This window comes from Vibrio sp. 10N.286.49.C3, from assembly GCF_041469545.1.
Lineage (GTDB): Bacteria > Pseudomonadota > Gammaproteobacteria > Enterobacterales > Vibrionaceae > Vibrio > Vibrio tasmaniensis_A.
In genome coordinates this window covers 116,750-174,420 of record NZ_JBFRKT010000022.1, presented here as the reverse complement: position 1 = coordinate 174,420, position 57,671 = coordinate 116,750, and the positions used below count along the sequence as shown (strand labels likewise).

34 protein-coding genes and 1 pseudogene are annotated in these 57,671 nt (G+C 44.6%); 20 read left to right on the top strand and 15 right to left on the bottom strand.

Annotation, left to right across the window (positions count from 1 at the left end; genetic code table 11):
• Positions 1-146 precede the first annotated feature (146 nt).
• Positions 147-1,514 (top strand): MATE family efflux transporter, encoded by a 1,368-nt coding sequence (locus AB4180_RS10715; RefSeq protein ID WP_017099070.1) that lies wholly within the window; start codon positions 147-149, stop codon positions 1,512-1,514.
• A 250-nt stretch (positions 1,515-1,764) separates the two neighbouring features.
• Here the strand turns inward: AB4180_RS10715 and AB4180_RS10710 are convergent, their stop codons facing one another.
• The 3 genes from AB4180_RS10710 to AB4180_RS10700 all read right to left on the bottom strand — a co-directional run bounded on the left by AB4180_RS10710 (position 1,765) and on the right by AB4180_RS10700 (position 8,166).
• Complete coding sequence (locus AB4180_RS10710) at positions 1,765-2,646, bottom strand: NAD(P)-dependent oxidoreductase (RefSeq protein WP_012603741.1); 882 nt, start codon at positions 2,644-2,646, stop codon at positions 1,765-1,767.
• Between the two features lie 1,165 nt (positions 2,647-3,811).
• Positions 3,812-5,965, bottom strand: coding sequence for a heparinase II/III family protein (locus AB4180_RS10705; RefSeq protein WP_009846520.1), 2,154 nt, complete (start codon positions 5,963-5,965; stop codon positions 3,812-3,814).
• A gap of 2 nt (positions 5,966-5,967) precedes the next feature.
• Positions 5,968-8,166, bottom strand: coding sequence for a heparinase II/III family protein (locus AB4180_RS10700; RefSeq protein WP_102250343.1), 2,199 nt, complete (start codon positions 8,164-8,166; stop codon positions 5,968-5,970).
• A gap of 332 nt (positions 8,167-8,498) precedes the next feature.
• Between AB4180_RS10700 and AB4180_RS10695 the strand changes: the two genes are divergently transcribed.
• From AB4180_RS10695 to AB4180_RS10680, 4 genes are all read left to right on the top strand, one after another.
• On the top strand, positions 8,499-8,834 hold the full coding sequence (locus AB4180_RS10695; protein WP_009846518.1) for a cupin domain-containing protein: 336 nt from the start codon (positions 8,499-8,501) through the stop codon (positions 8,832-8,834).
• Positions 8,835-8,868: 34 nt separating this feature from the next.
• On the top strand, positions 8,869-9,801 hold the full coding sequence (locus AB4180_RS10690; protein ID WP_102250344.1) for a sugar kinase: 933 nt from the start codon (positions 8,869-8,871) through the stop codon (positions 9,799-9,801).
• A 73-nt stretch (positions 9,802-9,874) separates the two neighbouring features.
• Positions 9,875-10,501 (top strand): bifunctional 4-hydroxy-2-oxoglutarate aldolase/2-dehydro-3-deoxy-phosphogluconate aldolase, encoded by a 627-nt coding sequence (locus tag AB4180_RS10685; RefSeq protein WP_009846516.1) that lies wholly within the window; start codon positions 9,875-9,877, stop codon positions 10,499-10,501.
• A gap of 397 nt (positions 10,502-10,898) precedes the next feature.
• On the top strand, positions 10,899-12,668 hold the full coding sequence (locus tag AB4180_RS10680; protein WP_009846515.1) for a sodium:solute symporter family protein: 1,770 nt from the start codon (positions 10,899-10,901) through the stop codon (positions 12,666-12,668).
• A gap of 232 nt (positions 12,669-12,900) precedes the next feature.
• Here AB4180_RS10680 and AB4180_RS10675 read toward each other — a convergent pair whose 3' ends face one another.
• The 3 genes from AB4180_RS10675 to speA all read right to left on the bottom strand — a co-directional run bounded on the left by AB4180_RS10675 (position 12,901) and on the right by speA (position 30,757).
• Positions 12,901-27,198, bottom strand: a complete 14,298-nt coding sequence (locus AB4180_RS10675) for a retention module-containing protein (RefSeq protein ID WP_372081856.1) — start codon at positions 27,196-27,198, stop codon at positions 12,901-12,903.
• Between the two features lie 725 nt (positions 27,199-27,923).
• Positions 27,924-28,850 carry an agmatinase gene (gene speB, locus AB4180_RS10670; protein WP_009846513.1) on the bottom strand — a complete coding sequence of 309 codons (927 nt, stop codon included), beginning with the start codon at positions 28,848-28,850 and terminating at the stop codon, positions 27,924-27,926.
• Positions 28,850-30,757, bottom strand: a complete 1,908-nt coding sequence (gene speA, locus AB4180_RS10665; RefSeq protein WP_061021896.1) for an arginine decarboxylase — start codon at positions 30,755-30,757, stop codon at positions 28,850-28,852. Before speA ends, speB begins: the two co-directional genes overlap by 1 nt.
• 557 nt (positions 30,758-31,314) lie before the next feature.
• On the opposite strand from speA, the gene AB4180_RS10660 reads away from it, so the two are divergent.
• The 4 genes and pseudogenes from AB4180_RS10660 to AB4180_RS10645 all read left to right on the top strand — a co-directional run bounded on the left by AB4180_RS10660 (position 31,315) and on the right by AB4180_RS10645 (position 36,744).
• The gene (locus AB4180_RS10660) at positions 31,315-32,751 is read left to right on the top strand and encodes a coniferyl aldehyde dehydrogenase (protein ID WP_102249880.1); all 1,437 of its coding nucleotides are present in this window, start codon (positions 31,315-31,317) and stop codon (positions 32,749-32,751) included.
• Positions 32,748-33,326: a TetR/AcrR family transcriptional regulator gene (locus AB4180_RS10655; protein ID WP_012603732.1), complete on the top strand. Its 579-nt coding sequence runs from the start codon at positions 32,748-32,750 to the stop codon at positions 33,324-33,326. The genes AB4180_RS10660 and AB4180_RS10655 overlap by 4 nt, the downstream gene beginning before the upstream one ends.
• Positions 33,327-33,817: 491 nt before the next feature.
• A pseudogene (locus tag AB4180_RS10650) lies at positions 33,818-35,391 on the top strand (ABC-F family ATP-binding cassette domain-containing protein).
• 114 nt (positions 35,392-35,505) lie between these two features.
• Positions 35,506-36,744, top strand: a complete 1,239-nt coding sequence (locus AB4180_RS10645) for a leucine-rich repeat-containing protein kinase family protein (RefSeq protein WP_102249881.1) — start codon at positions 35,506-35,508, stop codon at positions 36,742-36,744.
• Between the two features lie 105 nt (positions 36,745-36,849).
• Here AB4180_RS10645 and AB4180_RS10640 read toward each other — a convergent pair whose 3' ends face one another.
• The 7 genes from AB4180_RS10640 to AB4180_RS10610 form a co-directional block, all read right to left on the bottom strand.
• The gene (locus tag AB4180_RS10640; RefSeq protein WP_017100130.1) at positions 36,850-37,284 is read right to left on the bottom strand and encodes a hypothetical protein; all 435 of its coding nucleotides are present in this window, start codon (positions 37,282-37,284) and stop codon (positions 36,850-36,852) included.
• A 40-nt stretch (positions 37,285-37,324) separates the two neighbouring features.
• The gene (yqfB, locus tag AB4180_RS10635) at positions 37,325-37,642 is read right to left on the bottom strand and encodes a N(4)-acetylcytidine aminohydrolase (protein WP_102249882.1); all 318 of its coding nucleotides are present in this window, start codon (positions 37,640-37,642) and stop codon (positions 37,325-37,327) included.
• A 168-nt stretch (positions 37,643-37,810) separates the two neighbouring features.
• Positions 37,811-38,164, bottom strand: a complete 354-nt coding sequence (gene rplT / locus AB4180_RS10630) for a 50S ribosomal protein L20 (protein ID WP_004733517.1) — start codon at positions 38,162-38,164, stop codon at positions 37,811-37,813.
• A gap of 42 nt (positions 38,165-38,206) precedes the next feature.
• A complete protein-coding gene (gene rpmI / locus AB4180_RS10625) occupies positions 38,207-38,401 on the bottom strand; it encodes a 50S ribosomal protein L35 (RefSeq protein WP_004738430.1) in 195 nt (64 codons plus the stop codon).
• Positions 38,402-38,505: 104 nt separating this feature from the next.
• A complete protein-coding gene (gene infC / locus AB4180_RS10620) occupies positions 38,506-39,057 on the bottom strand; it encodes a translation initiation factor IF-3 (RefSeq protein WP_077680304.1) in 552 nt (183 codons plus the stop codon).
• Between the two features lie 2 nt (positions 39,058-39,059).
• Positions 39,060-40,988, bottom strand: coding sequence for a threonine--tRNA ligase (gene thrS, locus AB4180_RS10615; RefSeq protein ID WP_102249883.1), 1,929 nt, complete (start codon positions 40,986-40,988; stop codon positions 39,060-39,062).
• 384 nt (positions 40,989-41,372) lie between these two features.
• A complete protein-coding gene (locus AB4180_RS10610) occupies positions 41,373-42,116 on the bottom strand; it encodes a sporulation protein (protein WP_017063601.1) in 744 nt (247 codons plus the stop codon).
• A gap of 181 nt (positions 42,117-42,297) precedes the next feature.
• On the opposite strand from AB4180_RS10610, the gene hutC reads away from it, so the two are divergent.
• The 6 genes from hutC to AB4180_RS10580 all read left to right on the top strand — a co-directional run bounded on the left by hutC (position 42,298) and on the right by AB4180_RS10580 (position 49,722).
• Complete coding sequence (gene hutC, locus AB4180_RS10605) at positions 42,298-43,011, top strand: histidine utilization repressor (protein WP_017099838.1); 714 nt, start codon at positions 42,298-42,300, stop codon at positions 43,009-43,011.
• Between the two features lie 113 nt (positions 43,012-43,124).
• Positions 43,125-44,375 (top strand): imidazolonepropionase, encoded by a 1,251-nt coding sequence (gene hutI / locus AB4180_RS10600; RefSeq protein ID WP_029225354.1) that lies wholly within the window; start codon positions 43,125-43,127, stop codon positions 44,373-44,375.
• On the top strand, positions 44,362-45,426 hold the full coding sequence (hutG, locus tag AB4180_RS10595; protein WP_017099836.1) for a formimidoylglutamase: 1,065 nt from the start codon (positions 44,362-44,364) through the stop codon (positions 45,424-45,426). Before hutI ends, hutG begins: the two co-directional genes overlap by 14 nt.
• A 102-nt stretch (positions 45,427-45,528) precedes the next feature.
• Positions 45,529-47,223, top strand: coding sequence for a urocanate hydratase (hutU, locus tag AB4180_RS10590; protein ID WP_017078666.1), 1,695 nt, complete (start codon positions 45,529-45,531; stop codon positions 47,221-47,223).
• A 14-nt stretch (positions 47,224-47,237) separates the two neighbouring features.
• The gene (gene hutH, locus AB4180_RS10585) at positions 47,238-48,770 is read left to right on the top strand and encodes a histidine ammonia-lyase (protein WP_032499002.1); all 1,533 of its coding nucleotides are present in this window, start codon (positions 47,238-47,240) and stop codon (positions 48,768-48,770) included.
• A 226-nt stretch (positions 48,771-48,996) separates the two neighbouring features.
• Positions 48,997-49,722 carry a DUF3581 domain-containing protein gene (locus AB4180_RS10580; RefSeq protein ID WP_010438254.1) on the top strand — a complete coding sequence of 242 codons (726 nt, stop codon included), beginning with the start codon at positions 48,997-48,999 and terminating at the stop codon, positions 49,720-49,722.
• A 126-nt stretch (positions 49,723-49,848) separates the two neighbouring features.
• On the opposite strand, the gene AB4180_RS10575 is transcribed toward AB4180_RS10580, so the two are convergent.
• Together AB4180_RS10575 and AB4180_RS10570 are read right to left on the bottom strand one after the other, a co-directional pair.
• Positions 49,849-50,310 (bottom strand): isoprenylcysteine carboxylmethyltransferase family protein, encoded by a 462-nt coding sequence (locus AB4180_RS10575; RefSeq protein WP_017099834.1) that lies wholly within the window; start codon positions 50,308-50,310, stop codon positions 49,849-49,851.
• Between the two features lie 66 nt (positions 50,311-50,376).
• The gene (locus AB4180_RS10570; protein WP_102249884.1) at positions 50,377-53,412 is read right to left on the bottom strand and encodes an FAD-binding and (Fe-S)-binding domain-containing protein; all 3,036 of its coding nucleotides are present in this window, start codon (positions 53,410-53,412) and stop codon (positions 50,377-50,379) included.
• Between the two features lie 219 nt (positions 53,413-53,631).
• Between AB4180_RS10570 and AB4180_RS10565 the strand changes: the two genes are divergently transcribed.
• The 5 genes from AB4180_RS10565 (at position 53,632) to AB4180_RS10545 (ending at position 57,596) form a co-directional block, all read left to right on the top strand.
• Entirely contained in the window at positions 53,632-54,315 is a 684-nt protein-coding gene (locus AB4180_RS10565) for a DUF3334 family protein (protein ID WP_009846485.1), read from the top strand.
• A 220-nt stretch (positions 54,316-54,535) separates the two neighbouring features.
• On the top strand, positions 54,536-55,225 hold the full coding sequence (locus AB4180_RS10560) for a DUF2786 domain-containing protein (protein ID WP_009846484.1): 690 nt from the start codon (positions 54,536-54,538) through the stop codon (positions 55,223-55,225).
• A 105-nt stretch (positions 55,226-55,330) separates the two neighbouring features.
• The gene (locus AB4180_RS10555; RefSeq protein ID WP_009846483.1) at positions 55,331-55,999 is read left to right on the top strand and encodes an OmpA family protein; all 669 of its coding nucleotides are present in this window, start codon (positions 55,331-55,333) and stop codon (positions 55,997-55,999) included.
• 142 nt (positions 56,000-56,141) lie between these two features.
• The gene (locus tag AB4180_RS10550; RefSeq protein WP_017099832.1) at positions 56,142-57,242 is read left to right on the top strand and encodes a tetratricopeptide repeat protein; all 1,101 of its coding nucleotides are present in this window, start codon (positions 56,142-56,144) and stop codon (positions 57,240-57,242) included.
• Positions 57,243-57,407: 165 nt separating this feature from the next.
• Complete coding sequence (locus tag AB4180_RS10545; RefSeq protein ID WP_017098749.1) at positions 57,408-57,596, top strand: hypothetical protein; 189 nt, start codon at positions 57,408-57,410, stop codon at positions 57,594-57,596.
• Positions 57,597-57,671 lie beyond the last annotated feature (75 nt).

Genomic DNA, 57,671 nt, shown 5'->3' with positions numbered 1-57,671 from the left:
CAAGATTGACCAGACTGACTCGTGTATCCCAATACACGAGTCAGTCAGTTTTAGCGCCCATTTTTAACCATCCATTACCGTAGTGTTTCATCTTTAAATGTTGAACTCGGGTCCTCTCAGAGAAAACTTACGGTAACACACATAAGGTGTTGTTTGTGTCTACACAATCGTATGTAAGGAAAAATTTCTCTCTCGCCTGGCCCCTAGCCCTAAACGGTATATTGATGCAGTCGATGTTGATGATCGATACGCTGCTGGTCTCTCCTCTTGGTGAAATACCTTTGGCTGCCATGGGAATTGCGACGACTATGGTTGCCTTTGTACTCGGTATTCAAATGGCGCTGGCAAACGGCACTCAACTAGTATTAAGCCGCGCCGTAGGTTCTGGCATCACCGCTTCATTATCCAAAGCGTTTTGGGCAGGTCTGTTCATCAACTTAGGTATCGCGACAATATTTTGGTTTCTACTCACCTTTTTAGAACAGCCTTTAATTCAAGCCTTAACCGACGATAAAGCCCTTTACTTAGAAATCAGCCACTACCTTGATATCTCAAAGTATCTCGTCATTTTCACTGCATTAACGCAAGTGATTATCGCCCTATTTAACGCATTAGGAAGAACCAAGATACCGTTTAAAGGGTATTTGATTGAATTGCCGATCAACGCTGTACTTTCTTATGGGCTCATTCACGGCTTTTCAAATTTCGAAGGTATTGGTGTTCAAGGCGCCGCGCTAGGCAGTGTTATTGCTATCACCCTTCGCCTTGTGTATCTGGTTCTTTGCGTGTATTTCAGCTCAGCAATTTCACTCAAATTAGACGCCCAACGATCAGAGTTCATGACAAACGTTCGCCGTCACTTTATCGAGATATTCCCTGTCGCAGCAAATGTAACCATGCTGTTGATTGGCGCAACGATTTATCAGTTACTGTATTCGCAACTTAACATCAACGCGTATGTTGCGATTACTTTGGTGATGCCTTGGATTAGGGCTGTCTCTCAATTTATTACCGCTTGGGCTCACTCTTCCGCAATTACTATCAGCCAAGCGATTGGCTCTAAAAAGATGGATGACCTAGTCAAAAACGTCGATACCAGCATTGATATTGCGGTAGTCATTTCTTTTGTGTGTGCAATCTTGTTCGCAGGCTTAAGTATGGTGATTGGTGACATTTACCCGAACTTGGACGAGTCTACATATCAAGCGTTGGCCGTTATCGCCCCACTCTACATCTTTTTACCGATTGTTCGTGGCTACAACACAGTCCATGGAAATGTATTGAGAGCACTAGGAAAAACAACCGCAGTCTTCAAAATCAACTTTACTGGTCAATGGGTAATTTCAATTCCATTGTGTGCATTGATCATCTTTGGATTAGACGGCTCTATCTTTTGGGCATTTGCCATTCAGCCCTTTGAAGAGCTAGTAAAAGCGCTGCCCTTCAGACATCTTGCTCGCAAGTCATTGATAGAGTTCGACTCAAACAAAGCCAACGAATTGATGTATGACTGATCGCCACCAAAAAGTAACAAAGTTACTGTCCCGAGAAAATGTCTGAACTGCTTGTGTAGTCTCAGGCTTATCTCATTTAGATCGATATAGCTCAAATGAAGAGCCAAGACATTTCGTTACGCCATAAAGAATAAGGCTGCATTAAATACACTTCCTTAAAAAATATCGTTCCAAGAATGTCTAAAAACAAGCATAAAAAAACCCACTCAAATGAGCAGGTTCTTTATCCAACCGTGTCTAAACGACGTGATTACTTCTCTAGTTTAGCGAAGTAGTCGAAGATTACTGGTACGTCGTTTTGACCAAGGCCAGCATCTACAGCAGCTTGTAGGCTTGTTGCGGTACCTTGAGCGATTAGAGACTCAGTACCTAGCTCTTCGCAAAGAGCAAGGAAGTAACCAAGATCTTTGTTTGCGTTAGCAACAGAGAAACCTAGCTTCTCTTCGCCGTCTACCGCGTAGAATTTACAGAATTGCATGAACGGAGAGTTAGATGGACCTGCAGACATAATGTCAAACAATTGCTGACCATCAACACCAGCGCGTTGAGCGACAGCGAAAGCTTGAGACATAGTCGCAACCGTTGTCATACCCATGAAGTTGTTTACAAGCTTAGTCACGTGACCAGCACCTAGAGCGCCAAGGTGGAATACGTTTTCGCCTTGCTCTTCAAGAACAGGTTTAACTTTGTTGAAAGTTTCCATGTCGCCAGCAGCCATGATGTTCAGAAGACCATCTTTAGCATGGGCTGGAGTTCGACCTAGAGGTGCGTCGATCATACCCGCGCCTTTTTCAGCAAGAGCTGCGCCGATTTGCTTAGTAGAAGCAGGGATAGACGTACCGAAGTCTACGAGTACTGCACCTTCTTTGATGCCCGCTAGAACACCGTCTTCGCCGTAAACGATTTTTTCAACAACAGCAGAGGTGGTAAGGCAAAACTGAACAATATCACTTGCAGCTGCAAGCTCTTTAGCGGAAGTGAAAGCTGTAGCATTGCCACGAGCAGTAACACGAGCCATCGCTTCTTCGCTTAGATCCATTACGTTTACGTGGTAACCGCGTGTTTGCAGGTTTTCAACCATGTTGCCGCCCATAAGACCTAGGCCAATGAAACCGATTACAGGTTTAGTCATGTTCAACTCCAAATATGTTATTGTATGATTATATACTCATTATAATAACTAGCCGAATCCCCTAAGGCAACCGTTTTAGGACTTTCGTGCGTGATCCAGCGCATGAATTTCGAATGCGGATACTGACATCACTTATCGAATTGGCCTCATATAAACCCAAAGAATAGGTCTTGTGATTAATAAGTGACAAATCAGATAGCAACTCAGTCTTTCGTCCTTCATATCCGACAATATCTAACCGGATACGAATCAGTAAATCACTTACAGATAAAGCTTGATAGGTTTAATTAGTGTACATTCCTATCGTTCTGACCAAAGAAAAATGAGTCAGGCACACTCTTAAAGTTCCCCCCAATAAATCAAAGCGTCTGACACCTTTCCCTGCCCCCTAAAGGTACTAGAGTAGCTCACAACAAGAACTTGCCGAGTCAAGAATAATGCGGCAAAAACACTGTCATTTTTCAACAACCTTATCCAGTAAGTAATAAATTTCGGACAATACAACACCATCAATTGTATTACTTATAAGCACTAAAAGTTATTGGAAGTTATCGTAACAATACTCGTAGAACCAGATAACAACGTTCATTTTGTTAAATCGTTTCGTTGTCAATGCGCCGCTGCAGCATTAAACGTTTCTCTAAATTTAGGGGCTGTTGATCTTTCGAGCTGGGTTTTGCAGCATCTTGTGGAAAATTTATACAAGGAAGAGGCTTTGACGTGTAGCTGGCCTACATGAAAAGCCGATAACGCTGTAGAAATGAACCACAAGAGCTGCCCGAAGGGTTCGGCTAAAATCGTTTTATGCTTTGTTGAAGAATATTTGCTTAGAATGACTAGGCTACATACTCTTCGCCGCGCCTAAAACGATTTTATCTCGAACAAAACTTAACCACGAAAGGTCAACAGCCCCTAGTCATCAACCCTAAACATCAGATGTAAATTGAATCCAATTAATTCAAACGATCTCACCCTCAAACCACACGAATAAAAAAACCGAGCAACTCGCAGTGAGTTACTCGGTTTGACTTATTCCCGATGTATTCAGTCATTGTTGGTATCAACGAACGATTTTGCAATCACGACTGAATTCAATGTGATGCTTCGTTCCCGCAAAGCACCACATCAACACAAGCCATCGTTAAATAACTTGCGTGTCAATCATTTACAGTTGAGCAAATGATCCTTCCCACGAGTATGTCTCACCCGCGAACTCAACTGTGTGAGTTGCTTGCTGCGTGTCTTCAGCTTGGTTTGAAATACCGTAATGGTAAGTGTTACCAGAAGTAGTCTGAATGCGAACAACAGTCCCGACACTGTTATGGCCCACAACAGACACTGATTTAACCAGACCACGAGCGCCTACAGAGGCTTCGATAGACTCGTTAAAGTAACCATGCGTTTCTAGTACAGAAGCAAACACGTGGTTTTGACCAGACTGACGTAAGATAAGCGCAGGCTCACTCTTAAGGTTAAAGTCTGGATCGTTAGCACCAGTGCGAGCAAAGATTACTTCACTGCCCGCATTCGCGCTGGTTACTAGGCTGTAGTAGCTGCTGTCATGTAGCCAGCTCACCAGAGAGCCCTCTTGGTTCACTTTGCCTGAAGCAACGTTCCATAAGTGCTGGTAACCGTTGTCTTCACCTAGCGGCTTCAGCGTGCTTTCGATGTTGTAGTCGAAGTCAGTACGGATGATTTGACCCGAGTGGTGAACGGGTAGGTCGTACTGGTGTTCAGCGTCAGCTTCGATGCGGTATACATCGATAACTAGTGGCTTCTCGAACTCAGGAAGTTCAGCAAGAATCACGCTGCGTTGCATGTCTACGCCGGTGTAGTACTCAGAAATTGTGCCGCTCATACCTTGCAGAGACTGGTCGTCTGCTACGAAGAAGTGCTTCTGACCAAACTTAGATTCAGCCAATGCCGTATCGAAGTTGTTCTGTGTTTTCTGATCAACCGTTACTGTGTTGTGAGCAACTGTCTGCTTACAGTAAGACTTGTTCTCTGGGATGTAACGACCGCCAAACTTAGGCTCAACGTTTACCCAGCGACCGAAGCCGTAATCGTGCAGCACTTCGTGGCCACGGTTGAATACGCTTAGGTGTAGCCCATCGTAGTGACCGTGGTCTAGCGCAGAGTGGTACTGGTGATCGCTGCCGTGTTGACCAAACCAAATCAACGCCATCGTGTCGTCGTCTTGTTCGTCACGGTGACGAAGAATGCTTACGCCGCCTTTTTCGCCTTCAGGGCCGTCAGTTACAAACAGGCTACCCCAGTTGAATGCTTTGATGTCGTCTGCTGCATTGACAGCGTCAGATAGCGTTTTACCTGAAGCATGGACCCAAACATCTTGTTGGTGATTAGCCATACCAAGTAAAGTTTCAGTCTGCTCATAGCGGTGGTAACACACAGACGTTGCCATAATAACGCCTTCATCGTTAATAGAAATCGTCTTCGATGAATCGTTCAGAGCTGGCAATGTACCGTCTGGGAATGCCGTTTTGAATACCGCGTAAGACGTTGTCTTGATCACTGAGTCGTTGAATTCGTAAATACCAAGATCTGGCTGACGACGTTCAATCGCTTCTGCGAACAAGTAGATTGGACGTAGTGAGAAACGGTGGTAGTAAGGACCTTCCATGTAGTAGCCGTCTGGCGAGAACAGTTGGTCAAGTTGTGCTAAGAAACCGCCGCTTACTTTGTCGAGTTTCAGGCCGTAAAGCGCTTTGTCTACTGACTCTTGATCGTTGATTGCGTAACCACAGATACCGACTGCAGCCACTGCCCATAAACCGTGGTTGTGTACGATATCGAAGTCGTGTGCGTAAGTAACAACAAACATTTCGATCATTTGCTTAAGAAGATCGTCTTCAATCAGACGCTTTTGTTCTTCAGAAATGGTGTGGTAGATACAGCTGTACGCACAAGAAGCGTAAAGCATCCACATGTTTTCGTTCAACGTTTGGTGGAACAGCTTACCCGGAGGGTTAGAGTCACGGCTTACGTTGCTTTCAAGTGTTGGGTACACCGTCGCGTACGCTGTTAGCATATCAACGATGTAATCACGGTACTTTGTTTCCTCAGTGATAAGGAACAAACGGCCCGCTAGATCCATATGGATGTAGTTTTGCTTGTGACGGTTGTGCTCGTAACCGCCGCCTTCACCGTGACCTGGTACTTCAATGCCAACTTCCGCCATGTAAGCGTCAGTTTGTTTAATGTCGCGAGTCAGTGCGTTACCTAAAAGGCTATCCTTGCCAAGTTCTTTACGAAGCTCTGCTGCTTCCTCAAAGTTAAGTAAAAGTGGTTGATAGCTCATTATTATTTCCCCTGCTCTGCTGTGCTTGCTAATTCTGGGTTTAAAATTGTTTCTACTGAGTAGAAGCCTGTCCAGCTGTATACTTTGCCGTTCAGTTCTACTTTGTGTTCAGTGCTGTCAGTCGCGCCAAGTTGGTTGCTGATCATCACTGTCACGTTTGATTTCTCTGTCGTAATTTCTACTACTGAACCGATATTGGTGTGAGCCACTACTTTGATGTCTTTCACAACACCACGTGCGCTTACAGATTGCTCGAATTCTTCGTTGAAGTAACCATGCGTTTCAACAACAGAAGCAAACAGTGTTGTTTCGCCTTTGCTGCGTAGAATGAAAGCAGGCTCTGAACGTAGGTTGAAGCTTGGGTCGTTAGCGCCAGTGCGAGTAAAGATCACTTCAGCATTGTCGTTAGACGTTGCACCTAGCCAAGTGTAGTAAGTGTTGTTTTGTAGCCAGCTTACAAGTGCTGTGCCCTTCACTTCACCGCTTGCCACGTTCCATAGGTGTTGGTAACCGAAATCGTCACCTAGAGTGTTTAGCTCTTTGTTTGCTTGGTATTCAAAGTTAGTGCGAACAATCTGACCTTGATATTGGTGTGAGTAGTCGTATTGATGCTCGCCTTCGCCGCCTTTTGTAGAGTCTAAGCGGTAAAGGTCTAACAATAGCGGAGATTCAAGCTCTTCAAGGTTTAACATGAACACGCTGCGTTGCATGTCAAAACCTTGGTAGTGATCGTTAGCAAATGCACTCATGCCGTTGATTTTCTCGTCTTCTACTTTAAAGAAGTGAGGCAAGCCGTGTACTGAGTCTGCACGCTCAACGTCAAAGTTATTCTGACATTTTTCATCAATGGTTACTGCATTATGAGCAATCGTTTGACGTGCGTAAGATTTGTTTTCATCTAGGTAACGACCGCCGAATTTTGGCTCAACGTTCACCCAACGGCAGAAGCCGTATTCACGTAGCACTTCTTGACCTCGGTTGAAGAAAGAAATACCCAGCGTATCGAAGTTGCCGTGACCCATGCCGTGTTGGCCGTAGTTCATCACTAACTGAGAAACGTCGCCTTTCTTATCCTGCATACGGATAAAGCCTTGCGCGCCGTTGTGACCTTGAGGACCTTCATTCAATTCAACACTTGGCCAGAAAGGCATACCGATTTCTTTCTCTGCAGAAGCGGCTTCGTAGGCTTTAGATAACTCAAGACCACATGGGTGCATCCATACTGCGTCTTGAATCTTCGCCATACCAAGAATGTTTTGGTCAACACCCTCAGCTGAAGAGTAGTGCTTACTGTAAACACTGACTGCAACCTGAACACCCATGTCTGTGATACCCATAGTACGAGAAGCATCATTCAAAGCCGGGAACTCACCGTTCGGGTAAGCCGTCGCCAGCATGGCTTGTACTGTGTTACCAATCACGCCGCCTTTGTAGTTGTAGATATCAACTTCAGGCATATGACGGTGAATCACTTCAGCGAACACACACGTTGGGCGAATCGCGTAACGGTGGTAGTAAGGGCCTTCCATGTAGTAACCAGAAGGTGCAAACAGCTGAGAAATTTGAGCTAGAAAGCCGCCAGTATCGTTACGGTCGATGCCGTACACTGACATTTCAAGGTACTCGCGCTTGCCTAGAGCAAGACCACAGATACCCACAGCGGCTACTGCCCAAATACCGTGGTTGTGAATGCGGTCGAAGTCGTGTGCGTATTTAACCGTAAACATTTCTAGCATTGGTTCGAAAATGCGCGATTCAATGTTGTCACGCTGCTCTTGTGTCAGTGTTGAAGCAACACAAGAGTAAGCCAAGCTTGAGAACATTAACCAGCAGTGTTCGTTCAAGATTTGGTGGAACAAACGACCTGTAGGGTTAGTGTTTTTCTGTACGTGGTAATCAAACGTTAGATATTTGTCCGCGTACTCTTCTAGTAGTTCTGTAACAAAGTCAGCGTACTTTTGCTCTTTAGTGATCAAGAACATGCGACCAGCTAAGTTCATGTACGTGTAGTTTTGCTTATGGCGGTTATGCTCGTAACCACCCGCTTCTCCGTGACCAGGAACATCAATAGGTAAGCACATGAACGCTTCTAGGTCTTTCGCGTTCGCTGCAATGGTTTTGCCCATTAAGCTAGAACGGCCCACTTCAAGGTGAAGTTGCTCTATTTCTGCTTCAGTCAACAATACTGGTTTAGTCGTCATATTCTTTGTCACCCTCAATAAAGAGTTTATCGGTTTAAACTTTGATTAAATTTTCAAACTCCATATAAAGTAATACAATATTAGCTTTAATTGTACCTATTCGTCGCAAAATGATGAGCAGAATCACATAAACCCGCATAAGCTATTGATATAAATAGATAACACTAAATATCAGGCATTTGTTAAGTTGTTGATTTATTTGCGCTATATAAAGTATCGCTTGATCAATATCACACAATTCTAGATATATTGTATTACAATTAACCTCATTCCCTTATGATGAACACAGTTAAGTAACACTTAAAAGATTTAAACAGATTAGGAGATACACAATGAACTCTTTCTTTATTCTAGATGAAAACCCATGGGAAGAATTGGGCGGTGGTATCAAGCGTAAAATCGTCGCGTACACTGACGATCTTATGGCTGTACACCTATGTTTTGATAAGGGCGCAATTGGCCATCCTCATACTCACGAAATTCACGACCAAATCGGTTATGTTGTTCGTGGTAGCTTCGAAGCTGAAATCGAAGGTGAAAAGAAAGTGCTTAAAGAAGGCGATGCTTACTTCGCGCGTAAACACATGATGCACGGCGCCGTTGCTCTAGAGCAAGACAGCATCCTTCTTGATATCTTCAATCCTGCGCGTGAAGATTTCCTAAAATAATAACTAGCGCAACCTCAGTTGCTAAGGTAAGCATATGAAATCATTAAACATCGCGGTCATTGGCGAGTGCATGGTTGAGCTACAACAGAAACAAGACGGGCTTCAGCAGAGTTTTGGTGGCGATACACTGAATACGGCGCTTTACCTGTCACGCTTAACAAAAGAGCATGGTATCCAAACAAGCTATGTAACCGCGCTAGGCACTGACCCATTCAGTACTGACATGCTAGAAAAGTGGCAAGCTGAAGGTATTGATACAAGCTTAGTGGCTCAGCTCGATCACAAACAACCAGGGCTTTATTACATCGAGACCGATGACACTGGTGAGCGTAGCTTCCATTACTGGCGTAGTGATGCTGCAGCGAAGTTCATGTTTGATCAGCAAGACACGCCTGCTCTACTTGATAAGCTATTTTCTTTTGACGCGGTTTACCTAAGTGGTATTACGCTTGCTATCTTGACAGAGAACGGACGCGCACAGCTATTCAGCTTCTTAGACAAATTCAAAGCTCAAGGCGGCCAAGTATTCTTCGACAATAACTTTCGTCCAAAACTTTGGGAAAGCCAACAAGAAGCGATTTCTTGGTACTTGAAGATGCTTAAGTACACCGACACAGCGCTACTGACGTTCGATGACGAGCAAGAGCTGTACGGTGACGAAAGCATTGAACAGTGTATTGCACGTACGTCTGAGTCTGGAGTGAAAGAGATCATCATTAAGCGTGGCGCGAAAGACTGCCTAGTGGTTGAAAGCCAAAGTGCTCAGTACGTTGCACCAAACCCAGTAGACAGCATCGTTGATACAACAGCGGCTGGCGATTCGTTCAGTGCAGGCTTCTTGGCTAAACGCTTGAGCGGTGGCAATGCGCGTGATGCAGCATTAGCAGGTCACATTGTGGCAGGGACTGTGATTCAGCATCCAGGTGCTATCATTCCTCTAGAAGCGACCCCTGATTTGTCTCTATAATTGCGCACTTTAACTATTAATCAAGGGTTTGCTTAGTTGAAAGCAGACCCATTATTAACGTGAGAAAGAATTCATGACTACATTAAATGAACAACTAGCAAACCTAAAAGTAATCCCTGTAATCGCTATCAACCGTGCTGAAGATGCCATCCCCCTAGGCAAGGCACTGGTTGAAAACGGCATGCCATGTGCAGAAATCACACTGCGTACAGAATGTGCAATCGAAGCGATTCGCATCATGCGTAAAGAATTCCCAGACATGCTAATCGGTTCAGGTACTGTACTGACTAACGAGCAAGTTGACGCATCTATCGAAGCTGGCGTTGATTTCATCGTAAGCCCAGGTTTTAACCCTCGTACAGTTCAATACTGTATCGATAAAGGTGTCGCAATTGTACCGGGTGTTAACAACCCAAGCCTAGTTGAACAAGCAATGGAAATGGGCCTTCGCACGTTGAAGTTCTTTCCTGCTGAGCCTTCTGGCGGTACAGGTATGCTTAAAGCACTAACAGCGGTTTACCCTGTTAAATTTATGCCTACTGGTGGCGTAAGCTTGAAGAATGTAGATGAATACCTATCGATCCCTTCTGTTCTTGCGTGTGGCGGTACTTGGATGGTTCCAACTAACCTTATCGACGAAGGTAAGTGGGACGAACTAGGCAAGCTTGTTCGTGACGCTGTCGAGCTAGTCAATAGATAGGTTCGCGTTAACCGGCTGACACTTGTTCAACGACGAAAGCGAGCTCTGTGCTCGCTTTTTTATTACGTGATATAAAGTGGACACACCTATTTTATTTTTAACCATACTTATTAGAGTTTTGTAACTTCTCAATCAACACGCTCGCTCAACTAACCCCTATAACCACATGGACATTTGTATTATTATTTTAAATGCTTACTTTCAAGCATTTATCCGACGACAACGATGAAGTTTGAAATAATTGCAAAAAATTAAGCTCTTAAACGGCTTTAAGTGCCATCTATGATGAAATAAACATGCGCCCCAGATCACGCTAAAGACATATTGTAGTACAAATAAACATGCGAAAGGAGTAATCTAGGTGTCAGTTAATTATGAAACTTAAAAGGCTGAAAAGATGACTATTGATACTTTTGTTGTTCTCGCCTACTTCTTCTTTTTAATCGCGATTGGTTGGATGTTCCGTAAGTTCACCACCTCTACAAGTGATTACTTCAGAGGGGGCGGCAAAATGTTGTGGTGGATGGTTGGTGCAACCGCCTTCATGACACAGTTTTCAGCATGGACGTTTACAGGTGCCGCAGGACGCGCGTTCAATGACGGTTTCGTTATTGTAATCCTATTCCTAGCCAATGCTTTTGGCTACTTCATGAACTATATGTACTTCGCTCCAAAGTTCCGCCAACTTCGTGTAGTAACGGCGATCGAAGCCATTCGTCAACGCTTTGGTAAAACGTCTGAACAGTTCTTCACATGGGCAGGTATGCCTGACAGTCTTATCTCTGCAGGTATCTGGCTAAACGGTCTCGCTATCTTCGTAGCTGCTGTATTCAACATCCCAATGGAAGCAACCATTGTGGTAACGGGTATGGTTCTAGTATTGATGGCAGTAACAGGCGGCTCTTGGGCGGTTGTTGCTTCTGACTTCATGCAAATGCTTGTAATCATGGCCGTGACAATCACTTGTGCGGTTGCGGCTTACTTCCACGGTGGTGGCTTAACTAACATCGTTGCTAACTTCGACGGCGACTTCATGTTAGGTAACAACCTAAACTACATGAGCATCTTCATCCTTTGGGTTGTGTTCATCTTCGTGAAGCAATTCGGTGTAATGAACAACAGCATCAACGCTTACCGTTACCTATGTGCAAAAGACAGTGAAAACGCACGTAAAGCGGCAGGCCTAGCATGTATCCTTATGGTTGTTGGTCCACTAATTTGGTTCCTACCACCATGGTACGTAAGTGCATTCATGCCTGAGTTCGCATTAGAGTACGCTTCAATGGGTGATAAAGCGGGTGATGCTGCTTACCTAGCATTCGTACAGAACGTAATGCCAGCAGGTATGGTTGGTCTTCTTATGTCAGCAATGTTCGCTGCAACGATGTCTTCTATGGATTCAGGTTTGAACCGTAATGCTGGTATCTTTGTAATGAACTTCTACAGCCCGATTCTTCGTCAAAATGCGACTCAGAAAGAGCTGGTTATTGTAAGTAAGCTAACGACTATTATGATGGGTGTTATCATCATCGCGATTGGCTTGTTCATTAACTCTCTACGTCACTTGAGCTTGTTCGATATCGTAATGAACGTAGGTGCGTTAATTGGCTTCCCAATGCTTATCCCTGTACTACTTGGTATGTGGATTCGTAAGACGCCTGACTGGGCTGGTTGGTCTACTCTCGTGGTTGGTGGTTTCGTTTCTTACATCTTCGGTATCTCGCTTCAAGCAGAAGACATCGAGCACCTATTCGGTATGGAAACAGCGCTTACTGGCCGTGAATGGAGCGACTTGAAAGTAGGTCTTAGCTTAGCTGCTCACGTAGTGTTTACTGGTGGTTACTTCATGCTAACTTCTCGCTTCTACAAAGGCCTATCGCCTGAACGTGAGAAAGAAGTTGACCAACTATTCACTAACTGGAACACACCATTAGTAGCGGAAGGTGAAGAGCAACAAAACCTAGATACTAAACAGCGTTCAATGCTTGGTAAGCTTATCAGCACAGCAGGTTTCGGTATCCTAGCAATGGCTCTGATTCCAAACGAACCAACAGGACGCTTGTTGTTCCTACTATGTGGTTCGATGGTACTAACCGTTGGTATCCTACTGGTTAATGCGGCCAAAAACCCTGCAAAAAAGCTAAATGATGGAGCGATTCTCAAATAGTATAGAGAAAGAACACTATTCGCTTAGCTGATATAACACATAAAATAATGCCCATGCTTTCCCCCGACAGCATGGGCTTTTTGTTGTTTTATCGAGGCTATTGTTTTATCGAGGCTATTGGTTTATCGGGGCTCATTCAGCAAGATTTAATAAAAAATAGGCCAGCATTGCTGGCCTATTTCGTTATGGTTTAGTTATTCACTTCTAATCACTAGCGCTTATCAATTGAGCGTTAACCGTGAGTCATAACATTCTGCTGTACTAGCGCATCCAGAATATCAGAAGGCATGGTGCCATTTAACGTCAGCTGAGGCGCAAGATCTTCAACCACAATCACTTGTTCTGTCGTGCCTAAGCCATCAGGGTTAATCGTAAGCTCAATATCATCCCCGTCGACCTTCGCATCAATGTGTTGCAGCAGTGTTGTTATATCTGGTGAGGCACTTTTCAGCTCAGGTAACACTTCTCTTAGATCGAGTTGGTCTCCTTCAGATAGGCTAAAGTCGGTAATCGTATCTTCGACACCATCTTCGATGTTGAACCATACAAACGAATCCATACCGTCGCCACCAGTCAGAATATCGGAACCGCCTCCACCGATGAGAGTGTCGTTACCATCACCGCCAACTAACGTATCGTCACCCGAACCTCCTTCCAGACGATCATTTCCAGATCCCGCTGTCAGGTCGATATTGCCAGCCCCTGCCAATAACTGAACATCGTCGGTTTCTGTAGCTAAATCGATATCAACACCGTTAGACACAATGTTCAAGTTGAGGTCTATCGAAGCCGATGTTGCAGTATCGCTGTTATCTAGCTCTTCTGAAACCGCCTCCACTTTGAGTGTGTAGCTTCCCGGCATATCAGAAAGTCCGACCACTTTCACAGTGTCAATCGCATCCGCCGTGGCAATCCAAACTCCACCACCGACATCAGTCACTGAACCCACATCACTCGTAATTTGAGCACCAACAGGCACATCACTGATACGTAGCGTTAGCTCTTCCGTAATATCGGTCAAGGCAGCAATAATACCAACCAAAGGAACGCCGCTAGCGCTTACTGACTGGTTAGCGGTGATATTTCTGACGTAGTTAGACGCAGTATCAATCGACAAGGTCGGCGCATTCGCCACAGGAGTCACTGCTATATCATAGATAACTGGCGTGGTTTCAATGACGATACCAGAAGGGTTTCCGCTATCTTTCGCGATGACTTCCAAGCCAATGCTATTGGTTGGAGACAAGCTCGCATCCAGATAAACACCCGCAGGGCTAGTCGGTGTGTCAATCAATGCATTTAGGTCGCTCAAGGTACCTACTAAGATGACCGAACCTGTGTTGTTGCCATTCACCATCACAGTTGTCACGGCAGGCAGCGACACATTTAACGTTCCGTAATCCACCGTCAAAGTGACCGTCATCAAGTCATTAGAAAATGAATCAACATAATCAGGATCACTGACATTGATGCCACTCAGCAGCTGACCCGATTCTTCATCAACAAAATCAGTGACATTGTCACCATTAACAACAGGTGTATCGTTAACACCTTGTACCACAACGCTGATTTCCGCGGTATCCGTTAAGAAATCATTTGAGCCATTGGTTGTACCGTTATCTTCTACGGTATAGGTGAATGTAACATCGCCATTGTAATCATCAGCTGCCGTGAATACCCAGTATGGGCCATTAATCGAATTGTCATCCGCCCCACCAACGTTCTCAAACTTCTGAATTTGCCCCTGACCTTGATCGATTTCGACCTTAGTTACCGTAATGGCATGCCCCTCAGGGTCTGTCGTCGCTGTAATCAGGTCTTCAGCTTTGATGATTAGCTGACCTTCTTCAAGCATGGTGCCCAAATCAATATCGGTTGCCACTGGTTGGTCATTAACTTCTGTAACTACAAGGCTGATTTCCGCACTGCCCACTTTGAAGTCCGGCGAACCGTCGGTTGTACCATCATCGATAATGGAGTAATTGAATTTGACGTCTCCATTATAATCATCAGCTGCCGTGAACACCCAGTATGGACCATTAATCGAATTGTCATCCGCCCCAGCAATGTTCTCAAACCTCTGAAGCTGACCTTGACCTTGATTTTGAGTAAGGCTGATATCTGTTACGGTAAGGTTATGATTTTCGATATCAGAGCTTGCCGTAATCAAGTCACCCTCAACAATCACGATTTGGCCATCTTCCGGAATCGAGCCCAAATCAACATTGGCTGCTATCGGAGCATCATTATATTCCGTCACTTTAATAGTGAAGGTAGTTTGATTCGTTTGAGCGGTATTCGGATCACCCGCATCAATCAAACCGTTATTACCACCGTCATCGATCGTAGCATTAATGGTCACTAACCCACCCAGATTGAGATAGTTCTGATCCGGGTCCGGTTTGAACGTAACCTCGCCATTAGTTAGCGCTGCATTGATGTCAGCTTCTTTACCTGTCATGACAAGTGAGCCATCAGCCTGCAATACAAATGTCACACCATTGGATTGAGTGCTTGGGAGTACAAACTCGCCCTGTGCACCCGGCAGTGTTTGGTCAACTTTTAGCGTCAGTACATACGGTGCATCTGGATTATCAAAGTTTGCGTCGATATCGTAGATACTAAAGTTGTTGATTGCCACGCCAGTAGAGTCTTCTGTCGTTTCAAGGTTAGTCACATTAACAAAGGTCGGTTGATCGTTGATAGGATCAATCACTAAATCAACATTGAAACTCGTTGGTGTGCCTAAATGCTCCGTGTTATCAGCATCTGTATCCACAGAACGAACGGTAATCTGCAGTGGACCATTAATACCCAAAGCATTACCTGTATCACTATTATGTTCGCCAGAGTTAAATACGATCTTATCTAACGACTGAGCTGGAACGTTTAGTGTCCAGAGTTGCGTCGCTGGATCATAGCTACCTATAGTGGTTCCGTCAGGGTAGTAGATAGAAGCATCTTGAGGGACACCTGCCACTTCGACTCGAAGGGTTTCGGGTGCATTTTCGGTATACGTTCCGCTTCCTGTGGCCGACAACTCTTTATCTAAAATAGTCGCATTGATTTCGATATCAATATTCTGCCCTTCGTTGCCTGTTACAGAGTCCGTAGGATTGGTATCAACATCGTCACCAACAGGCACCACATGTAGTTTGAAGCTTGGTAAGTTTGCAGCCGCAGTCGGTACGCCAAGTAGCGACTCTTGAGTGAACACTTCAACACCAAACTCAGCAGTACCACTGAAGTTTTTAGGCGGTAAAATCGAAATTTCACTTAAGTCGAATGAAAGTCCAGAAGCTTGAGGCAATTGAACACTCCACTCACCGCCACCGTTGTTTTTCACAGTGTAAGCAGAACCAGCATCTACACGCATCTGGAAGCCATCAGGTACATCGGTGAACTTAATCGATACAAACTGTTCTGATCCATCAAGGTCAGTCAGTGCAATCGATACAGGTCCGGTACCTGACAAGGAAATAAGCTGGTCTTCGTTGCCGGTAATCTCGATTACATCAGGATCACTACCCGGCCCAGAGACATGTACATCATCAACAACCGGAACAACATCAAAACGAACACTTGTATTGAAGGTATCGGAGTCGGTTGCAGTGCCTACCGGAAAAGCAGAATCATTGTAGGTTGCGGTATCTGTAACTGTACCACTTACATTAATCTGCACTTGGTTAATATCATTTCCAGTTGGGTAGTTTTCTATCGCCCTAAAGAGGACATTATCGAGCGCCCCCGCCGCGATTTCAGCTTGATTAAACGTGACTGAGGTACCAAGTGAGGTGCCCGTATTGTCATAGAATGCCCCTATTGAAGGGTCATCCAACGTCAAAGTAATGGATGCAAACGCCTCTTGCCCCCCTTCGACGCCTGATACCTGATCCGAAATAGTCGAATTGAAGTCGAGTTGAATGTAGGTGTCTTCGTAACCCACCTGATCTTGTCCAGCCTGACCGTCGTTATCAACAGGATTAAAGGCATCATCAAGCGAACCGACGACATTCACCTCAATCGTAGGGTCCGTCTCTGCATCTGGCGCGACTTTGATGACGACGTCGGTAACTAACGTTTTCTCATCACCAGAGAGCGTATCTTTGGTCACTATGGTTAGTGGTAATCTAAAGTCACCAGAGTAATCGGCAGGCAAGTTAAGTAACAGCCCTGAGAAATCAGTTGGAACGCCCTGTTCAACGGTTGTCTCAAATACATATTTTCCATTAACAAAATCGACTTCACTGCTTCCCGCTAAACTAATTGGGAAAGTGCCTCCTGGGTTAATGGTCACGGAGTCATCAATGATAATGGTCACTTGGTCTACCGAAGCATCTTCTCCAGAGAAAGTGATCACACCATTTAGTGCTGCACCTAAATCAAGTTGCGTGTCTTCGATAGCGTCGACAACACTATTAGCATCCATTGTAATGTTAGCTGCAACCTCGCCTCCCCCAACAAGTACTTCTGGAAATGATAATGTCACTTCGCCTTCCCGAATAACGGCAGGAGATGACTCAACCTCAACACCATCACCGCGATCAACCACCGTACTAAAGATAGTCATCTTGATGTCATTGAATACGTCTGGAAGATTAGAAATAGGAGGGAAACCAAGACCATTAGGAGCACTGATACTAAACAAGTCCTCATTCGTCACAACCCAACGACCATCGCCTTCATAAGCCGCGCCAATAACGAGTAATTGATTCAATACGTCATCTGATAATGGAGTCTTATTCGGGTCATTATTCGTTAATTGAATAACCAGTTGGTCGACTTCCTCAATAGCAGATGATGCATCGGTTTCTTGATATCGAATAACAAATTCATCCGTGGCGGACGGATTGTCGCTGTTGGTTGTAAACTTGAGTACACCAGTCAAAGGATCGGCGCTCACCGTACCCAAAGAACCAGTTCCAGCCACGTCGTCGACGATAAGCTGATTATCGATGCCATCATGAGTCTCAACAACGGGTCTTACGATAACATTGATCGTACCTTTAACCGTCGCAGTCGCAATACCCTCACCTGGGTTAGAAGAGTCCACATATTCGTGATCACGCTCCTCAACGTCTACCTCTGTCGTCAATGTGAAATCAACGCTAGAGTCAGTTGGCGGAGTCATTTGAATAAAGTTATTCGCTAATGCAATTTGGGTAAATTGTTCCGGCGTCTGATTCGCGTCTTTAGGGGTAATCGTTAACGTACCCGCACCATCATTCACAACAGTCACATCACCATTTACGGTGGGTGTGACACCCGGTGGAATACCGAAAATCTTAATTGAGGTGAAATGCTCATCTGAGTCGATATAGTCAACGCCTTCAGGATGCCAATCGATGTTGATAGCCGTATCTTCGTTCCCGTTTGTGACGTTGTCGTAGGTTGTTGAGGTATCGATGATAGGCTCAACCAACACTCGAATTTCTTGATCAAAAGAAAGTGTGTGACCGTCGTTTTCCGTTACGATCACTTTGCCTTGAATGTGGATATTCTCGGTCGAAGAGTCGACAGGTCGAATACGAATACCTGACGTTGTACCCGCCTCCGTAATATTAGCTTCGTAGATAGGTTTTGATAAATCAGGGCTACCACCCGGTCCGGTTTCGTAACCCACAAAATTAAGATCAATAACCGTACCGTCACCATCCTCGATTATAACGCCATCAGGAATACCCGATAAGATGACCGTTATTGATTCGGAACCATCGTCCGGTAATGGTGTAGTGCCTGTATCAGGCTTTCTCTCACCCGACAATACCGTAAAGTCAAGCAGAGCAAAGCTGTCGCCGTTTTGACTCTCTTGAATCGTCGTTTGAACGCCGCTTGCAGTACCATCTGTAATCGCGGTCCAATCGGTACCATTCGTCCCACCATAAGGTGTGTCAGCAACCCCTTTCACTTCAACGTTAACCGTTTTAGTACCGAGTATTTCTACATCGACTTGTTGTGGGTTGGTTGACAGGTTTGCAGTGTCCTTCACTACACCTGTAACATCAAAAGTGAAATCCACATTGCTGTGTTTAGTTGGAACCACCTCAACATTAGCCAAATCGGAATACGCTATTTCGTGGTAATTGCTACCACTGACAATAGGAACTACCGTGGTTGTACCTACAAAGTAAAGCACTGCGCCTTCTGTAATATTGCTGATACGAACAAACAGTTCTTCAGAGCCATCCGTATCGACCGACCCTGTCATGGTAATGACTTCGTCTAGCGTGAATGCATCTTTGTTAGCTAGCGGACCTATGTAATCAGGATCATCTATATTGTCTTCGTTAATCTGAATACGATTAACACTGAACTTTCCAGCATCCGCGTCAGCGGTGACATCAATAATGATGTTTTGCTCTACAGAACGGGCCTCAGTTTTATCATTTGCTCCGCCGTTGGCAGTATCTTCATAAGGATTCAGTGTTTCTTCTGTAACCGCTGTTGCTTTGAATTCAATCTGACCCGAGAAATTATCAATAGGGTTAACCACGGTGGTGTTAATGTCTTCTGCTGCTATTTTATATACACCATCCGCCGTCAGAGTAAGCACATTGCCGTCTTTATCAAGAAGCTCAAACTTCCCGTCGCCTTCGATAACTTCTAACTCATAGGTGATCGTTTCAGTTTGAGTGTTATCTTGTGATTCTGCATTCAGCTGTAGTGTGACATTGTCTTCATCTTCGTTGACTTGATACTGATAAGTGCTATTACCATCATCCCAAGTAGCAATATCCGCTACCGCTTCAATCTCGATTTTGAAGCTTGAGTTTACTTTGTGGTCAAGAGTGCCTCCATTATCGATCTCCAATTGATAGCGGATCTCAACACCATTACTATCTGAACCATAGTTTTGGTCAGGGACAAAGAACAGGTTATCGATAGTCGCAATAGTTTGTCTGACTTCACTCGGGTTTAATGCAAAGCTTTGTTGCATTTGAGGCGGTCCAAATAATATTTGACCGTTAGTTTCAGGCGTTAACTTGTGATACTCACCACCCTCAAAGTAATAGAACGTGCCTCTATGGTTACTGTTTTTTATAATCAGTTGACCGATAGACTCGCTGTTATCCCTGTCATTCAGGTTAACCTGAAGCGCAACTTGAGCTGGTGCATTAGGTAAACCGCTTTGGTTGTCTTGTATATTTTCAAGAATCGGAGCATTACCTGCAGCATATGGTATTGTTGAGTCTCTACCCGCATCCTCAAAGGTGGTCACTGTCAGCGCGATTTTCGACGAATTCCTATCCGTAATAGTGATGTCCAAGAGTGTCGATGACGTATCTGAATCGCCATCCTTCGCTGTTACATTAATAGAGAAATTAATTTCATCACCAACATGCTCTAAGTAATTATTGGCTCTAAACTCAATCTCACCATTTGAGTTTATTTTCAGTCGACCCAGCTCTCGAGGATCAACAGCGCCATTGATCTGCTCGTATACTCGTACCTCTTGAGTACCACTATTTAAATCGAAATCACTACTGTAAGGCCCATTGTTCCCTGAACGGAAAACAATTCCACTTCCGTCAAAGGCCTCAATTTTGCTCAGTTCAGCGCCATCAGCGCCTACATCAGTGGCATCAGCAAACATATCGACTATAGAACCGCGATAACCCTGACCTTCAACACGAGTAATCGATTGTGTTGTCACTAATGGAACATCATCCGTCACCGTGATCTTCAGATCGATCGCATTCGATTGGTCGTGATCAAAATCTTCAGCAACGATGGAGAAATCAAGATTTATCGTATTCTCGTTTTCAGCGTCAGGGTGCTTCAGTGGTTTAAATAATTCGAATTGATAGCTGTTATCAGAGGTATCGAAAACAATCTCAAACACCGCTTCATTGCTGGTCACAGTTTGAGCAACGTATGTGGATTTTGTGCCGCTTTGTGAAACAGCTAGCCACTCTAAGCTTTCTCCATCGGAGGTTAAACCGGTCAAGACTAAATCTTCATCAACCAGTTCATACTTCACAACGCCATCGGCACCTTCATCGACGGTGAACAGTCCATTGATGATAGTGTCGTCAGATTGATCCGAACCTATGCCTGAAAGGTCGTCTTCATCAACAACCGTTTCGCCCGTCGGCGGCGCCATTACCGGAACATCATCAATGACTTGAATTGGTAGTTGATACTGGTTGGAGTCATCGCCATCACCGTCTACCGCCACAACATTAAATGGTATGGTTAGGTCATTTGATCCAGTAGCGTGATTTAGAGGGCCAAGTAAAGTGAATGTGTATGACCCATCGTTACCCAGTGCAAGAGTAAAAATCGGAGTCCCGCTTGTGGTCGCACCTTGGTAGGTAGTTGTGTTCGCAGCCCCAGTGACCTCAGTGATCGAAATCGCTTCATTGCCTGATGTCAGAGTAGTTTCTAGAGTGGCTACGTTACGCAGTTCGTAAACCTCTACTTGGTCTGCACTTTCTGTGGTCACAAACGAGCCTGTCGCTTGAGCCACAACAGAGCCTAAATCATCTTCATCAACAACAAACGTACTCGCAACTGTTGTATCCGTAATGACGGGTACATCATCAGTAATAGTCACCGTAAGAGGCTTAATTACTGAATCCGTATTGTCTTGGTCGACCGCAATAACTGGCAAAGTGAAGATTTGAACGTTATTACCTTGCACAGGCAGGTGATCTAACTCTTCTAACAATGTGAAGGTATATTGACCAAGCACCAAACTATCAAAAGTGATGGTGAAAATGTCCGTTTGGACACCACCGTTTTCTACGAAGCCAATATAATTGTCGCTGTTTAGAGGATCTTCTTTTAGCTTAACAACCAGACCATCCGATTTTAGGTCCCCAGTTGTGTTGAACTGCGCAGTATCAATACGGAAGTGGTTCACATCATCACTACCAGATGTAAACGTCATTGTTCCGGTTTGAGTGACCGTTATGCTCGGAGAGGTGCCATCAAGCAGGTTTGCTTCAGCCAAAGCGACTGGTGGTATGTTATCAATAACAGGCGGAGCACCATCTGAAATAGTAAGCGTAACGGTCGACGTGACTTCGTCACCATCTTTATCTTCAGACGTGACCGTAATCGTCTTAACAATATCGCCCCCTGAATGATTGAGGTTGCGATTAGGTTCGAAACGGACATCACCTTCCAGAGTGATATACAGTTTACCTTCAGCAACAGGGAAAACCTGCTCTCCAGTTGTCCCCTGAATTAACGTGTACACGTTGTTATCGTAAGTAAACTGGGTAATCGTTGCCCCGTCGGCACTTTGGTTTGGCATCACATCAACAGTGCCTGTCGTGACAACACCAGCGGCTAAATCTGCAACCGTTGGTTCCGTAATGCTCAGCGTTTGATTTTGCATGCCTTGAACGTCATCGCTGACCGTTACTTTCAATGGCGACATCAATGAGTCATCACCATCGCGGTCTACCGCATAAACGGGCAGTTCAAAGCTCAAGTCATTATTTGCTTGGCCATCAGCATGATCCAATGCTTCAAGTAGCGTAAAGGTGTATTCACCCACCGTGCTAGTAGAGAAGCTAATAGTAAAGACCGGAACTTCTGGGTTGGCTCCGTCTTTCACAAAGCCGATGTACCCCCCAGTCGTGTTTGGATCCGCTTTAAGCTCAACGACCAACCCATTCGATTTGAGCAAACCATTAGTATTAAATTGGTTCGGTTCAATGCGGAAACTGGTGACATTATCACTTTGATTGGTGAACTGAATTGTCTCAGTTTGACTCACAGGCACGGTGCTTGCTGCCGAGCCATCGGTTAGATTAGATTCTGATAGCGTGACGCTAGGAATAGTATTGATGATTGGAATATCACCATCGGTGATGGTCAAAGTCACGGTGGATGTCACCGGATCTTTATCAAAGTCACTTGACGTCACTACGATTGTTTTAACGATGTCTTCGTTGTTTGTATGAACTAAATCGCGATTGGATTCAAAACGCACTTCACCTTGCAGGGTGATGACTAACGTCCCTTCAGTGAAACCAAACCGCTGCTCACCAGTATCTGTTTGAATCAATGTTCTAAGTTGTCCGTCATAAACGAACTGAGTGATTGTTGCACCATCTGCACTTTGAACTGGCATCACATCGACAGTGCCTGTCGTAACAACACCGGCAGCTAAATCTGCAACCGTTGGTTCCGTAATGCTCAGCGTTTGATTTTGCATGCCTTGAACATCATCGCTGACCGTCACTTTCAATGGCGACATCAATGAGTCGTCACCATCACGGTCGACCGCAAAGACAGGTAGTTCAAAGCTCAGGTCATTCTTCGCTTGGCCATCAGCATGATCTAATGCTTCAAGCAGAGTAAAGGTGTACTCACCCACCGTGCTAGTAGAAAAACTAATCGTAAAGACGGGAACCTCTGGGTTAGCTCCATCTTTCACAAAGCCAATGTACGCCCCAGTCGTGTTGGGATCAGCTTTAAGCTCAACAACCAACCCATTCGATTTGAGTGTGTCGTTAGTATTAAACAGGCTTGGCTCAATGCGGAAACTGGTGACATTATCGCTTTGATTGGTAAAGGTAATCGTCTCTGTTTGACTCACCGGCGCGTTGCTTGCGGTTGAGCCGTCTGCAAGATTAGATTCCGATAGCGTGACGCTTGGAATGGTATTAATCGTTGGAATATCACCATCGGTGATGGTCAACTTCACGGTAGATGTCACTGGGTCTTTATCAAAGTCACTTGACGTCACTACGATTGTTTTAACGATGTCTTCGCTGCTCGTGTGGTTTAAATCGCGATTGGGTTCAAAACGCACTTCACCTTGAAGGGTGATGACTAACGTCCCTTCCGTGAAACCGAAGCGCTGCTCACCAGTATCTGTTTGAACCAATGTTCTAAGTTGTCCGTCATAAACGAACTGAGTGATTGTTGCACCATCTGCACTTTGCACTGGCATCACATCAACCGTGCCTGTCGTGACAACACCAGCAGCCAAATCAGCCACCGTTGGCTCAGTAATGGTCAACGTTTGGTTTTGCATGCCTTGCACATCATCGCTGACCGTCACTTTCAATGGCGACATCAATGAATCGTCACCATCGCGGTCGACGGCAAATACAGGCAGTTCAAAGCTCAGATCGTTCTTTGCTTGGCCATCAGCATGATCTAATGCTTCAAGTAGAGTAAAGGTGTACTCACCCACCGTGCTGGTAGAAAAGCTAATAGTAAAGACGGGAACCTCTGGGTTGGCTCCATCTTTCACAAAGCCAATGTACTGGTTGCTGTTTTGTGGATCGACACGTAACTCGACGGCTAACCCGCCCGATTTAAGCGCGTCGTTGGTGTTGAATTGAGCAGGATCGATACGGAACTTGACTACATCATCACTTTGATTGGTAAACGAGATCGTCTCGGTTTGACTCACAGGCGCGTTGCTTGCTGCCGAGCCATCTGTAAGGTTAGATTCTGATAGCGTGACGCTTGGAATAGTATTGATGATTGGAATATCACCATCGGTGATGGTCAACTTCACGGTAGATGTCACTGGGTCTTTATCAAAGTCACTTGACGTCACTACGATTGTTTTAACGATGTCTTCGCTGCTCGTGTGGTTTAAATCACGATTGGGTTCAAAACGCACTTCACCTTGAAGGGTAACAAACAGTTTTCCCTCAGGCACAGTGATAAGCTGCTCTCCCGTTAAGCCCTGATTCAAGGTGTAAACGGTATTATCATACGTGATCTGGGTAATGGTCGCGCCATCAGCACTCTGATCAGGCATCACATCAATGGTGGCAGTCGTCACCTTACCAGCAGCCAAATCCGCAACCGTCGGTTCAACAATATTGAGCACACCATCTTTCATGATTTGCACATCATCACCGATGGTCATTGTAAGCGGGGAAATTCGCGAGCTATCGCCATCAGTGTCCACGGCGTAAACAGGCAGTTCAAAACTTAGCTCGTTATTTGCAAGGCCATCTTCATGATCTAACGCTTCAAGCAGCGTGAAGGTGTATTCCCCTAATGTACTTGTAGAAAAGCTAATCGTGAATACTGGGACATCAGGGTTTACCCCATCGTTAACAAAACCTATGTAAGTACCTGAGTTCTGGGGGTCTTCCTTGAGTTCAACGACAAGCCCATTCGATTTGAGCGTATCATTAGTATTGAACAAGTTTGGATCAATTCGAAAACTCGCGACATCATCACTACCGGCTGTAAACGTAATCGTTTCAGTGGCGCTAACCGCATTTCCGCTTGGCGAAGATCCATCACCAAGATTCGTTTCAGATAATGTCACTGGTGGAACTAGGTTAATTACCGGATCTTGGCCATCAGTAATACTAAGATCAAGCGTTGAGAAGCTCTCGTCGCCATCAGCATCTTCAGCTAAAAAGGCAAATTGTTTTACTATGGTTTCGCTGCTTGAGTGGTTAATATCACGAGCGACTTCAAAACTAAAATCACCATTGAGTGAAATCGTTGCGACCCCTTCTGTAAATGGGAAAGTTTGTGCCGCATCTGGGAGTAGATTTTGGTCTAACTTGTATTCGACCCCATCGTAAGACAATGATTGGATTGTCGAACCATCCGCACCCTCAAAGTTGAATAGATTATAAGAAACAACAGTATCACCCGCCAAAGTCGGTTCATCGACGGAAACGACATTATCGATGAGTTCGACCACATCATCTTTTACACTAATTAAGATCTCAGCAGCTTCTGGTGTGTTTGACCCACCAGACAGTGCAGAGCGGTCACCATCCGCGTCAACCGCGTAAATGGGCAATACAAAGGTTAGCAACTCACCTTCAGCACCTTGGTGTGAAAGCGATTCGTACAGAGTAAATTCATAATTCCCCAATGATGGACTATCGACTTTAACGTCAAAGACCGTAATTCGAGATCCATTGACCTCGACATAACCTTCATACGTTCTCACGCCATTGGTTTGACTAACTAACTCTAATTGAACGGCAGCACCATTAGAAACCAAGGCTCCCGTTGTATTAAATTCAGTCGGTTCAAGTTCGTAATGGTCAATAATGTCACTTTCAAAAACACTTGCTGTGATACTGCCAATACCGCCTACTAGGGTTGTTCCTTCTTGTGAGCCGCCAACAATGCCTGACTCATCAACATCGATGCCATCAACATTAATAATGAACGGGCTATCACCATCAGAGATATCAACCTTAATCGTATTCGTTACGACATCCTGGTCAAAATCGGTAACCGTAATCGGTAGAGAGAATGAAAACGTGTCGGAGCTCACTTCTTCAATTGGTTTAAACTGTTGGAAATTATATGTGCCATCGGTATCGAGGGAGATTGTGAGAACAACCTCACCTCTCCCTTGAATAGACAGAGTGATCGTTGTTCCGTCATCAGACAGTCTTGCAACCGTATTTTGGTTATCACTGAGCATCCCATCAAACTCTTCTAACGCACTTGCAGCAAAGACAGCAGATTGAAGTTTATCACTTCCAATATTAGAAAAAGTGCCTTCAATAGGTGCACTACTCGTTTCTACATTATTGATATTCACGCTTTCAGCAGACGGATTCACTCCGTCAAATAAAGTAACCAGCGCATTAATTGGTGATGCTATTGGGTTTCCTGCGGAGTCTTCACCTTGAATATCAAAAGCAAAGTTAATTTGATCGCCAGTATAAGAGACCTGCCCACCACCGATAGACGGAACATGATCAATAGATTGAGAAATCGTGGTGGTTAATGAGATATCGATATTATTGCCAACACTAGTAGCATCAATATCGATACGTAATACTTCGTCAGTACCTTGAACACCAACAATGGAATTCGTTACCGAGTCGTAAGTAAACGTGACAACTTGGCCGCTTGATGTAATGTCGTCATTAAGCTCACTTAGGAGTGAAGCAAGGGAGAGTGTGTCTGGGACAAAAGAATCTGGGTCTAGAGCTAAACTGCCCGCAATAATCGTTTCTGTGGTCGTAATAGATTGGGGGTAGGTATTGCCAGAAATAGAACCTTCAGTGACTGATTCGCTGATCGATTGACCACCAGCTGAACGGGTGATCGTTCTAAATTCCTCTCGAGTTTCCTCTACCTCTTCTTTCGCAAGCCCTGATGTCTCAAAGAATGTCGAGGGCTGAGTTTGAATATTATTGTATTCAATCGTAACAAAGCCAGCATTTGCAGAGCCTAGCCCTTCACCAGCAGCCGTTGCTTCCAAAATTTCAGTAGGATCGGCGCCGCCTAAAATAGCTTCTTGGATTGCCGCAATATCATCGTCAGTAAAGGCTCCGTCGTCAGATTGCTCTAAATCGAAGTTGACCTCTCCGGCGATTGGGGCATCTGCCCAAGACAATTCTTGGTCAATACATCCAACACAATTATCGCCAACCAGAACCTCACCATTTGGAGCACCCAATACAAGTTCTGCATTATTTGCGGTAATGACTATCTCATTTTCACGGATGATATCGCCAACTAGAACTTTTTTTGGGTTGCCGTCAGGTGTTACTACAACCACATCCCCACTTACTGCTTCAACAACCGCAGCTTGGCGCGAAACCTCAATATCCATATATCCCCCGTTATCACAAGCACTCTTATCTAGAGCTGTACAAATTATTTTTGTTAATCATTACAGGCTTTACTCAAATTCATACTTACCCCTCATCAATGGCCAATCTTTTGTTGTGCCTCTTCGAGTTGAAAAGAGATAAGTATTTAACCTGTTTTTTTTATAGTTTACTTACTGTTAAGCCTAGTCTTCCCCATAAAAAATGCCATGTCTGTGCTAAGAGACTCCTTTTCACAAATTCACTTATTCTCTATGGATTTCTAAAACACAAATTAAACGTTAGTAGTGCATTGATTTATATGCAAATAAACTCACAGCGATGTTACATCTCTTTAATCCTATAAAGATATACAGGAATAAAGTAGATAAATCATGAGCGAATATAAGACATTGCTTGAGGCAAACGATGTGATAGCAATAAAGCAGAGAGTAGTCCCAAACTTGAGACAATGTTCAGCACAAAGCGGATGAAAAACCATTTATTAAGCGTATATTTCGCCAATTTCATATATACCCATCAACATATTAAGGTGCTATGGAGGAACAATAGTCATGACTTATCATTGGATATACACATATCAAAAGGAATACGTTTTAGGACAAAACAATAGATACAAAAAAGCCGCCCGAGTTTAACTCGGGCGGCTTTTAGAAGATCATGTACCGCAATATTGTGTTTATCTGTAAAACGAGATTGCCACGTTCAACATGCCTCGCTAACTATTTTATTTTGTTAAGCGATTTGCAGTCCAAACATAAAGCAGCTCAAGTGCGATAGTTGCGCCAGCTAGAGCGGTAATTTCGCTTTGGTCATAGGCAGGAGACACTTCTACAACGTCCATACCAACCATGTTAATACCCTGTAAGCCACGAATGATTTTGAGTACTTTATCTGAGTTCAAACCACCACACACAGGCGTCCCAGTACCCGGCGCAAAAGCAGGATCCAGACAATCGATATCAAACGTTAGGTAAACTGGCTTATCACCAACAATGCCTTTCACTTGAGCAATGATCTCATCCACGCTCATGTCATTCGCTTGCATCGCATTGATAACATTAAAGCCATGACCTTCCTGCTTATACTCTGTACGAATACCTATTTGCACAGAATGCTCAGGCGAGATTAACCCTTCATTTGGCGCATGGTAGAACATAGTACCGTGATCGTAACGACTACCCTGACTGTAAGTATCAGTGTGCGCGTCAAAATGAATCAGAGCCATTTCACCGTACTTCTTGCCGTATGCTCTTAGCAAAGGCAATGTAATGAAGTGATCGCCACCTAACCCTAACAGTGTTTTACCGCTGTTTAGAATCGCATCAGCGGCTGCTTCTAGACGCTGAGTTAAGTCTTCTGCATCACCGCAATCAAACACAAGATCGCCAGCATCAATCACCGAGGTGTGTTCAAATACATTGAAGTCCCAAGGAAATTTTTTGCCTTCCCACGCCAAGTTTACAGACGCACGACGAATCGCATCAGGCCCCATACGAGCACCCGGACGACCCGACGTCGCCATATCTAACGGCGCGCCCAACACAACCACATCAGCATCGTTATCAATTGGGTTCTGTACCAATGGACGACGCATAAAAGTCATCGCGTTGGAGTACAGCGAGTAATCTGGTTTGGTAAATAGATCGTTCATTAAAAATCCTCAAGATAGGTGTAACCCATCAAGCCTTGCTCTAACTCTTCAAGTACGCTTTGTTGCTCTTGTGCTGGTACTTTCGCCGTGACCAAATCTTTGTAGTTCTGACGAATCAGATCCGTATCAATGTGAACATAACGCATCATGTCTTCAACCGTATCGCCTTCATTGATGTAGTCGATATTCGCTTGGCCACTTTCATCAACATTCACCACTACACTGTGGGTATCACCAAATAGGTTATGCATATCACCCAAGATCTCTTGGTATGCGCCTACTAAGAAAAAGCCCATCAGGTATGGTTCATCTGGGTTCCATGCAGGAACTGGCAGAGTCGTTTCAATTCCTTGGCCATCAACATACTGGTCAATCGTACCGTCAGAATCACAAGTAATATCCAGTACTACAGCGCGTCGCTCGTCCGCATTATCCAAACCACTTAGAGGCAATACAGGGAATACCTGATCGATACCCCACGCATCTGGTAAAGATTGGAACAGCGAGAAGTTCACGAAGAACTTGTCGGCTAAACGCTCGCTCAACTCATCCAAAATAGGACGGTGATAACGGTTCTTAGTACTCATACGAGAACTAAGTTCATAGTTAATACGCAAAGACATCTGCTCTGCCCAAGCACGGTGCTGAAGATTCAGCATACCTGTGGCAAATTGATTGTGCGCTTCTGCGATATCACTCTGCGTGTCGTTGTAGATCTCGATCAACGCTCGGTCATCATTACCCGCATCTAGCTCTAAGAAATTCTTCCACATGTTGTTTAGCAACATTGGTGCGTCAACTTCAGGCGCAGCCATATCTTCCGGAGAATAGCTTTCTGTACCGATCACGTTAGTAACAAGCACAGCGTGATGCGCAGTCAACGAACGACCAGATTCAGAAATGATCACGGGTTGTGGCTGATTGTAGAGCTTACAAATATCCCCTACTGTCATTACGATATTTCGAGCGTACTCAAGCAAGCCGTAGTTCATTGAGTTTGAAGACTGGCTACGTGTGCCGTCGTAATCAACCGCCAAACCACCACCAACATCTAAGTACTTCAATTGAGCACCGATATCGCGCAGTTCACAGTAGAAACGAGCCGCTTCGCTCACACCATTTCGCACATCACGAATATTGGCCATTTGTGAACCAAGATGGAAATGCACTAACTCTAGAACATCGAGTTGATCTTCTGCTTTTAAACGTTCAATAACAGTCAGCACTTGTGATGCAGACAAACCGAACTTCGACTTCTCACCACCACTTGCTTGCCATTTACCTGCGCCTTGAGAAGCAAGACGAATACGTAAACCTAAACGAGGTTTCACGCCAAGCGCTTTCGCTTCAGAAAGAACAAGATCAAGCTCAGATAGCTTCTCTAGAACGATAAATACTTTATGACCCAGCTTTTCGCCAATAAGAGCAAGACGGATGTATTCTCTGTCTTTGTAACCGTTACACACGATCACCGAGCTCGCTTTTTGAGCCAGTGCCAATACCGCTAATAATTCAGGCTTGCTGCCCGCCTCTAGGCCTAGCTGCTTTTGCTCTAATTGAGCTTGGCTCGCTAAGATCTCATCAACCACTTCTTTTTGTTGGTTAACTTTAATCGGGTAAACAAGCAAGTAACGGTTGTCATACTGATATTCATCGATCGCTTGGTTAAATGCGTTACAGATATTGTGCACACGTTGATGCACTATTTGAGGAAAACGCACAAGAGCAGGCAAACCAATATTTCTCTGCTCTAACTGTTTTACGATCTGACTTAGCGGAACTTGATGATCGGTTTCGCTCGGTGATACATACACCTCGCCATTATCATCAATTCCATAAAAACCTTGGCTCCAGTGCTTTACATTATACTCAGCACGGATGCGTTCCAAATTAACCGAATTTTCCAATTCTAGAGACCTCACACTATAGGGCCATCGACAGAAGATACCTCATTGGAATAGCGAGGTATAACCCAACAAAAAACGTTCGAAAACGATTTGTTGGCTGCATTAACCGATATTATTAAGAGTGAGTCCAACCATTGATATTTGTGGTTACGATTACGTTTTTTTATCGTCGACCCGACTTAAAGTGACAGGTAAGGTATTACAAGGTTTTAGGCCAAAAAACAGGCTGAAGCGCATTAGATTTAAAGCACTTTCTAACAAAGAATCAGGTGAATAAAATACCAAAGACACATAAAATTCTTAGCTAATCTGGTCAAGTTAAGTCAGGGTTGTGACAAATATGCGCACTTCCCAATCTGAACTCTCGCTATCACAAACACAACTTGTATCCCGTGATTCGATACCTATAAACACTTCGTTCTTCCAACTAAAACTCGCTCACTTCAATGTTGTAGCCGCTCAATTATTGAACTTTTCTCGTGCATATCTTGTATTCGATTCGATCTTCTTGTAAATTCAACCGACCAATCGGTCAGCTTTCGAATTTAGGGGATACTATGAGCCATAATCTAGACCTTGAACCAAACACGTCGAGCATCAACGACATGGATCAAATGTTCAACCGACAAAAAGATCACTACCGCTGTAATGTTAATCCAACGCTTGAGCAGAGAAGAAAAAACCTCTCAGAATTAAAAGCGTTGCTAATGCGCTATCAAGAGCAGTTGATTGAGGCAGTATCTGAAGATTATGGCCATCGAGCAAAACACGACAGCTTGATTGCTGATATCACCCCTTCTCTTCACCAGATCAATTACAGCCTGAAGAACCTTAAGAAATGGTTGAAGCCATCTCGCAGAAAAGCAGGCTTAATGCTGACACCCGCGAAGATCACCGTTCATTATCAACCAGTGGGTGTTGTCGGTATCATTGTTCCTTGGAACTTCCCGGTGATGCTCTCTTTAGGGCCCCTCATCACTGCGTTGGCGGCAGGTAATACTGCAATGCTCAAGATGTCTGAGTTCACTCCAGCGACAAACCGAGTTTTGAAAGCGATGTTGGCTGAAGGATTTAACGAAGATCAGGTTGCGATTATCGAAGGTGAAGCTGACGTTTCCGCGAAATTTAGCCAACTCCCGTTTGACCATATTCTATTCACAGGGTCGACCTCTGTGGGTAAGCACGTAATGAGAGCAGCAGCCAACAACTTAACGCCAGTCACTTTGGAATTGGGTGGCAAGTCTCCAACGATTATTGCTCCGGACTTTGATGTCGCTGACGCCGTTGAACGCATCCTGTTTGCAAAAAGCTTGAACGCTGGCCAGATTTGCGTGGCGCCCGATTACATCTTATTACCACGAGAAAAAGTCGACGCGTTCATCACAGCTTATAAGCTGTACTTCAAAAAGCTGTATAAAGCAGGCATTGAGAGCAAAGACTTAACTTCAGTGATCGATATGCGTCAATACAATCGTTTGAAGGGGGTGATTACAGATGCTCAATCTAAAGGCGCAGTTGTTCACACTGTCACCGAGCAAGCACAAGACGATGTGAACCACAGAATGACGCCACACCTTCTAACCGAAGTGAACGACGACATGCTCGCAATGCAAGAAGAGTTGTTTGGCCCCGTACTGCCTATCGTTCCTTATGATTCTATTGAAGAAGCGATCAGCTACATCACAACAAGAGAACGTCCGCTTGCTTTGTACCTGATGAGTCATGATAAGCAGACTCAAGATCTAATCTTATCGAGCACGCACTCTGGCGGCGTGTGTATTAATGATTCTTTGGTGCATGTGGCTGCAGAAGACGCGCCGTTCGGTGGTATAGGCCCTTCAGGCATGGGACACTACCATGGCATTGAAGGCTTTAAGACCTTTAGTCATGCTAAAACCGTTCTAAGTAGAGGTAAAATTAACTTCACCAAGTTAATGCACCCTCCTTACAACAACCCAATTAAAAAGATTCTGTTCAAAGTACTCAATAGATGATCACTAAAAGACAAAAAATCCTAGATGCTGCACTCCTGCTTTTTTCTCAGCAAGGGCTAGAGGGCACATCTACAGGACAAATAGCGAAAACAGCAGGCGTCGCAAAAGCGACACTGTTTCATCACTTTGAGAACAAGTCTCTACTGATTGATGAACTGTTTCGTGAACTGAAAATAGAGCTATTTTCTACCCTTGACCAGCACACAGAAATCGCTGAACAAGATCGCTACCAAGCCTTTAAGTTCATGTGGATTACAGGGCTTGAATGGGCTTTAAAAAATCCAGTTGCGATGAAGTTTTTCACCAATGTTCATTTCGACCCGACGACTCAAACTCGAGAAGTGATTGTTTCAAAGATGTTCGCATCGTTAGACGAGATCATTTTGAAAGGACAAGAAACTGGTGAGCTGATGGTGTTAGACATCAACCTTGTTAGGCACTTCATCCACAGCCACTTTTTGATTTGTGCAAACTGGTTGATTGAGCAGAATGAGTTACCACCAGAGCAGTCAGCCAAGTACATCAGCGATAGCTTTGACATGTGCTGGCGAGCTGTCGGCGGACGAAACCTGTAATTTTCAAATTCTTTGAAGCTCTTGCTTTAAAAGAACACTCTAAAGCTCCTCATGGTTATATCTATATATAAGCATGAGGCGCTTTAATTATTTGGATACATTTTAATCACATCACCATATTGACTTTAAGCAGTCTCTTTCAGTAACATCCCACCATCATTTCAAAAGAGAATAACGCCATAATGAAGTACTAACATCCTGACATCCGATTTATTTTTATAAAAATCATTTGGACACTCGGGGTTAGTGGGCGTTACTTCGTCATCTATTTTCGCGACAAATCAAGTTCTTAAAGATCCGTCTTTTGACAACATGTATCTTGCAGAACTGTACCTCAAAGACAGAAATTATCTCAGCGCAGCTTTCTATCTTTGATTGGTCATCTACCTAAGTAACGTCTTGGCGATCTATTCTTAGACTCCCATGTTGGTGTCTATGTAGAAAAGCGCCTCACCCCTTTTACTCGTTTACACGTAAAGGGAGGTATTTTTATGCCTACTATATTAGCCAACAATCTCTCATTCCAACTCGATACTGGTGAGTGGTTATTCAAAGACATCACCTTTAATCTGAACACGCGCCTTACAGGTCTAGTTGGAAGAAATGGAGCTGGGAAGTCACTACTGCTTTCGTTACTGGTCGGGCAAACACAACCCACATCAGGCAGTGTTTCCAGACAAGGCTCGATCGGCTTTTACTCCCAGTTGCCTTCAAAGCTATTGGATAGCACAACCAGCATTGCTGACTTCTTGGGGATCACCGAAAAGTTAGACGCATTACATGCCATAGAACAAGGCAGCTGCGAACTTCAGCACTTCAATATCGTTGGCGAGGATTGGGATTTACAAGCGAACACAAAGCAACTTTTAGCCACATTGAAAATAACCAGTGGGTTAACCACACCGTGCCATACATTGAGTGGCGGGCAGCTATCCCTACTGCAGCTTCATCGCTTATTCGTATCAAACTACGACGTACTGATTCTCGACGAACCGACAAACCATTTGGATAGCGACGGGCGTAATTGGTTACTAGAACAGTGCCAGTTGTTTGAAGGCAAGGTACTTGTCGTCAGCCATGATCGAAGCTTATTGATACACATGGAAGGGATCTATCATCTCAACAGTTTGGGATTACGTTTCTACAAAGGGAATTACGATGATTACTTCACGCAAATGTCGAGTCAAAGTGAAGCACTGGACAAGCAGATAACGCATCATCAATCGGAAAAGAAACGACTCGAGCGCCAAGCTCAGATTAACAAGGAAAAGCTCAACAACGTGAGGCTCAAGGTAACCGACTCCGAAAATCGGGTAGCCAACCCAAGATATTATTGGATGCAATGAAAGATAAAGCAGGGCGAACCCAAGGTGCATCGGCAACAAGCCACAAGAACTTAAAGGATCAAAACCAACATAAACTTCAATCTCTTCAAGAACAACAAGAACAACTGAAGCCGCAAGCGTTGTACCTACAACAAGCGAATCGTTCTAAAAAACAGTCACTATTAACCGTTGAAGAGTGTCGCCTAAGTTTTGGTTCTGGTGCTCCTATTAGCTTCTCTCTATCACAAGGAGAACGATGTTATCTAACTGGGGCTAATGGGTGCGGAAAATCGACACTGTTAAAAGCCATTCACGGCCAACACTCGAACTATATCGGGCCCATTAAGCGCTTAGGAGCGACCGTATACTTGGATCAACACTTTGGCCTGTTAGACACCAACGACACCATGTTCGATAGTTTGATGACACACAGCTTTGGGTTAACAGAAAGTGACGCTCGAACCTTGTTGGCAGGGATTGGGTTCAGACGAGAGTCTGTATACCGAAAAGTGGCACATTTAAGTGGTAGTGAAAAAATGAAACTGGCGATGTTGATCGTTAGCCACAAGCAAGACTCCCCGCTTCTATTACTCGATGAGCCAGACAACCACCTAGACATCGACTCAAAGCAAATATTGGCGTCCGCTTTACGTGAATACCAAGGCGCATTTATCTTGGTGAGTCATGACAGCGACTTTGTTGAGGAGGTCGGCGTCAGCCAAAACCATATACGACTTTAACCTTTGTAAAATCGTTCACTTAGTTTAGTTAAGCGAGCATCGTTCCGGTGCTCGCCTTTCTTGATTGAGACAAGTAAACTACGCGCCTCGAACATCTATTCATAAGGCTAAGGTTTGCATACTCTAGAACAATTAAAATCAGGGCAACTAAACGGTATTAAGCGCTTACAACTGTCAGAAGGTCTCACCGAATTTCCACTAGAGATCTTAGATCTCGCTGATTCTCTTGAGATCCTAGACCTTTCAGGCAATCAGCTGTCAGATCTACCAGAAGAGTTATCACAGCTGACTAACCTGCGTATTATCTTCGCGTCGAATAACCTGTTCACGCACCTGCCTGATGTTCTGGGGTTACTTCCTAAGCTTGAAATGGTTGGCTTCAAAACCAACCAAATCAAAACCGTTAGCGAGCAGTCTCTACCGATTCAACTACGTTGGTTAATCCTGACCGACAATGAGATCGAGGTTCTGCCTAGCTCGCTAGGTGAAAGACCACGACTACAGAAACTGGCATTAGCAGGCAACAAGATTCGCGTTTTGCCAGAAAGCATGGAAAACCTATCAAACCTTGAGCTGGTTCGTCTGTCTGCAAACCAACTGACTGAATTCCCAGAGTTCCTTATCAAGCTACCAAAACTGGCTTGGTTAGCGTTTGCGGGTAACCCGTTTTGCAAACACCCAAGCAGCTTAGATAGCGTGCCTGCCGTAAGCTCACAATGCTACTCACTGAATCAAGTTCTTGGGCAAGGTGCGTCTGGGGTAATTTCTCATGCTAACTGGTTAAACGGCGACTTTGATTTCCCAAAAGAAGTGGCGGTTAAAGTATTCAAAGGCGAAGTGACCAGTGACGGTTACCCACACGATGAACTTGAAGCGTGTCTTCAAGCTGGTCATCATAGCAACCTAGTGAAGTCTATCGCTCAAGTTGATGAAGAGAACTACCTAGCATTGGTGATGGAGCTTATCCCGAGCAACTTCTACAACCTAGGTTTGCCCCCTACTCTTGAAAGCTGCACTCGTGATACATTCAACGAAGGCTTTAAGCTTTCAATTGCTCAGATCAATAGCATTACCGAACAGATGATTGATGTGTTTGAACACCTTCATGCCAACAAAGTTTGTCATGGTGATCTATACGCACACAACACTTTGGTTAACGAGCAAGGTCAGATGATCTTTGGTGACTTCGGAGCAGCAACTATCTACGGTTATCTGACTGAAGAGCAGCAACAAGGCATTCGACAAATCGAAGCGCGTGCACTGAAGTACTTTATTGAAGACCTATTGACGGTATGTACAAAGCAAGACCAAGACAGCAAGCTTTATACTCGATTGGCGAACTTCGAAGCTTAATGGCTTAACTTAATAGCGCGTTGATTAGAAGTACTCAGTCGAATTGAAAACAACAAAGCCAACATCACTGTTGGCTTTTTATTTGCTCATAAAACGAATCAGCGTTTAGCTTTCAACTTGAACAAGCTTCAAGTACGAATGTAGCTCACCGTTCTTATACTCAACCGCAGAATGGATATTAAGGTCTTTACACGCGACAACATCAAACTGGTAACGATTGTCACCTTTATTGATTTCGACTTGCAGCAGCCCGCTTTTAAGCAACCAATGACCTTGGGTTTCAAATCGGTCAAACAAACGATATTCCGTTAGACTACCATCAGAATGAAAGTGAACCTCGGTAATGTACCCTGCTGGGCAACTTTTTACCCAAGTCCGCCCTAAGACATCTTCTTCAACAAAGTTTCTTTTGCTCTCGCACCACTTTAAATAATCGGCACTCTCGCTCAGTTCACTATCAAGGTCATTCTTAGACAGTAACGTTTGCTCTTGCTGTTCACGACAATAAAGCTGAAGCAGTGTCTGCTGGTTATTACTCATTAATCGCCACCCCTAGCTAGTCAATCTAATCCAATCAGGCTTAAGCTACCAACTCATAAGAGACAACATACAGTTCAGAGATCCCTGGGTAGATATCTTGAATCACATCCTTGAGGACATCTAGCGTCATGTTCTCTTGCTGAGCATGGAATTCACCTAAGTCATCAAACAAGATTGGTTCTACGCTAATGATCTTAAGATTACAGAATACACGTCCCTGCTCTAGCGTTGATACTTCTACAACACTGCCCGGCTGGTAATCGCGCTCAGATTCATCGCGAATAGTAATCGTCTTCTTGCCAGAAAGGATGTCAGTTTCAAAACGTTCGAAGAACGTCATAGTAGTCGGTGCGGTCATTTATCTCGGTCGCTTAACATTTAAAGGTTAGGTAAATGTTTATATACCAGAATGCTTGTTCAAGCGAATAAAAATTAGATGCGAGAGAATGCGGCAAAGCCAAATAGCAGGCAATAAAAAAGGAGAACCGAAGTTCTCCTTTTATTAAACCTTTAAGCTAACTCTAAATTATAGAGATGCTTTCGCTTTTTCAACTAGAACAGCAAATGCTGCTTTGTCGAATACTGCGATGTCAGCAAGAATCTTACGGTCGATCTCGATAGATGCTTTCTTAAGGCCATTGATGAAACGGCTGTAAGATAGACCATTTTGACGAGATGCCGCGTTGATACGTGCAATCCAAAGTTGACGGAATTGACGTTTCTTGTTGCGACGGTCACGGTAAGCGTATTGACCAGCTTTGGTAACTGCTTGGAAAGCTACGCGGTAAACACGTGAACGTGCTCCGTAGTAACCTTTAGCTTGTTTTAGAACTTTCTTATGACGTGCACGAGCTTGTACACCACGTTTTACGCGAGGCATTATGCTTCTCCTAAACTAAACGAATTTATAAACTAAAAAGAATTAAGCGTATGGCATCATACGTAGAACTTGAGCAACTTCACATTTAGGAAGGATCGAGTTCGGACGTAGCTGACGCTTGTTCTTAGTAGTACGCTTAGTCAGGATGTGACGTTTACCAGCGTGCTTAAACTTAATACCACCAGCAGTTTTCTGGAAACGCTTAGCAGCACCTTTGTTGGTTTTCATCTTAGGCATGATGAATAACTCCGCATTGTTGAGTTGTTAATAACATAGTAATTAGGGCGAATAAAACCCCGCAACCTGAGGCTGCAGGGTTTAATTACTTGCAAAGCCGTTAATTACTTCTTTTTAGGGGCCAACACCATGATCATCTGGCGACCTTCAATTCTCGTTGGGAAAGATTCGACAACTGCAAATTCTTCAGTATCTACTTTCAAACGATTAAGAACGTCAACACCGATTTCTTGGTGAGCCATTTCGCGGCCACGGAAGCGAATTGTTACCTTCACTTTGTTGCCGTCTTCAAGGAAACCAGTCAGGTTGCGTAGTTTTACCTGATAGTCTCCAATATCAGTTCCAGGTCGGAATTTAATTTCCTTGATCTGAACCTGCTTTTGCTTTTTCTTCTGCTCTTTCGCAGCTTTGCTCTTCTCGAAGAGGAACTTACCGTAGTCCATCACACGACAAACTGGCGGCTCGGCGTTAGGGCTGATCTCTACAAGATCCATACCAGCTTCATTTGCAGCTTCCATCGCTTCAGCGATTGTTACTACACCAACAGCTTCGCCGTCTGCGCCAGTTAGACGCACTTCACGAACGCCACGAATGTCACCGTTTAAACGGTGCTGGTTTTGTTTGGCCGGTTGTTGGCCACGTCTTCCGCCTTTAATAGCTATTCCTCCAGATTGAGCTTACGGCTTGAAACCTCGGCTTGGATGTATGAAATAAAGTCATCCACTTTAAATTTGCCAAGGTCCTTACCTTTACGTGTACGTACTGCAATTTCGCCGGCTTCCATTTCTTGGTCACCACACACAAGCATGAACGGTACACGTTTCAAAGTATGTTCGCGGATTTTAAAGCCAATCTTCTCATTTCTCAAGTCTGCTTTGACTCTAAATCCACTTTTTTGCAGTTTTTTCGTAATTTCTTGTACATATTCAGACTGTTTGTCTGTAATGCCCATTACAACTGCTTGTTCTGGCGCCAACCACGTTGGGAAGAAGCCAGCGTATTCTTCAATAAGAATACCAATGAAGCGTTCTAGTGAACCTAAAATCGCGCGGTGGATCATAACTGGCGTGTGACGCTCGTTATCTTCACCTACGTAAGTAGCACCTAAACGTTCTGGTAATGCAAAATCGAGCTGCACTGTACCACATTGCCAAGCGCGGTCCAAACAATCATGCAAAGTAAATTCAATCTTAGGTCCGTAGAACGCACCCTCGCCTTCTTGAATCTCGTATGCAATGTCCATTGCCTCTAGCGCTTGCTTAAGGTCAGCCTCTGCACGGTCCCACATTTCGTCTGAACCTACACGCTGTTCTGGACGAGTAGATAGCTTAACAACGATGCTTTCGAAGCCGAAAGTTGTGTAAGTATCGTAAACCATTTCAATACAAGCTTTAACTTCTTGTTGAACTTGGTCTTCAGTACAGAATACGTGAGCATCATCTTGAGTGAAGCCACGAACACGCATAATGCCGTGAAGTGCGCCAGACGGCTCGTTACGGTGACATGAGCCGAACTCAGCCATACGTAGCGGTAGATCACGGTAAGATTTCAAACCTTGGTTGAAGATTTGAACGTGACCAGGACAGTTCATTGGCTTGATAGCGTATTCACGGTTCTCTGAAGAAGTAGTGAACATCGCTTCAGCGTACTTATCCCAGTGACCAGAGCGTTCCCAAAGAACACGGTCCATCATTAATGGGCCTTTAACTTCTTGGTAATCGTACTCAGTCAGTTTTTGACGAATAAATACTTCTAGCTCACGGAAGATAGTCCAACCGTTGTGGTGCCAGAACACCATGCCTGGTGCTTCTTGCTGCATGTGGAATAGGTCAAGCGCTTTACCGATTTTACGGTGGTCACGTTTAGCCGCTTCTTCTAGGCGCACAAGGTGAGCTTTAAGTGCCTTCTTGTCGTGGAATGCAGTGCCGTAGATACGTTGAAGCATCTTGTTGTCACTGTTACCACGCCAGTATGCACCCGCTACGTTAAGTAGAGTGAAGTGCTGGCAGAAGCTCATGTTAGGCACGTGTGGACCACGACACATATCGATGTATTCTTCGTGATGGTACAGGCCTGGACGATCGTCTTTAGAAACGTTCTCGTCCAAGATTTCAATCTTGTAAGTCTCGCCGCGAGCTTCGAATGCGTCGCGCGCTTCCTGCCAGCTAACTTTCTTCTTAACAACCTGGTACTTGGTCTTCGCTAGCTCTTTCATGCGCTTTTCGATCTTTTCTAGATCTTCTTGCGTTAGAGAGTGCTCAAGGTCGATATCGTAGTAGAAACCGTTATCAATAGTAGGACCGATCGCCATTTTCGCTTCTGGAAAAAGCTGCTTAATCGCGTGACCTAAAAGGTGAGCACAAGAGTGACGAACGATCTCAAGGCCATCAACTTCATCTTTAGCTGTGATGATTTCTAGGCTTGCATCGTTTTCGATAAGATCACAAGCATCAACACGCTCGCCATCTACACGACCAGCAATGGTTGCTTTCGCAAGACCAGGACCGATTGATAGGGCAACATCTAGAGTTGATACAGGGTTGTCAAATTGACGCTGACTACCGTCAGGAAGAGTAATAATTGGCATTATTTGTCCTTTACAGTGGTGTTGCACACCAAGCAACACATGAAAATGTTTAATATATGTTTTTCAACCAACAAGTATGTTGATCGGAGATATATGCATAATAAAGATACCCACATAGAAGCAAATACAGATGCCCCATTTGTGAGTAGCCGAACATTGTAACGAAATTATATGAAATGACAATGTTAGTCCCACAGCGCCACAAAAACTACATAACTTAAATGTCTCTTCTATACAGGGCCTTCTAACACCCTAAGCTAACGTTCAATGATTGATTCTTTGTCTTTATTTACAAACAAAAAAGCCGAACGGTTAAGCTCGGCTTTAGAAGTTGTATTGTCTTATCTCTATTAATCGACAGAGCGACTACTAACAGAGAGTTAACTACGCACTCATGATTCTTGATACAGCGTTGCGAATGTCTGAGTCGGCTGCGTTAGCTGGCAAGCTGAATGAGATATATTGGTCGCCACGGAAGCTCATTGAGCGGTCGATTTCTGCTAGGCAGTGAACCATAGAGCCATCGACGATGAATGACAGCTCGATCTCTTTATTATTCATAAAACCTCCGCTGCGAAATTCAATCTCTTGATAACAACCGGAGCGAGAAGCAAAGCTGTTGCCTTTTAAGAAGCCCTTCTCTACATCCGCTTTCACCATTGCCATACCCGATGCTTCCACACCTTGGATAATTTTAGCGACTGTTGGCAGTGGATGAACGGAGATAAAGTCACGGTCTTTAGGATCAATCGCGAAGCCGATATCTAGGTTGGTTTCAACCCACACATGGCATTGGTTCATTTGTGCGTTCAACGCGGTAACTGGCGTTTCATCATTTAACTTAAGACGGAATGGCACCAATTTGGTTTCACCCGGTTGGATCACGAAAGGCTCTACGGCTTGAATACGACCCAGTGAAAAAGTTTCGTAGCTGGTGCTGTCTTCCGTTTCGACTTTTACTTCTGTGTTGAGAACCAAGTTAATCAGGTCGATTTGTTGCTCAACGTCACCACCAACAATGTGAACATTGCCAGACAACTCTCCACCTTGGAAAACTTCAATATTATCTAAGACGGTATCAACCTTTGCTGCACCGATGCCCAACGAGGCCTTTAATTTCTTAAACATATTATTTCCCTTTCTAATTATCTGATTTACGAATAGTTATTGCGTGACAATTTGCGACACTTGCCTCACAGAATCAAGCAATTTGCCCCATCTATGTTGAATAAGGTCACATTGCCCGAGGAAATGTTGAAATCGTGAAAAATTCCGTTACTCTATTTGTATAGTCAAATAAGGTTTCATTATGTCGAAAGCGCCGCTCTACCTTCAGATAAAACAGTTCATAGATGACAAGATCAACAGTGGTCACTGGCCAGTGGGTTACCAGATAACCACAGAACTCGAACTTACCGAGCAGTTCAATGTGAGTCGAATGACGGTCAATAAAGCGATTCGAGATTTGGTGTCTGAAGGCAAGCTCATCAGGAAACCAAGACTGGGGACTTTTGTTTGTGAACCAGACGAAAAAGCGCAATCTCCGTTGCTTGATATCAACAACATCGCGCAAGAGATCAAAGACCGAGGCCAAACGTATACTAGCCAAGTTATCAAGCACGATAGTATCAAGGCTGATGAAAGCACGGCTACACGGTTAGGTGTGATGATTAACGCAGAAGTGTTCTATAGTGAAATCATACACTTTGCCGACAACGCACCGATTCAATTGGAAGCGCGCTGGGTGAACTCTCAAGCCGCTCCAAAATACCTAGAGCAAGACTTTTCAACCTCTACCCCCAATGAATACCTTTCAAAAAGCTGCCCGTTGAGTGCTATCGAGCATACGGTTGAAGCCATTATTCCTGACTCTCAAATTAGAACGTCACTAAAACTTTCTGAATCAGAGCCTTGCCTGCTTTTGAATAGAAGAACATGGAGCAAAGAACGGCTCATCAGCTTTGCATTGCTCTACCATCCCGGTTCTAAGTACAAATTAAGCTCCAAGATACTTCTAGATTAAAGAACATCATCCTGATCGCCGATCACATTTTTGCAACATCAACTTGATTCGGGTCAGCGTTTAGCCTATTTATTTGTATATACATTTAATATTTAGCAAAGATCTAGGTGATTATGAATTTGATCCTCAAAAACGCACGAGTGGTCTCCATGAGCTCGGGAGCCGATGGTTATCAGCCCTCTTCCCCTCAAGATATCGTTATCGAAAGCGGTAAAATCGTGTCCATCTCTTGTTCAAACCAAGGCGTACTTGCTTCTGAGTTAGAACAAGTAAGTATTGATGGTTCTTTGGATTACATCACCTATGATTGCAAAAACAAGTTAGTCACCCCTGGGCTGATTGATTGCCACACTCACCTCGTATTTGCGGGTAATCGTGCCAATGAATTTGAGCAGCGTTTGAATGGTGTGTCTTACACCGACATCGCCAAGCAAGGCGGCGGCATTCTAGCGACAGTCACTGCAACACGCGCAGCGCAAGAGTCTGAGCTGGTTGAAATGGCTTTGCCTAGACTCGATGGTCTACTAAGAAGTGGCGTAACCAGCATCGAAGTAAAATCTGGCTATGGTTTAACACTTGATGATGAACTCAAAATGTTACGCGCAGCCAAAGCGTTAGAGAATCATCGTCGAATTAAGATCACCACCACTCTCCTTGCAGCGCATGCTGTGCCACCTGAATATAAAGAACAACCGGACAGCTATATCGATTTGGTTTGCCAAGAGATCATTCCTAAAGCTGCAGAGCAAGGGCTCGCCGATGCTGTTGACGTGTTTTGCGAATCTATCGGCTTCAACCTAGAACAAACCGAACGTGTATTTGCAACAGCCAAAGCACATGGCCTCGCGATTAAAGGCCACACTGAACAACTTTCGAATATGGGTGGTAGCGCACTTGCAGCAAAATACGGCGCACTCTCTGTTGACCATGTTGAGTACTTAGATGAAACCGGAGTAAAAGCACTGGCAGAATCAGGCACAGTTGCCACCTTGCTACCCGGCGCCTTCTATTTCTTGAAAGAGACTCAACAGCCACCTATCGCCCTACTTCGTGAACACAAGATTCCAATGGCGATCGCGACCGACCTAAACCCCGGCACTTCTCCCTTTGCTGATTTAACGCTGATGATGAACATGAGCTGCACCCTGTTTGGTACGACGCCTGAAGAAGCGCTGCGCGGTGTAACTTGTAACGCAGCCGCTGCCATTGGCGATTCACAAACTAAAGGCAAAGTCGAAGTAGGTTATGCCGCTGATTTGGCTATCTGGAATCTCGAGCACCCAGCAGATCTGAGCTATCAAGTTGGTGTTCCTCATCTGCATAAACGCATTGTTAATGGCGAGGTGTGTCATGACTCAATCTAAATCCAACGGCATCCAAGATAATGCAGCAACCACACATAACTTTGTATGGACTGGGCGTAATGATCTTGAAGATGGCGCACTCGGTACTCGCGTTCATCACATTACCAAACAAGTTCAAAGTAGCGATTTAAGTAACGAGCTGACTGACGGTGCTATCGCCTTGGTAGGCTTTGCCAGCGATGCTGGAGTTGCAAGAAATAAAGGACGCGTAGGCGCGAAACAAGCACCTAACCTGATTCGCCAAGCGTTGGCTAATATGGCTTGGCACAGTGACGCGCACATCGCGGATCTCGGTGATATCGAGTGCAATGATGGCCAACTTGAAGTCAGTCAAAAACAGTGTGCTTCGGTTATTGCCAATGCTTTATCAACCAACAAAGTGATTACCCTTGGCGGTGGTCACGAGGTTGCTTGGGCATCGTTCCAAGGTCTTGCGGAACATCTACATAAAACGGAACACCGACATAAAGCTCAACACCTTGATAAAGGTCAGCCAGAACGCAAACCTAAAATAGGCATCGTTAACTTTGATGCTCACTTTGATCTTCGAGAATTCGAAAGCGACATTGCTGATGTCAAACCCAGTTCGGGTACGCCTTTCAACCAGATTAGCGATTACTGCCATACACATCAGTGGCCTTTTCATTACGCTTGTCTTGGTGTGAGTGCGGCTAGTAATACCAAAGCGCTGTTTAATAAAGCAGACCAACTGGGCGTTTGGTATGAACACGACCGCAACATGACCCAAGTAAACCAAGTCGCTCAACTGGTTAAGTTACAAAAATTCATCGCTGAGTGTGATTACCTCTATCTCACTATCGATCTAGACGTATTTCCAGCGGCGACTGCGCCGGGCGTCAGTGCACCAGCGGCAAGAGGCGTGAGCTATGAAGCACTCGCTCCTTTTCTAGAACAGATTTTCCAACACAGTGAAAAACTCATTATCGCGGACATTGCGGAATACAACCCAGACTACGACGTCGATGGCCAAACGGCTCGATTGGCGGCACGTTTGTGTTGGGATATTGCCTCTGCAATGGCCAGCGACTAATCCAGCTATACCGATAACTACAGCTATACCGATAACTACAACTACAACTACAACTACAACTACAACTACAACGATATAACGTGAAACAGAAGGAATTCCAAAATGACGGAACACCACAACAGTGACCCTCGTCTCGACACGACTCGCGAAATTCGCGCACCTCATGGCACCACATTGCGCGCTAAATCTTGGTTAACAGAAGCACCACTGCGTATGCTGATGAATAACCTAGACCCTGATGTGGCAGAACATCCACATGCACTGGTTGTGTATGGCGGTATCGGTCGCGCGGCACGTGATTGGAAATGTTATGACAAGATTGTTGAAGTATTAGAGCGTTTAGAAGACGACCAAACGTTACTTGTTCAATCAGGTAAGCCTGTAGGCGTGTTCCCGACTCATAAAAACGCACCCCGCGTACTGATCGCGAATTCTAACCTTGTTCCACACTGGGCGAATTGGGAACACTTCAACGAGCTCGATAAAGAAGGCTTGATGATGTACGGTCAAATGACAGCAGGTAGCTGGATTTACATTGGCTCTCAAGGCATCGTTCAAGGTACTTATGAAACGTTTGTCGCTATCGCGAAGAAGCATTTCCAAGGCGAAGCAAACGGTAAGTGGGTTCTAACGGGTGGTCTTGGCGGCATGGGTGGTGCTCAACCTCTCGCAGCTACAATGGCTGGCTTCTCGATGATTGCGGTTGAATGTGATGAATCACGAATCGATTACCGCTTGCGTACAGGCTATGTAGACAAAAAAGCCACCAGCATCGATGAAGCGATGGCAATGATTAAAGAATCAGACACACCTATCTCTGTTGGCTTACTTGGTAACGCAGCAGACGTATTCCCAGAGCTAGTTGAACGCAATATCACGCCAGACGTAGTGACTGACCAAACCTCTGCCCACGATCCACTGAACGGCTATTTACCTCAAGGTTGGACGATGGAGAAAGCAGCTCAAGAGCGTACCATTGATGAAGCTAAAGTTGTGAAAGCCGCTAAGCAGTCCATGGCCATTCAAGTACAAGCTATGCTAGATCTTCAGTACCGTGGCGCTGCGACCGTAGATTACGGCAACAACATTCGCCAAATGGCACTGGAAGAAGGTGTAGAAAACGCATTTGATTTCCCAGGTTTCGTTCCAGCCTATATACGACCTTTATTTTGCGAGGGCGTCGGTCCGTTCCGTTGGGCTGCCCTTTCTGGCGACCCAGAAGACATCTACAAAACAGACCAAAAAGTAAAAGAACTGATTCCTGACAACCCACATCTACATAACTGGCTAGATATGGCGCGTGAACGCATTCAGTTCCAAGGCCTACCAGCTCGTATCTGTTGGGTTGGATTGAAAGATCGTGAACGTTTAGGACAAGCATTCAATGAAATGGTGAAAAATGGCGAACTGAAAGCACCAGTTGTTATCGGTCGTGACCACCTAGATTCGGGCTCAGTAGCAAGCCCGAACCGCGAAACAGAAGGCATGATGGATGGCTCTGATGCAGTTTCTGATTGGCCTCTTTTGAATGCCCTTCTGAACACAGCTGGTGGCGCAACATGGGTTTCTCTGCACCATGGCGGCGGCGTTGGCATGGGCTTCTCACAACACTCGGGTATGGTGATTTGTTGTGACGGTAGCGAAGATGCATCACAACGTATTGCTCGTGTACTTCACAATGATCCGGCTACTGGCGTTATGCGTCATGCTGATGCGGGTTACGATATTGCCAAGCAGTGTGCTAAAGAGCAGAAGCTTGATTTACCTATGCTAAACGAAGAACTTCGTCGCCTTTAATGTCTGGAGAAAACATGTTGAATTTATTACTTAAGCCAGGACTTCTAGGCCTGCCTGAACTGCGTAAGATTAGCCGTAGCCCTGTGAGCTTATCACTTGATCCAGCAGCGATTCCAGATATTGAAGCGAGCATGCACGTTGTCGAGCAAGTGATTGCTGAAGATCGCACTGTGTATGGCATCAACACGGGTTTTGGCTTGTTAGCAAATACCAAAATCGCCCCTGAGGATTTAGAAGTACTACAGAAAAGTATCGTGCTTTCTCACGCGGCGGGCATTGGTAAATTCATGTCTGATGAAACTGTTCGCTTGATGATGGTGTTAAAGATTAACAGCTTGTCTCGCGGTTACTCTGGTATCCGCCTCAAAGTGATTAATGCCCTTATCGATCTTGTGAACGCACAGGTTTACCCATGTGTTCCACAAAAAGGATCTGTGGGTGCTTCAGGAGATCTTGCTCCCCTCGCCCACATGAGTACGGTACTGCTAGGTGAAGGCCAAGCACGCCACAACGGCAAGATCATCACTGGCTTAGAAGCAATGCAGATCGCAGGCTTGGAGCCTATAACGCTAGCACCTAAAGAAGGTCTGGCGCTGTTAAACGGCACACAAGCATCGACAGCCTTTGCACTAGAAGGTCTGTTCGCAGCTGAAGACTTATTCGCGTCTGCAACCGTGTGTGGTGCAATGTCTGTAGAAGCCGCGCTAGGTAGCCGTCGTCCGTTTGATCCGCGTATTCATCGCGTTCGTGGTCATCGTGGCCAAATGGATGCAGCACTTGCTTACCGCCATATGCTTGATCAAAAGAGCGAGATTGGTGAATCACATACTTGTTGTGAAAAGGTTCAAGATCCTTACTCACTGCGTTGTCAGCCTCAAGTGATGGGTGCTTGTTTACAGCAGATTCGTAACTCAGCAGAGACCTTAACGATTGAAGCAAATGCCGTATCCGACAACCCGCTTGTTTTCGCTGACGATGGCGACATCATTTCGGGCGGTAACTTCCACGCAGAACCTGTCGCAATGGCAGCAGATAACCTTGCATTGGCCATTGCCGAGATCGGTAGCTTGTCAGAGCGTAGAATGGCGCTGCTGATTGATAGCGCGCTAAGCAAACTACCGCCTTTCTTAGTCGATAACGGTGGCGTGAACTCAGGCTTTATGATTGCTCAAGTAACGTCTGCAGCACTCGCTAGTGAGAACAAAACCTTGGCTCATCCGGCGTCAATAGACAGCCTGCCTACTTCTGCAAACCAAGAAGACCACGTATCAATGGCCACCTTTGCCGCTCGTAGGCTTAGATACATGGCTGAAAACACCCGTGGGATATTAGCAGTAGAATATTTAGCAGCAGCACAAGGGCTCGATTTCCGTGCTCCGAATCTATCCTCTCCTCGTGTGGAAGAAGCGAAACAGATTTTGCGTGAGAAAGTGAGCTTCTACGACAAAGACAGATATTTTGCACCGGATATTGAACAAGCTAACCTGTTGCTCAAATTGTCCGTTCATAATCACCTAATGCCAGAAGGTACTTTGTGTAGCTTTTAAAGCAAAAACATTCTGAACAACACCCATTAGAGTGTCATATAAACAAGGGCTATTAATTAGCCCTTGTTGCATTGAGCCAAAGGCCATATCTCCCTTCAAATCGTCACATACCATCCAACGTATTTATCTAATTGACTGATATATAAGCAAAGTTAACTGGATAGACCATTAAAACCAAGTTAGTTAGCTATAATCCCCGCCAGATTTGATGACTAATAGCGATACTATGTTTCTGACACCTTACTTTTCTACTGAAGACAATCAATTTCAATTCACTCGTGAACAAGCTAGCCACTTTGCAAAAAAAGTAGCCGCTGACTTCAACCCAATTCACGATGAAGACAACAAGCGCTTCTGCGTGCCTGGCGATCTTTTGTTTGCAGTACTTCTGCAAAAAGAAGGCATCAGCCAAAAAATGCGTTTTGATTTTTCAGGTATGGTAGGTAACGGTATTGCGCTAAGCGTTGACAACAAGTGTGAGAAAGAAAGCTCACTGGTTGACGAGAAAGGCAAAGAGTACCTACACATGTCTTGTGAAGGTGAAAAGAGCCACGACCAAGCATTCATCGAGCACGTAGTAACAAATTACGTTAAGTTTTCAGGTATGAACTTCCCACATATCATGGTTCCTCTTATGGAAGAACAGCAAATGATGATCAACTGCCAACGTCCTCTTGTGATTTACGAGAGCATGGAAGTTGAATTTACTCGTCTAGACCTATCTCACCCAGAAGTTGAATTCTCAGGTGCGACTTTTGATGTTGAAGGCAAGCGTGGCATCGTGACACTGAACTTTGATTTCAAAGAAGACGGTGAAGTAGTCGGTAAAGGCGTAAAGCGCATGGTAGCAAGTGGTCTTAAGCCATACGACCAAGCTTCTGTAGACGACCTAGTAAACCGCTTCAACGAACGTAAAGAGATGTTTCTAGCTCAGTTCGCAGCTGCCGCTTAATCAGCACTCTTATTTACATCACTTGATGTAAATAGCTAGAGACAAGATCAATAAAGCCCAGCTTGGTATCACAAGCTGGGCTTTTTCATTTCGATGACTAATGACATCAAGCTACTCAAGTCAAAACTAAACCCAGCGTCTAACCTTTTGTTTATAATCAACATATTCCGCACCGAACAATTGCTCTAGAGCGCGTTCTTCTGGCTTAATTTGGAACTGATTCATGTACATTACGAATACAAAACTGAGTAAAACACTGAACAGGTTTTGGAAGAAATAGCCAAAACAAAACAGTAGGATAAATAGCCCTAGATACATAGGGTTTCGCGTGTAGCCAAAGATTCCACTGTCCACAACTGCAGAAGCGGTGTCGACTTTGATCGGATTAACGGTGGTTTTCTGTTTGCGAAACTCCCATATGCCTGATATCCCAATAACACCACTCAAGACAATCCCGATACCGAGCACAACCATTCGATAAGGCATTGCCAATGTTCCTTGGCTCAACTGCTGAGCGCAGAAGTATGATGCTACGAATACAATAATGAACAGTGCAACGGGTGGTACTTTTAATTCTAGAAAATTCATACTTTTCCTTATTAACATTCCTTTGTTAGTTTAGAAAAAAGCCCAGCAATTGCTGGGCTAAATGTATTAAAGAATTTTTGCTAGCGCTTGTAATGGGTGAGCAAGCTTCTCACCTTCAAAACGCTTCACTTGGCTACGGCAAGAATAGCCCGTCACCAAACAACGATCTTTTGGTAAGTCCTGCATTTGAGGCTTCCAGCTTAAACCGTATATGTCTTTCGACATTTGTAACTTATCAACTTCATGCCCGAAGGTGCCCGCCATACCACAACAGCCAACCGGAACGCTGGTTAACGCAGCACCAAAGTGCTTGAAGATAGTGCCCCACTCTTTTTCAGCGTTCGGCATTTTGGTTTTCTCAGTACAGTGAGCAAACAAGTACCACATATCTTCACTTGCTGAACGTGCTTCGAACTCACCTAACGATGGCATTAACCATTCATGCACGGTAAGCACATCAAAGTCGCCACGTTTGTCACCTAAGATCTCTACGTATTCATCGCGGTAACAAAGCACAAGAGCCGGGTCCACACCCACCAAAGGAATACCGATATCCGCCACCATCGACAAGAAATCCGATGTTGATTTCGCTTCACGCGCAAAACGACTTAAGAAGCCTTTAATGTGCAGAGCTTTACCATTTGGCTTAAACGGCAGCAACACCGGAATTTTACCAAGTTTTTGAGCCAGAGTGATGAAGTCTTCAATCACCTCCGCATCATAAAAGCTAGTGAACGGGTCTTGAACGATCAGCACATGCTGTTTCTTCTCTTCAGAAGACAAGCCTTCTAAGTACTGTAAGTCGAAGAGTTGCAGCTCTTTGCTCGCCAGACGATTTTTAAGTGTAGGTACCGACATCAGTGGTGCATCAACATAACCGACCGTTTTCGCCGTTGCGGTTTGTATCCATTTTTGACCCAAGGCAGCGTTAACAACCTTTGGCACTTTCGCCATTAGCGGCAGCATGGTTTCAATGTTGGCGACTAAATAGTCTTTTGCAGGGCGTTGGTAGCGTGAGTAATAAATGTTTAAGAATCGAGAACGGAAGCTCGGAACATCAACTTTAATAGGACACTGGCTCGCACACGCTTTACACGCCAAACAACCGTTCATCGCTTCATGAACTTCATGCGAGAAATCGTACTCATGGCGTTTGTTCATCGTGTTACGAACACGTTCCACCATGGTTTTAATCGGAGTATTGTCCTTCAGCGCTTCTTGCTCTAAATCGAGAATATCGACGCCTTGTTCCGTTAACTGACGTAACCATTCACGAACCAAGCCTGCACGGCCCTTTGGTGAATGACGACGGTCAGCCGTGACTTTCATCGAAGGACACATTGGCGAACTCGTATCGTAGTTGAAACACAAGCCGTTACCATTACATTCCATCGCTTGCTTGAAGCTATCACGGACTTGTACGTCGATCTGACGATCGTAGAAACCACGCTTGGTATCAGTGACTTTCACCAACTCAGCATCGCTTTCTAACGGCGTACAGATCTTGCCTGGGTTCATCTTGTTATGCGGGTCAAATGCCGCTTTAACTCGTCTTAATTCGGTAAACAGCTCTTCACCAAAGAAGTCAGGACCATACTCAGAACGGAAGCCTTTACCGTGTTCACCCCACATCAAGCCGCCGTATTTAGCCACCAGCTTAACCACTTCATCAGAGACTTCATGCATCAATGCTTCTTGCATCGGATCACACAAATCTAAAGCAGGACGAACGTGCAGTACGCCCGCATCCACGTGACCAAACATGCCGTAGTTCAACTCTTTTGAATCGAGTAATACTCTAAATTCAGAGATGAAGTCGGCCAAGTTTTCTGGTGGTACACAGGTATCTTCAGCAAAAGCGACTGGCTTAGCTCGGCCTTTCGCCGCACCTAATAGACCTACCGCTTTCTTACGCATGTTGTAGATTCGGCCAATGCTCGCTAAATCACTGCACACTTGGAAGCCAATCACACCCGCGTCTTCAGTTTCTACCATGCTTTCAAGCTGTGCGGTCAGCGCTTGAACTTGTTGTTCAACTTCCGCTTCATCTTGGCCTGCAAACTCAACCATGTTGATACCAAGCATCTCTTTATTTGGAACATCCATAAGCAAATCGCTCACGGTGTGCCAAACAATGTCTTGTTTCGCTAGGTTCAATACTCTTGAGTCAACGGTTTCAACAGACAGCGCTTTCGCTTCTACCATGAACGGCGCATTACGCAGTGCAGAATCGAACGTGTTGTATTTCACGTTAACCAACGTTCGTGCTTTTGGAATCGGCGTGAGGTTCAGCTTTGCTTCAGTGATGAATGCTAATGAACCTTCTGCACCACATAGAACACGAGTCAGGTCAAAGCTATCGTCTTCTTCGTTGATTGCGTTCTTTAAATCGTAACCAGTTAAGAAGCGGTTCAATGGTGGGAATTTATTAAGAATTTGAGCGCGCTTATCTCGACAAACGGCTTCAGTTACTGTAAGGGCATGGTGAGCAAATTCACCTTCAGCAGGTAAGCCGTGTGATAAATCGGATTCGAGACATGAACCATCTGCGAAGACGGCTTGCAGCGACAACACATGGTCAGACGTTTTACCGTACTTCAATGACCCTTGGCCCGAAGCATCGGTATTGATCATTCCACCTAAGGTTGCTCGGTTACTGGTAGAAAGGTCTGGAGAGAAAAAGTAACCATACGGACGCACAGCATCGTTCAATTGGTCTTTAACGATACCTGACTGAACTCTTACCCAGCCTTCTTGCTCGTTAATCTCAAGAACCTTGTTCATATAACGAGACAGGTCAACCACAACGCCTTTTGTTAAAGACTGTCCGTTGGTACCGGTGCCACCGCCACGAGGGGAAAAGGTCACGCGTTCATAAGCAGATTTTGCACCCACTTTACCGATCAACACAACGTCTTGAGTTGTTTTAGGGAGAATGACTGCCTGCGGCAATTGCTGATAGACACTGTTATCAGTCGCCACAGCCAAACGGCTAGAATATTGAGATTCAATGTCGCCAGTAAAGCCCGCTGTTTTTAGTTCATCTAAAAAGCGTACGACAACTGGATCGACATCAGCATTGAGTTGAAGTCTTGGTAACATTTGCTTCCTGCCCCTACTTCGCTGATCCTATCAGCATTGGGTTATCTGAGATTTTTAATATTTTTCTTTGAATTTCGTCACTTTACTACTATTAAGATCATATAAAAAGGTGATCAAATAAGAATCTCGGTGCAAGAATGGAGAAATAGTCACTTTCGTCTTAATTCAGTAGTAAGATAGTAGATAACTTTTTTACGACATCTCCATGAGCAAATAACAATGAAAAAAAGCAAAACAGTCACAACTGAAGATATTCTTCTTAAGCTATGCCAATCAGTCTCAAACGTACTTACTTCAGCGACGGCTTCACAGGTGTCCTACTCAGCCATGGTTCAAAAGATCAACAAGACAAGTCTTAAGCCAGATTTTGGTTGTTTCGTCTTGTTCGACGGCGGTTTTTCAGGTCTTGTTGTTATCAATTTTACGTCGAAAGCAGCGCTAGAGATCTACACAAATTACATGCGTAACATGGGCATGCCTGAAGACGAACTCGCTGTACTTCATACTTCAGACGAAGTAGGTGATGTATTAGGTGAGTTGATGAACCAGTTGGTTGGCGACTTTACCAACAAAATCCGTAAAGAACTGCAAACTAACATCACACAAAACCAACCGAAAATGCTAGCACTGAACAAGCAAGTGAACCTTTCTGTTGATACGAACTTAGATCGCCCGCAAGCTCGTCGTGTTACTTTCTCTACTGCCGACAACAACATTTTCTACCTTGAGCTTGCAATGGACAAAACAGAATTCATCCAATTGGAAGAATTTGAGATCGCTGAAGACGAATGCCCAGACAGTATTCTTGAAGCGACTCAGAAAAAAATGCAAGAACCAAAGCAGCCAGAGCAAAGTTCAGGCAACGATTCTGCAGCTGATTTACTCGATGAACTTGGAATCTAGTTTGCGAAAGCTCTAGCACTTCCTAAAAATCGTGTCACTAACGCCATCAATCCTCTTGATGGCGTTTTGTTTTGTCCGGGAGTCGCTACTTCCTTCATATATCCTTATCTTCCATAATCGTTCACCACATTCCTACAAATGACTTTTGACTTTGCTGTTACTCGCCAAAACATGTAAAATGTTGGACTTTTAAAAATTTGCGGTAATGATTAAGTTGTCGATGGATAAGAAAAAAGCCCTAAAGAAAATTGCCAAGTGTCTTGAGCTTGGAAACTCTGCGAACGTCAATGAAGCTGCCAATGCGATAAAAATGGCGCATAACTTGATGCTGAAATATGGTCTCGAAAAGGACGATATTGAATTTATCAAGATGGGAAAAACTCAATCCAGTCACCTGTTACCTGCAAATATCAGCTCTACACTGCTGCGTGTTATTCGTGGTATTAACACCAAGTTTGGCGTAGAAGCCGTGTTACTGAATCACAAAGGCCTTAAGCGCGTTGAATTCATTGGTGAAGCCGATCGCGCTATCTTCGCGGCTTTTGCGTTCGATATTATTTATCGCGAACTGAATGAGCACACTGGCCAATTCAGAAACAGTTTTGCGGGCTCGGGAACAGGGACACTAGAAGTAACACGTCGCGTAAACTCTTACGTTTCGGGTTGGGTAGAAGGTGCGCTTGAAAAACTGCCTGTTATCACCCCAGACGACGAGTCAAACAACAAGATCAATAACTACATTGATAAAGAGTTCCAAAACATCGACCGCGAAACGTTCAAACAACAACTCAGAGAAGCGATGAAAAACCTCACCGCAGACTATGAAGTTGGTTTGAAGAAAGGTCGAAAACTGTCTGTAAATCGACCAGTTGGCGGAACTCAAGCCGTTAAAAAGATAACTAAATCATAGAGCCACTTTACATTGCTTCAGCGTATTGATAAAAACCACCAATAGGACTTATTGTTGTCTTTCGTAATTCATGCGTTTGACAGAAGTACATGATGGAGAAATACGTTGAAAAAAATCACACTAGCCCTGGCACTCACTGTTGCTCTAACGGGCTGTCAAGCGACACAACGCCAAAACGCGACAACCGGCGAATCTGAGACTAATTCCGCAACTCAAGGCGCTTTAATTGGTGCAATCGCCGGCGCTGTTGCTGGTGCAGCTACGGGTGACGACTCTAAAGACCGTCGTAAGCGTGCACTCATCGGCGCAGCAGGTGGCGCCGCAGTTGGCGGTGGTATCGGTTACTACTTTGACCAGCAAGAAGCTGCACTTCGTGAAGAACTCATGAACTCAGGCGTTCAAGTAGAGCGTGTTGGTGAGAACCAACTTCTACTTCGCCTAGAGAACGGCATTGGCTTCGATTCTGGTTCTTACGCTTTAGAATCAAGCATCCACAAAACACTTCGCGGCGTTGCGCGCATCTTAGTTGAATACCCAGACACTAGCCTAGTGATCGAAGGTCACACTGACAGCACGGGCAGCGAGTCTTCTAACCAAGTTCTTTCTGAGCGTCGTGCTGAATCGGTTCGTGCATTCTTGATCTCTCAAGACGTTGCTGCAGGCCGTGCCATTGCTCGTGGTAACGGTGAACGTTACCCTCTATGTGACAACAACACCTCTCAAGGTCGCGCTTGTAACCGTCGCGTAGAAATTCAAATCTTGCCGCTTAAGTAGCACGATTAAAGCCCAGTTCGTCTTTATCTATTGAATTAACCTCTATATAGTTGCTTATCGTCGTGTTGCTTGTTCAAAGTCACACGACTAGCCATATTCATACTGATATACCGACTCTGGGCTTTTTAACGAGACTTATCTATTGTTTATCCTATCCAACTTTCTGTCATCATCACTTCTTAGAACTCTATTTTTCACCCTCATCTTTTCTACAATACAGTTCTCTACTGCACACATCGTTCATGCAGAAAGCAACGTTGCATTCTCTATAGAATCTCAACCTCAAGATCCAGTTTCTCAATACCAACTAGCTCAAGCTTATGAATCAGGTAATGATGTCCCTTTGAGCACCAACGATGCATTTTATTGGTACTCGCAATCCGCAGAAAACGGCAATGCAGATGCGCAATTTAGGCTGGGTCAATGGTACTTGGCAGGATCAGGTGTAGAGCAAAGCAACAAGCTAGCTTTAGAATGGTTTATTAAATCAGCCTTACAAGGTAACCAACGCGCGCCCATCGAAGTCGCAAAGCTCTACGAATCCTCACTTCAGGAAGAACTCCTAAAACCATTAGATGAAGCACAGCTATGGTATGAAGCGGCCTTAAAAAACAATCCAACAGCCGAAGATGGCTATAACCGTATTCTGGAAGCGCAATTCAACCAGCAACGTGCCAAGCAGATCTCTTCGATTGAGAAGCTCAATGACAACGTCATTGCTGAAAGCAGCACGAATCAGAGGCTATCTAATCCAGAGCGAGCAAGTAGCTCCCCTTCTTATCTGCCCTCTAGAGAGCAGGTAACACGTTCTAACCTAACGTATTCAGACTATCTAATTGGCACAGCCTTAGCCGTGTTGATTTCAATTGTCAGCATTATCATGACTCTGGTGATATCAAAAAGAAGACACGCTCTAAAATCGGGTGAATTGGGGCAACAAAAGCAGACACTTGAAGCACAGCTTAGCTCGAAAGACTTCACTATTAAGCAGCAGAAACGTCAGCTACACACGATGTTCCATGAGTTAAAAAAACAGAAAAATGACAACAGCCTGAACAATTTACAAGTAGCCTGCGCTCTATTTGGGTATACACCTAGCTCAATTCCGAATCAAAAAAGCATTAAAATTCGATATAAACAGCTATCCAAAATCTACCACCCTGATGGTTACGGATGTGACGAAGAGATGAAACGTTTGAACAATTCGCTAAAAACCATCCTTAAGAGTGTTGCAAAAACGTAAACAACCAAGCAAGCTCGATTTCCAAAGTCGCAAAGATATCGATTTTATTAGTACTGCAATCGATCCCCCTCTCAAAAACAGGTAACAAACTATTAACTAATGAGTCTTATTTGTGTCATAATTTGCGCCGAAAATACACCTGACTTAAACAGGTGAGGAGAGAATATGTTCACAATAGAAGGCGTTTGTGATTGGTGCAAAAAGCCAAGCCTAGTTAAAAAGCACGACTACCTAGATGGTAAGTGTCATCATGCATGTAAAGAGTGCAATGATATGGCCACCATTGATGTTCGCCAGTTCAATATTGGTGAAATGGAAATGAGAGCAAAACTCTCCCAAGCGACATTGAGATAAGCAACACCGTTGAAATATAAGAAAGCGCCTAAGGCGCTTTTTTTGTATCTGAGATTTATCTTCTTATCTTCTTAT

Excerpts from the sequence above, each read along its gene's own strand:
- AB4180_RS10710 (WP_012603741.1), bottom strand. The coding sequence starts at position 2,646 with ATGACTAAACCTGTAATCGGTTTCATTGGCCTAGGTCTTATGGGCGGC.
- AB4180_RS10705 (WP_009846520.1), bottom strand. The coding sequence starts at position 5,965 with ATGAGCTATCAACCACTTTTACTTAACTTTGAGGAAGCAGCAGAGCTT.
- AB4180_RS10700 (WP_102250343.1), bottom strand. The coding sequence starts at position 8,166 with ATGACGACTAAACCAGTATTGTTGACTGAAGCAGAAATAGAGCAACTT.
- AB4180_RS10695 (WP_009846518.1), top strand. The coding sequence starts at position 8,499 with ATGAACTCTTTCTTTATTCTAGATGAAAACCCATGGGAAGAATTGGGC.
- AB4180_RS10690 (WP_102250344.1), top strand. The coding sequence starts at position 8,869 with ATGAAATCATTAAACATCGCGGTCATTGGCGAGTGCATGGTTGAGCTA.
- AB4180_RS10685 (WP_009846516.1), top strand. The coding sequence starts at position 9,875 with ATGACTACATTAAATGAACAACTAGCAAACCTAAAAGTAATCCCTGTA.
- AB4180_RS10680 (WP_009846515.1), top strand. The coding sequence starts at position 10,899 with ATGACTATTGATACTTTTGTTGTTCTCGCCTACTTCTTCTTTTTAATC.
- AB4180_RS10675 (WP_372081856.1), bottom strand. The coding sequence starts at position 27,198 with ATGGATATTGAGGTTTCGCGCCAAGCTGCGGTTGTTGAAGCAGTAAGT.
- speB (WP_009846513.1), bottom strand. The coding sequence starts at position 28,850 with ATGAACGATCTATTTACCAAACCAGATTACTCGCTGTACTCCAACGCG.
- AB4180_RS10660 (WP_102249880.1), top strand. The coding sequence starts at position 31,315 with ATGAGCCATAATCTAGACCTTGAACCAAACACGTCGAGCATCAACGAC.
- AB4180_RS10655 (WP_012603732.1), top strand. The coding sequence starts at position 32,748 with ATGATCACTAAAAGACAAAAAATCCTAGATGCTGCACTCCTGCTTTTT.
- AB4180_RS10640 (WP_017100130.1), bottom strand. The coding sequence starts at position 37,284 with ATGAGTAATAACCAGCAGACACTGCTTCAGCTTTATTGTCGTGAACAG.
- yqfB (WP_102249882.1), bottom strand. The coding sequence starts at position 37,642 with ATGACCGCACCGACTACTATGACGTTCTTCGAACGTTTTGAAACTGAC.
- rplT (WP_004733517.1), bottom strand. The coding sequence starts at position 38,164 with ATGCCTCGCGTAAAACGTGGTGTACAAGCTCGTGCACGTCATAAGAAA.
- rpmI (WP_004738430.1), bottom strand. The coding sequence starts at position 38,401 with ATGCCTAAGATGAAAACCAACAAAGGTGCTGCTAAGCGTTTCCAGAAA.
- thrS (WP_102249883.1), bottom strand. The coding sequence starts at position 40,988 with ATGCCAATTATTACTCTTCCTGACGGTAGTCAGCGTCAATTTGACAAC.
- AB4180_RS10610 (WP_017063601.1), bottom strand. The coding sequence starts at position 42,116 with ATGTTTAAGAAATTAAAGGCCTCGTTGGGCATCGGTGCAGCAAAGGTT.
- hutC (WP_017099838.1), top strand. The coding sequence starts at position 42,298 with ATGTCGAAAGCGCCGCTCTACCTTCAGATAAAACAGTTCATAGATGAC.
- hutI (WP_029225354.1), top strand. The coding sequence starts at position 43,125 with ATGAATTTGATCCTCAAAAACGCACGAGTGGTCTCCATGAGCTCGGGA.
- hutG (WP_017099836.1), top strand. The coding sequence starts at position 44,362 with ATGACTCAATCTAAATCCAACGGCATCCAAGATAATGCAGCAACCACA.
- hutU (WP_017078666.1), top strand. The coding sequence starts at position 45,529 with ATGACGGAACACCACAACAGTGACCCTCGTCTCGACACGACTCGCGAA.
- hutH (WP_032499002.1), top strand. The coding sequence starts at position 47,238 with ATGTTGAATTTATTACTTAAGCCAGGACTTCTAGGCCTGCCTGAACTG.
- AB4180_RS10580 (WP_010438254.1), top strand. The coding sequence starts at position 48,997 with ATGTTTCTGACACCTTACTTTTCTACTGAAGACAATCAATTTCAATTC.
- AB4180_RS10575 (WP_017099834.1), bottom strand. The coding sequence starts at position 50,310 with ATGAATTTTCTAGAATTAAAAGTACCACCCGTTGCACTGTTCATTATT.
- AB4180_RS10570 (WP_102249884.1), bottom strand. The coding sequence starts at position 53,412 with ATGTTACCAAGACTTCAACTCAATGCTGATGTCGATCCAGTTGTCGTA.
- AB4180_RS10565 (WP_009846485.1), top strand. The coding sequence starts at position 53,632 with ATGAAAAAAAGCAAAACAGTCACAACTGAAGATATTCTTCTTAAGCTA.
- AB4180_RS10560 (WP_009846484.1), top strand. The coding sequence starts at position 54,536 with ATGGATAAGAAAAAAGCCCTAAAGAAAATTGCCAAGTGTCTTGAGCTT.
- AB4180_RS10545 (WP_017098749.1), top strand. The coding sequence starts at position 57,408 with ATGTTCACAATAGAAGGCGTTTGTGATTGGTGCAAAAAGCCAAGCCTA.